35 protein-coding genes are annotated in these 49877 nt (G+C 49.0%); 6 read left to right on the top strand and 29 right to left on the bottom strand.

What is annotated here, in order from left to right; genetic code table 11:
* Nucleotides 1–141: 141 nt before the first annotated feature.
* The 20 genes from AC4PME_RS16425 to AC4PME_RS16330 form a co-directional block, all read right to left on the bottom strand.
* A complete protein-coding gene (locus AC4PME_RS16425) occupies nt 142–1902 on the bottom strand; it encodes a DUF3466 family protein (RefSeq protein WP_119501364.1) in 1761 nt (586 codons plus the stop codon).
* Between the two features lie 12 nt (nt 1903–1914).
* Complete coding sequence (gene uup / locus AC4PME_RS16420; RefSeq protein ID WP_491046312.1) at nt 1915–3840, bottom strand: ATP-binding cassette ATPase Uup; 1926 nt, start codon at nt 3838–3840, stop codon at nt 1915–1917.
* Nucleotides 3837–4070: a glutaredoxin family protein gene (locus tag AC4PME_RS16415; protein ID WP_119503391.1), complete on the bottom strand. Its 234-nt coding sequence runs from the start codon at nt 4068–4070 to the stop codon at nt 3837–3839. The genes uup and AC4PME_RS16415 overlap by 4 nt, the downstream gene beginning before the upstream one ends.
* Nucleotides 4067–6166: a bifunctional 23S rRNA (guanine(2069)-N(7))-methyltransferase RlmK/23S rRNA (guanine(2445)-N(2))-methyltransferase RlmL gene (gene rlmKL / locus AC4PME_RS16410; protein WP_491046313.1), complete on the bottom strand. Its 2100-nt coding sequence runs from the start codon at nt 6164–6166 to the stop codon at nt 4067–4069. Before rlmKL ends, AC4PME_RS16415 begins: the two co-directional genes overlap by 4 nt.
* A gap of 69 nt (nt 6167–6235) precedes the next feature.
* Nucleotides 6236–7243, bottom strand: a complete 1008-nt coding sequence (gene pyrD, locus AC4PME_RS16405) for a quinone-dependent dihydroorotate dehydrogenase (RefSeq protein ID WP_119501362.1) — start codon at nt 7241–7243, stop codon at nt 6236–6238.
* A gap of 62 nt (nt 7244–7305) precedes the next feature.
* Nucleotides 7306–12144 (bottom strand): NAD-glutamate dehydrogenase, encoded by a 4839-nt coding sequence (locus AC4PME_RS16400; RefSeq protein WP_491046314.1) that lies wholly within the window; start codon nt 12142–12144, stop codon nt 7306–7308.
* Between the two features lie 174 nt (nt 12145–12318).
* Nucleotides 12319–14646, bottom strand: coding sequence for an efflux RND transporter permease subunit (locus tag AC4PME_RS16395; RefSeq protein WP_491046315.1), 2328 nt, complete (start codon nt 14644–14646; stop codon nt 12319–12321).
* A 9-nt stretch (nt 14647–14655) separates the two neighbouring features.
* Complete coding sequence (locus tag AC4PME_RS16390; RefSeq protein ID WP_491046316.1) at nt 14656–15687, bottom strand: WD40/YVTN/BNR-like repeat-containing protein; 1032 nt, start codon at nt 15685–15687, stop codon at nt 14656–14658.
* A gap of 72 nt (nt 15688–15759) precedes the next feature.
* A complete protein-coding gene (locus tag AC4PME_RS16385; RefSeq protein ID WP_119501358.1) occupies nt 15760–17121 on the bottom strand; it encodes a DUF1329 domain-containing protein in 1362 nt (453 codons plus the stop codon).
* 10 nt (nt 17122–17131) lie between these two features.
* Nucleotides 17132–19192, bottom strand: coding sequence for a DUF1302 domain-containing protein (locus AC4PME_RS16380; RefSeq protein ID WP_474844185.1), 2061 nt, complete (start codon nt 19190–19192; stop codon nt 17132–17134).
* Nucleotides 19193–19394: 202 nt separating this feature from the next.
* Nucleotides 19395–19622 carry a DUF2835 family protein gene (locus AC4PME_RS16375; protein WP_119501356.1) on the bottom strand — a complete coding sequence of 76 codons (228 nt, stop codon included), beginning with the start codon at nt 19620–19622 and terminating at the stop codon, nt 19395–19397.
* A complete protein-coding gene (pepN, locus tag AC4PME_RS16370) occupies nt 19615–22209 on the bottom strand; it encodes an aminopeptidase N (protein WP_491046318.1) in 2595 nt (864 codons plus the stop codon). The genes AC4PME_RS16375 and pepN overlap by 8 nt, the downstream gene beginning before the upstream one ends.
* 22 nt (nt 22210–22231) lie before the next feature.
* On the bottom strand, nt 22232–23707 hold the full coding sequence (nhaC, locus tag AC4PME_RS16365; RefSeq protein ID WP_491046319.1) for a Na+/H+ antiporter NhaC: 1476 nt from the start codon (nt 23705–23707) through the stop codon (nt 22232–22234).
* A 14-nt stretch (nt 23708–23721) separates the two neighbouring features.
* On the bottom strand, nt 23722–25056 hold the full coding sequence (locus AC4PME_RS16360; protein ID WP_119501353.1) for a sodium-dependent transporter: 1335 nt from the start codon (nt 25054–25056) through the stop codon (nt 23722–23724).
* Nucleotides 25057–25160: 104 nt separating this feature from the next.
* Nucleotides 25161–27200: a carboxy terminal-processing peptidase gene (prc, locus tag AC4PME_RS16355; RefSeq protein ID WP_119501352.1), complete on the bottom strand. Its 2040-nt coding sequence runs from the start codon at nt 27198–27200 to the stop codon at nt 25161–25163.
* A gap of 1 nt (nt 27201) precedes the next feature.
* Nucleotides 27202–27861, bottom strand: a complete 660-nt coding sequence (gene proQ, locus AC4PME_RS16350; RefSeq protein ID WP_119501351.1) for an RNA chaperone ProQ — start codon at nt 27859–27861, stop codon at nt 27202–27204.
* Nucleotides 27862–27878: 17 nt separating this feature from the next.
* Complete coding sequence (locus tag AC4PME_RS16345; RefSeq protein ID WP_119501350.1) at nt 27879–28169, bottom strand: hypothetical protein; 291 nt, start codon at nt 28167–28169, stop codon at nt 27879–27881.
* The gene (locus AC4PME_RS16340) at nt 28166–28642 is read right to left on the bottom strand and encodes a GAF domain-containing protein (protein ID WP_119501349.1); all 477 of its coding nucleotides are present in this window, start codon (nt 28640–28642) and stop codon (nt 28166–28168) included. The genes AC4PME_RS16345 and AC4PME_RS16340 overlap by 4 nt, the downstream gene beginning before the upstream one ends.
* Nucleotides 28635–29324, bottom strand: coding sequence for an SIMPL domain-containing protein (locus AC4PME_RS16335; RefSeq protein ID WP_119501348.1), 690 nt, complete (start codon nt 29322–29324; stop codon nt 28635–28637). Before AC4PME_RS16335 ends, AC4PME_RS16340 begins: the two co-directional genes overlap by 8 nt.
* 69 nt (nt 29325–29393) lie before the next feature.
* A complete protein-coding gene (locus AC4PME_RS16330; RefSeq protein WP_491046320.1) occupies nt 29394–30623 on the bottom strand; it encodes a nucleoside recognition domain-containing protein in 1230 nt (409 codons plus the stop codon).
* A 242-nt stretch (nt 30624–30865) separates the two neighbouring features.
* Between AC4PME_RS16330 and AC4PME_RS16325 the strand changes: the two genes are divergently transcribed.
* Nucleotides 30866–31492, top strand: a complete 627-nt coding sequence (locus tag AC4PME_RS16325) for a hypothetical protein (RefSeq protein WP_119501346.1) — start codon at nt 30866–30868, stop codon at nt 31490–31492.
* The gene (locus AC4PME_RS16320; protein ID WP_119501345.1) at nt 31489–32226 is read left to right on the top strand and encodes a DUF3307 domain-containing protein; all 738 of its coding nucleotides are present in this window, start codon (nt 31489–31491) and stop codon (nt 32224–32226) included. The genes AC4PME_RS16325 and AC4PME_RS16320 overlap by 4 nt, the downstream gene beginning before the upstream one ends.
* A gap of 27 nt (nt 32227–32253) precedes the next feature.
* Here the strand turns inward: AC4PME_RS16320 and AC4PME_RS16315 are convergent, their stop codons facing one another.
* From AC4PME_RS16315 to AC4PME_RS16285, 7 genes are all read right to left on the bottom strand, one after another.
* Nucleotides 32254–33375 (bottom strand): pyridoxal-phosphate-dependent aminotransferase family protein, encoded by a 1122-nt coding sequence (locus AC4PME_RS16315; RefSeq protein WP_490708923.1) that lies wholly within the window; start codon nt 33373–33375, stop codon nt 32254–32256.
* A 475-nt stretch (nt 33376–33850) separates the two neighbouring features.
* Nucleotides 33851–34720, bottom strand: a complete 870-nt coding sequence (locus tag AC4PME_RS16310; RefSeq protein ID WP_303575203.1) for an acyl-CoA thioesterase — start codon at nt 34718–34720, stop codon at nt 33851–33853.
* Entirely contained in the window at nt 34713–36569 is a 1857-nt protein-coding gene (locus AC4PME_RS16305; protein WP_491046321.1) for a protein kinase domain-containing protein, read from the bottom strand. The genes AC4PME_RS16310 and AC4PME_RS16305 overlap by 8 nt, the downstream gene beginning before the upstream one ends.
* Complete coding sequence (locus AC4PME_RS16300) at nt 36566–37423, bottom strand: 23S rRNA (adenine(2030)-N(6))-methyltransferase RlmJ (protein ID WP_119501342.1); 858 nt, start codon at nt 37421–37423, stop codon at nt 36566–36568. The genes AC4PME_RS16305 and AC4PME_RS16300 overlap by 4 nt, the downstream gene beginning before the upstream one ends.
* 95 nt (nt 37424–37518) lie before the next feature.
* Entirely contained in the window at nt 37519–39144 is a 1626-nt protein-coding gene (locus AC4PME_RS16295) for a dihydrolipoyllysine-residue acetyltransferase (protein WP_491046322.1), read from the bottom strand.
* A 12-nt stretch (nt 39145–39156) separates the two neighbouring features.
* Complete coding sequence (locus tag AC4PME_RS16290) at nt 39157–40134, bottom strand: alpha-ketoacid dehydrogenase subunit beta (RefSeq protein WP_119501340.1); 978 nt, start codon at nt 40132–40134, stop codon at nt 39157–39159.
* Complete coding sequence (locus AC4PME_RS16285) at nt 40134–41321, bottom strand: thiamine pyrophosphate-dependent dehydrogenase E1 component subunit alpha (RefSeq protein ID WP_491046339.1); 1188 nt, start codon at nt 41319–41321, stop codon at nt 40134–40136. Before AC4PME_RS16285 ends, AC4PME_RS16290 begins: the two co-directional genes overlap by 1 nt.
* 385 nt (nt 41322–41706) lie before the next feature.
* Between AC4PME_RS16285 and AC4PME_RS16280 the strand changes: the two genes are divergently transcribed.
* The 4 genes from AC4PME_RS16280 to AC4PME_RS16265 all read left to right on the top strand — a co-directional run bounded on the left by AC4PME_RS16280 (nt 41707) and on the right by AC4PME_RS16265 (nt 48832).
* Nucleotides 41707–45783 (top strand): S8 family serine peptidase, encoded by a 4077-nt coding sequence (locus tag AC4PME_RS16280; RefSeq protein ID WP_491046323.1) that lies wholly within the window; start codon nt 41707–41709, stop codon nt 45781–45783.
* Between the two features lie 86 nt (nt 45784–45869).
* Entirely contained in the window at nt 45870–47021 is a 1152-nt protein-coding gene (locus AC4PME_RS16275; protein ID WP_491046324.1) for a PepSY-associated TM helix domain-containing protein, read from the top strand.
* A gap of 1 nt (nt 47022) precedes the next feature.
* Nucleotides 47023–47496, top strand: a complete 474-nt coding sequence (locus AC4PME_RS16270) for a PA2404 family protein (protein ID WP_490708930.1) — start codon at nt 47023–47025, stop codon at nt 47494–47496.
* Nucleotides 47497–47641: 145 nt separating this feature from the next.
* Complete coding sequence (locus AC4PME_RS16265; RefSeq protein ID WP_491046340.1) at nt 47642–48832, top strand: NRAMP family divalent metal transporter; 1191 nt, start codon at nt 47642–47644, stop codon at nt 48830–48832.
* Here AC4PME_RS16265 and AC4PME_RS16260 read toward each other — a convergent pair.
* Nucleotides 48827–49465 carry a Vat family streptogramin A O-acetyltransferase gene (locus tag AC4PME_RS16260; protein WP_491046325.1) on the bottom strand — a complete coding sequence of 213 codons (639 nt, stop codon included), beginning with the start codon at nt 49463–49465 and terminating at the stop codon, nt 48827–48829. The two genes, AC4PME_RS16265 and AC4PME_RS16260, sit on opposite strands and share 6 nt — an antisense overlap.
* Before the next feature lie 31 nt (nt 49466–49496).
* Nucleotides 49497–49877: energy transducer TonB (locus AC4PME_RS16255; RefSeq protein WP_491529657.1), on the bottom strand; the 381-nt coding region annotated here is incomplete at its 5' end.

The following is a 49877-nucleotide window of genomic DNA, read 5'->3' as shown; positions in this document are numbered from 1 at the left end:
ATTGCCTAACTCTAAGACTAGCTTAGAGGTGAGGCGGACCATCTAATTAAACCGCACAAGGGTGCGGTTTTTGATGGGTTCGCTGTACATATTTAGCACAGTTTACGCGCTCTGCAGCGGCTAAACAGTGCTCATTTCACTTTACTGTTTACGTCGTCTGAACGCGAGTAAGCCGCCTGTTAATAACAGCCACCATGGAGAAATTGCCGCACCTTTACGCTCGTAAGCCACATCGTCAATTTCATCTTCAGGAATGTCACAGGTCTCCACTTCACCGTTTTCCAGTGGCGTGAGTTTCACTGCAATAATGGTATCGTCGATGGGCGTTTCACCTTCATCGTCAATGACTTCCACACCCGTTACATAACGCTCACCGGTACGGTAGCGGGCATTTGCAATAATCTCATTGCTGTCATTGATATCAATGGCGTCGACAATGGTGTAAACACTGTCACAAGGTAACAGATCGTTCAGATCCGTCATTTCTTTCGCTTCAATGTCGTACATGAAGCCGTGGGTTTCACGGTTTGTATCAACAGTGGAGTCGTATTCTGACGAGCCAACCACAATGTTGTTATTGTTGATGCCCTTACCTTCTGCGCCGGCATTGGTAAAGAAGCCTTCCGGATACAGTGCTTCACCTGTGTCCAGGTTGTAAACGAACACACGGTTACGGGCAGTATCATTAGGGGCACGTAGTACGTAACCTGTTACCCAGTTGTCATTGTTAATGGCAACTGCTTCAGACATGATATTTTCGTCACGGGGTAACATTTCGGTTGTTTCGCCCTCTGCATAACTCACTGCAACATTCAGGCGCTCATAGCTATAACCGGAAGGACGGCGGATGTAAGCAATTTCGTCAAGAGATGACGCACCTACAGCGATACCCTGATCATTAATATCCTGCGCCAGCGACCAGTATGCAGACTCATCATCCGCATCAGGTTCAAACACAAGCGGATAAGTATCGGTAGTAATCGTGTTGCCGTTGGCATCTAACTGCCAGACAGTGGCACGGATGTGCACACCCGGCGTTGAACGGTCGCCCACAGCCGGTAAACGGAAGCCGTAGGTGGATGTATCTGAAGATGCGTCTACACGGATACTGCGGTAGCAATATTCTACAGGAATGTCACCACGGGTTTCTTCTTCTTCACAGGCTTCAATGGCGTCATCAATGCCTTCAATGTGGTCAACCATGCTGTTACCCACAACCTGAAGATTATTGTTAATGGCAAACGCCTGACTGAGACCGTTTAACGTATCGTCTTCAGAAGCCAGCAGTTTGGTTTCACCATTTACACTGACAAAGGCCGTAGACTTGATGTCGTTAAGTACATAAGTGGTATCGTTGCCGTCTTCATCTTCATAATCCAGCTCGTAGTACGGGCCTTCAGTTGAGCCGGTAACATAATCACCGTTCAGACTGTCACGTGCATAGGTTGTAACCGCATGGGCGTAATCATCAAACAGTTCCGACCACGCATCCAGACCTGGGATGAGATCGGCATCTGTCGTATCTGTGATATACGAGCGGTAAGGCGTCAGGTGCTGGTAAACAAAAGCATTCCGGGCAGTCGTGCTGTGAGACAGTAAACCGGTAACAATCGTGGTGTAATCCACATCTGAGAAAATGCCCTGTCTGACGTCGTCTTCACTTTCGAAAGTCGATGCATTGTTGTCGATAAATCCGGATTCTTCCAGAAAATCGAGGTCGATGGGCGGATTAAATTCTGCCGAAGTCATCGTCACCGTGAAGCCGGACTCATCGATAGACTGGGCAAAATTGTTAATACTGATATCCCTGACTGGTACAGGTGTGACTGTATAGGTGGCGGCCAGGGCAGAAGCTGACGCAGTGGTCATTGCCATGGCAGCGGCAAGCTGTGTTAATTTCATTTATAATCCTAATTACTGCTGAGTGTCTTCCAGCATGCTTTCCAGTTCATCCCAGCGCGCATATTTCCGGGATAGGGTTTCTTCTGTTTCTGATAACGTGGCCAGAGTTGCGGCTGTGCTGTCGGCAGTTTGTTTAAAAAACTCAGGATCATTCACTTGTTCCTGTAATTCTGCTAACGCGGTTTCCAGCGTTTCTATCTCTGCAGGCAGAGAATCCAGTTCACGTTGATCTTTATATGATAACTTTTTCGTCTTGCGTACTGAAGACTTTGGCTTAGGACTGTCAGAAACCGGTTTAGTTTCATCTTTTACCTTTGCCTCTGCAGTTTTCTGTGCTGCATTTTGCTTATACCAGCTCTCCACATCTGTGAAGCCGCCGATAAATTCTTTGAGCTCACCTTCGCCTTCAAACACCAGGCAACTGTTAGCGACGTTATCTACAAACTCACGGTCGTGGCTGACAAGTAATACCGTGCCTTCATATTCATTCAGCAAGGTTTCCAGCATTTCCAGCGTCTCAACGTCCAGGTCGTTGGTCGGTTCGTCGAGCACCAGTAAGTTGCTGGGTTTCAGCATCAGCTTTGCCAGCATCAGACGGTTTTTCTCACCACCTGACAGGGATTTTACCGGGGCATTCACACGCTCCGGGGTAAATAAATAGTCCTGCAGATAGCTGATCACATGTCTGGGGTGCCCATTCACCATCAAATCACGCTTTCCGTCACCAACAGCGTCAATGACTGACTTCTCAAGTTCCAGGCCGTGGCGATGCTGATCAAAATACGCGACTTCCAGATTAACGCCCTGGCGGACGTTACCGGATTGGGGAGCCAGCTCACCCAGTAATAACTTGATAAGGGTAGATTTACCGCTACCGTTCGGGCCGATGAGCGCTAATTTATCACCCCTTAACAGGTTTAGGTTAAGGTGTTTAACAATGGCTTTCTCGCCGTAGCTGTAACTGGCATCAGTTACCTCAAACACCATTTTACCTGAGCGGGAGCCGGCATGTTGTGCCACAACGGCATTGCCCTGGGTTTCGCGACGGGCTTTGCGGGTTTCACGAAGCTTTTTAAGTGCCCTTACCCTGCCCTCATTACGGGTCCTGCGGGCTTTAATGCCCTGACGAATCCACACTTCTTCCTGAGCGAGTTTCTTATCAAACTCTGCATTCTGGGCAGCCTCGATATCCAGATCCTGCTGTTTCTTTTCCAGGTAGGTGGCGTAGTTACCGGGGTAACTGGTCAGCGAACCACGGTCGAGATCCACAATACGGGTTGCCATGTTGCGAATGAATGCACGGTCGTGACTGATAAAAACAATTGCACCGCGGAACGCCGTTAAGCTTTGTTCCAGCCAGCGAATCATTTCAATATCAAGGTGGTTAGTCGGCTCATCAAGTAGTAATAAATCGGGCTGACGCACCAGCGCTCTGGCCAGTGCCGCTTTTCTTCTCCAGCCACCGGACAGCGTGGACAAAGACATGTCCGCATCCAGTTTCAGCATGGTAAGGGTTTGTTCTATTTGCTGCTCGAACTGCCAGGCATCACGGCTTTCGAGCGCTTCCTGCAGGTGTTGCAGTTTATTCAGGTTGGCTTCGGAAGGATCTTCCGACACCTTACGGGTCTGATGAAAATACTGCTTTAGAATATCGCCCACATCGGCAAGCCCTTCGGCCACATAGTCAAACAGTGAGATATCAACAGTTTGCGGAGGATCCTGTTCGAGTCTCGCAACAATGGTTTTACTGTCGATAATACGCTGCCCGTCGTCAGCGATAATGTCTCCGGCCAGCACTTTCATAAGCGTGGATTTTCCACTGCCATTTCGTCCGACCAGGCACACCCGTTCACCGGGTTGAACCACTAATTCAACGCCATCAAGTAATGGCGGATTACCGTAGATAACGGTGATGTTTTTTAACTGAATTACACTCATGATAAAAAGGATTCTGCCTGTTCTACGTCAAAAGGCCAGCCAAGTTCGGCACCGGTATCCATGCGTTTGATCACAGGAATACGGACTGCATACAGATGATACAGGTTTGCGTCGTCGCGGATGTTACATTTTGTAATGTCCAGCAACGGCGCCTGGTGAGTTTGTGCCAGCACATCACTGGCAAGATCACATAAATGACAACCCGGTCCTGTATAAAACGCTAATTTCACTTCTTCAACGTCCAGCATTGGTGAATATTTGCATGACGGGCGAAATCTTCCGGAATAGTCTTTGCGGTAATATCTTCAATGTCTTTATATCCGGCTCCGGCTAACGCATCAGCATCAAGCTTGAAGCCCCGGCGGTTATTCGAAAACATCACTTCGCCGCCATCATTCAAACAACGGAACGCATCTTTCAGCAAAGCAACGTGGTCGCGCTGAACATCAAAGGTGTCCTGCATACGTTTTGAATTTGAAAACGACGGCGGGTCGATAAAAATAAAATCGTATTTGCCGGGGTGCGTTTTTAGCCAGGTCGTACAATCAGCCTGAATAAAGGCATTGGCGCCTTTCACTTTATTCAGTGTCATGTTGTCTTTCGCCCAGTCCAGATAGGTTTTCGACATATCGACAGTAGTCACAGAACGGGCACCACCCAATGCAGCGTGCACAGAGACACTGCCAGTATATGAAAACAGGTTCAGAACATCTTTATTTTTCACCCGTTGTGACACCAGTTTACGGGTGTCACGGTGATCCAGAAATAATCCTGTATCAAGATAATCTGTCAGGTTAACCAGCAGTTTCGCACCGTTTTCGTAAACAGTCAGCCGATCACCTTTCTGATCCATTTTTTCGTACTGGTTTTTACCCTTTTGCTGGCTGCGCACTTTTAACGCAATTTGCTTAGGGTTTGTGCCGGTTACTGCAGGCAAATGCAACAGTACTTCCTGTAAGCGGCGACGTGCTTTGTCTTCAGAAATGGTTTTCGGTGGTGCATATTCCTGCACAACCAGCCAGTCACCATACACATCAATAGCCACATTGTAATCAGGCAAATCGGCGTCATAAATACGGTAACAGTTGGTGTCCTGTTGCTTTACCCAACTTTTTAGCTTTTTAAGATTCTTTTTCAGCCGGTTAGCGAATTCGTGATTCACCCCGTCTGACCCAAATTGCCGGCAGTTGTCTTCATCCATGACATAATTAACCAGCCGGCATTCCAGCTTACCGTTATTCATGCCGTAGTCTTTTGACGAGCGCAGTTTCATCATTCGCAACAAATCGCGGTTGCTGCTGAGCAGGGACACATGCCAGCCTGACCAGGCCGCTTTCAACTGCTTACCCAGTTCTGAAAAGGTCGGGATAAGGTCTGTGAGTTCGCCGAGCCGTTCGCCATAAGGCGGGTTACTCACCAGATAACCGGCTTCTTTAACCTGAGGTTCAGCTTTCAGCGCATCGCAGCTATCAAAATGAATGTCTTTAAATACACCGGCCTGATCGGCATTCGTGCGGGCAATATTGATGAGCTTACGGTCAATATCTGTAGCAGTAATACGAATATCACAGGGCTTTTGTGCTGCCAGAGCATCATCGTTAATCTTGTCCCACAGCGGCTGGTTATGTTGCAACCAGCGACTGAAGCCCCAGTAACTGCGTTTGATGCCGGGAGCAATATTTCTGGCAATGTACGCTGCTTCAATAGCGATGGTGCCCGAACCACAGAACAGATCCGTGAGCGGTTTATCTGTGTTTGCTGTCCAGCCTGAGCGGATCAGCATGGCGCATGCCACGTGTTCTTTTAACGGTGCTTCACCGGTTTTCGAACGGTAAGCTCTCTGGTGAAGACTGTTTCCGGACATATCCAGGCCGATAACCACATTGTCCCGGTGTAAGCGGGCCCAGATAGGAAAGTCTGAAAATTTCTTTTCTACAGACGGCCGTTGATCTAACTCTTCCATAAACTGATCAACAATGGCGTCTTTTATTCGCACAGCACCGAACTGAGAATTTTTAATAGCATGGTTGGTGCCGTTGAACTGTACACTCAGCGTGTCACTGGCCCGCAGGTGTTGCTGCCAGTCAACGGAGGAAGCGGTATCGTACAACGATTCTGCTGAGTCACACTTTCCATCGGCCAGCACCCAGATAACACGGTTCGCCAGCCTGGACCATAAACAAACGGTATAGGCCTGTTCAAGGGTGCCAGTAAACGTTACTGTGCCGGGCGATAAGCGACAAGCAGTATCAGGACAAAGCGCTTCAATTTCAGCTTTTAACAGCTCATCCAGACCACGGCTGGTTGTAACAATAATTTGATTCATAACACTCATAGAAACTGCACACGTTCTGCACCCGCGCAGTGATTAAAAATAATCGAAGTAAAAGGGCTTTTACAGCGCCTTTACGATGTTTTTCACTAGTGACGGCCCCTGATAGATAAACGCCGAATATACCTGTACCAGTGAAGCGCCGGCGGCGAGCCGGTCTTTTGCAGTCTGCGCGTCATGAATACCGCCCACGCCGATGATTGGAATTGCGCGATCAAGTGCAGCAGACAATTTGCGTGTCACATCCAGACTCATTTCCGTCAGAACATCGCCACTTAAACCGCCGGCTTCATCAGCGTGTTTCAGTCCCTGAACACTGTCACGGCTTAGCGTGGTATTTGTAGCAATCACTCCGTCCATTTTACTGTTGATCAGTGAACGGGCGATGCTTTCAATTTCATTATCCGCCAGATCCGGCGCGATTTTGATGAACAGGGGCACATATTTACCATGTGACTGACACAGCTTTTCCTGTGCATCTTTCAGACCGTTAAGCAGTTTATCCAGTGCTTCGCCATACTGAAGGTTACGCAGTCCCGGCGTATTGGGAGATGAAATATTCACTGTCACGTAGCTGGCGTAAGGATACACTTTGTTCAGACAAATGAGGTAATCATCAATGGCGTTAGCTTCTTCCGTATCTTTGTTTTTACCGATGTTGATTCCCACCGGCCCTTCGAAACGGGACGCTTTTACCTGACTGACCAGATGATCCACACCGTGATTATTAAAACCCATGCGGTTAATGATAGCGTGCTTTTCCGGCAGGCGGAAAATACGGGGCTTGGGGTTACCCGGTTGCGGTCGGGGTGTTACTGTACCGACTTCTACGAATCCGAAGCCCATGCTGCCAAACGCATCAATACATTCGCCGTTTTTATCCAGACCGGCAGCCAGACCTACCGCATTTGGGAATGTGATCCCGGCAACTTTTACCGGCTTACTGATAGTTTCATTACTGTACAGTAATTTCAGCGGCGTATGCTGGGTTCTGTGCAGCCACTTGATGGCAAAATCGTGGCTTTTTTCGGGCTCGCACTGGAGCAAAATTTTCTGGGCGATGGATTGCATGGTCTTTCTCTAAGAAAAAGCCCTGTCAAAACAGGGCTTCGTCGTTTCTGAATAGGCGTATTCTAATGGCTAGACTTGGCGCTTAAAAGCATCAATTCACGTAAAGCCACAGAAAATTTCGCAAATTCATGTGTAGAGCTGGTTTTGAACTCTGACATCATGTGGTACCAGCGTTTCAGCAGAGCCTGATTATTGTCCATCCAGCTTTGCAGAATTTCGTCGGCATCTTTGCTGTCAGGACGCGACTGTAACAAGTTCAGCGTAATGGAGCGCTGTTGCCAGTCAAGCTCTTCACGGTAGGACGCTCTTGCCAGGGCCTGCCAGTGGTTACTGACGTTCTGGTTGGTTATTTGCGCCAGGAACCAGTGCAGTTCAAGTTTCGCGCCCAACTGGAAGTACAGCTTGGCAATGACAGACGTATCATGGCTGTCTGTTTCATCAATTTGCGCCAGGTCGAGACTGGAGAACAGATTCGAGAAACTGGACACCTGCGTGGCAATATCTTCCGGTACACCTTTATCTACCAGTTTTGCCGCCTCTTTCTGCAATGAAGCATATTCATCAGCGACCAGATAATTCTGCATGTTACTGGCAAGGTTATCAAAGGTAGCGCGGTAAGCTTCAATCGCGGAATGAATACCCAGAGATTTATTGCCATGACGGATATACCAGCGCGCAGTGCGGCGCATAATACGACGGGCACTCTCCAGAATTCTCAGTTGCAGATCAGCGTCGATGACATTGTCCAGCGCTTCAACTTTGCGCCAGAGCGGATCGATATTGAAAATACCTTTCACCACCGCGTAAGCATCAGCGATTTCATCCACTGTTGCACCGGTCTCTTCCTGCATACGGAATACGAAATTCAGGCCCATATCGTTAACAATGTTATTGGTTAACTTGGTTGCGATAATTTCGCCACGCAGCGGATGCTGTTCCATCTGCTCCGGATACTTGTCACGCAGTACCGGCGGGAAAGCATTGACCAGCAGTTTACCGTGATACGGATTCTCTGTGATCTCCGGAATATTAAACGCGTCTTTGAGTACCATTTTGCCGTAAGCAATCAGCACACTCAGTTCCGGACGGGTAAGTCCCCGGTCTTTCGCCACGCGATCTGAAATTTCATCATCGGTAGGAATAAATTCCAGTTCCCGGTTAAGACGTCCTTCACGCTCAAGACCATGGATGAACCGCAGCTGTTCTTTTAGTTGCGATACACCTGCCCGTTCTGTAATGGAAATCGACTGCGTTTGACGGTAGCAATCTTCCAGCACGATTTTGGCCACATCATCGGTCATGTCGTACAGCAGTTTGTTTCGCTGTTTAACGGTTAAATCACCGTTACTCACCAGGCTGTTAAGCAGAATTTTAATGTTAACTTCATTGTCTGAGCAGTCCACACCGCCCACGTTATCAATAAAGTCGGTATTCACGCGGCCGCCGTTTGCGGCATATTCCACACGGCCAAGCTGCGTAAGACCCAGGTTACCGCCCTCACCCACAATTTTCGCCTTAACGTCTTTACCGTTAACACGTAAATCATCATTGGCGCGGTCTCCCACTTCAGCATGAGACTCTTTGGTACTCTTAATATAAGTACCGATACCACCGTTCCAGATCAAATCGACGGGCATTTTGAGGATATTATGAATAAGCTCGTTCGGTGTCATCGTCACCTGACGGGTACCCAGCCATTTTTTCATTTCCGGTGTAAGCTTAATGGACTTACTCGCACGGCTGAAAATACCACCGCCTTTAGAAATCAGCTTACTGTCATAGTCTTCCCAGCTTAATCCCGGGTTTTCAAACAGTCGCTTACGCTCTTCCCAAGTTGAAGCTGCATCCGGATCAGGATCGAAGAAAATGTGCAGGTGGTTAAACGCAGCAATTAACCGGGTGTGTTTTGACAGCAACATACCGTTACCGAAAACATCACCGGCCATATCACCTACACCCACCGCAGTGAAATCTGTCGTCTGACAGTCGATACCCACTTCACGGAAATGGCGCTTAACCGATTCCCATGCACCACGGGCCGTAATCCCCATTTTCTTATGGTCGTAGCCCACGCTGCCACCGGAAGCAAAAGCGTCGCCCAGCCAGAAGTTATATTCTTCAGAAATGCCGTTTGCGATGTCTGAGAACGTGGCCGTGCCTTTATCTGCAGCAACAACCAGATACGGATCGTCTTCGTCCAGGCGCACCACATCTTTTGGTGGCACAACTTCGCCATTTACAATGTTATCTGTGATATCCAGCAGGCTGCGGATAAACGTACGGTAGCACGCCTGACCTTCTGCCTGGAATGCCGCTCTTCCGCCTGTTGTTGGCAGTTTTTTACATACAAAACCACCTTTTGCACCTACAGGCACAATAACAGTATTTTTAACTTGCTGAGCTTTCACCAGGCCAAGGATCTCAGTGCGGAAATCTTCCTGACGGTCAGACCAACGCAGACCACCCCGCGCCACTTTGCCGCCACGTAAATGCACACCTTCCACACGGGGGCTGTACACAAAGATTTCAAATTTGGGCAATGGCAGCGGCATTTCCGGAATCATTTCCGGCATCATCTTGAACGATACATACGGCTTTTCGTTGCCGGCATCGTCGCTCTGGTAGAAGTTGGTGCGGAGTGTCGCCAGCATCATATCCAGATAACGGCGGATGATCCGGTCGTCGTCCAGGTTGCTGACGTTATCCAGCGCTACTTTGATTGAATCAAGCAGCGCATCTTCTTTTTTCTTACTGCGCTTTTTAAACGGGTCGAAACGTAAGTCGAAAAATTCCACCAGTTTCTTGGCAATGTCAGGATAGGCAGACAGCGTATTGGCAATGTAATCGCGGCTGAAAGAGCTGCCTGTCTGACGCATATATTTTGCGTAGGCACGAAGAATGGTTACTTTACGACCGGTCATGCCGGCACCCAGGATCAGGCGGTTAAAGGCATCATCTTCCAGTGTGTTTGTCCACACTTTGGCAAACGCATCCTGAAACAGCGCCTGTGCCTGCTCCATGTCCAGGTCTTTACCGGACTTATGAAGCATGGTGAAGTCCATTACCCAGTTCAGCGACGAATCGGCGCAATTGACTTTGTACGGACTTTCATCGATAACGCGCAAGCCGAAGTTTTCCAGCATAGGTAACACGTCAGAAAGGTGAATAGGCTCTGCACGGTGGAACAGTTTCAGTTTAACAACCTGACTGTCAGCACTTTCTTCCTGCGGACGGTAAAACAACATATCCAGCGTATGATCATCACTCAGTAATTCGAGTTTTTCCATATCAATCAGGGCAGCGCTGGGCAGGTTCTGCTCCATATAACTGCGGGAAAAAGCGTTGGTGTACTTGCGTTCCAGTGCTTTACCTGATGCTTCACCATGGGCTGCCTTTATGGCAGATGCCAGACGGTCATTCCAGGTTTTGGTGAGCTCAATAATGTTTTGCTCGATTTCCTTCACATCGTATTCCACATTGTTGTTTTTGACGCGGGCGATATAGTGCGTTCTGGCATACACAGATTCAGAGAAGAACGTCGTAAATTCGATTTCTTCATCAGTACCAAATGAGCGCTGCAGCAGGTTCTGGGTATCTTTACGCAACTGGGTGTTGTAGCGCTCTCTGGGCACAAACACCATACAGGAAATAAAGCGGCCAAATACATCCTTGCGAACGAACAACCGGGTAATGCCCCGCTCCTGCATCTGAAAGATACCCATGATGATTTGAGCCATTTCCGCAGCAGGTGTTTGCAACAACTCATCCCGTGGATAAGTTTCAATAATATTCACGAACGCTTTGTACGCGTGGGTACCCGGCTCATAGCCGGATAACGTACAGATTTCTTTAATTTTTGACGCCAGCACCGGCACTTCAGTGGCACTTGAGTTGTAGAAAGAAGCACTGAAAAGACCGAGGAAACGGTGTTCACCAACAACAGCACCATCGCTGTTGAATACCTTCACACCCACATAGTCCATATAGGCAGGACGGTGTACCCGTGAGCGTGAATTGGTTTTAGTCAACATCAGCGGATTCTGACTCAGGGCTTCAGCCCGCGCAGACGACGGTAAATTAGAAATCAGACGCTCACGATCGCTGACAGACTTTTTCATCAGCCCCAGGCTGCTGTCATTATCAGGGATCCAGCGGTAATCACCTTCAATGGCACGGGCGTCGTAATAACGGTAGCCCATCATGGTGAAATTATGATCAGCCAGCCAGCTTAAAAACTGCAGAGTCTGGGCTTTCTTATCGGCATCTACCGGCCAGTTGTGTTTGTCAGCATCTTTAATAACGGTTGCCAGCTTACCCGACATGGACTGCCAGTCTTCAACCGCAAGGGAGACTTCGTCAACTACTGAACGAAGTTCTTTGGTAAGTTTATCAATATCTTTTTTCGCGGTCTGTCTGTCGATTTCAATCAGCAACACGGTTTCTTTGACGGCTGCTTTGGTTTTCTTGCCGCTTTCGTAAAAGGCTTCCACCTGCCCTTTATCACCACGTTTCAGCCAGATGGGGCTGTGCAACATGAGATGAGAAGTAATATTCAGGCGGTTCAGCGACATGCGTACGGAATCAACCAGGAAAGGCATGTCCCGCACGATAATTTCAACGATGGTATGGCTTGAATGCCAGCCATGTTTGGCGATTTCAGGATTGAAAACCCGGATATACGGTGACGACGGATCGAACGAGGAAAACTCGTTCCACAAACTTAATGTAGCCCCGTAGAGGTCGCTGTCGTTGCGATCTTCCAGGTCATCATTAGAAATTGTCTGGAAAAGATGTTGGCCGAATTGTTTAACCAGCGCATTTTGCTGCGCATCGACTTTCTTTTCGATGAGTGAGAAAACATTATCAAGCAGCACCGACTGCCGCTGTGAGGTGACTGTCATGGTTTAACCTTTATTAGTCGTAAGTGCACAGAATCCTTACCTATTTTCGCTAATCTCCGGCCTTATTGAAAGAGGAGTTTTAACGCTTTATTAACAGCATAGATAACTATGCAGAAAACGCATAAAAAAAAGGGCCAAACGGCCCTTTTTTGTAGTTACTTATGCAAAAATATTTTATGCATCAGGGGCGTTTTTACTTAACCAGAGGAATCTGGACAGTGCCGGCAGCACAATAATCGCGCCCAGCATGTTCACAAGGAACATAAATGTCAGCAAAATACCCATATCCATCTGGAATTTCAGTGAGGAAAACACCCAGGTGCTCACACCAACTGCCAGTGTGATCCCCGTGAAGAGTACTGCACTTCCCCGCTCTTTCAGTGCATCCAGGTAAGCCTGTTGCACTGTCTCACCGGATTTGAGTTTATGACTCATGGTAGAAAGTATGTAGATACCATAATCTACGCCAATGCCAACACCCAGTGCGATTACTGGTAGTGTAGACACGGTCAGCCCGATTTGAAGAAAAGTCATCAGCGCCTGTGCCAGCACCGACACCACATAAAGCGGTAATACAACAGATAAAGTCGCTCTTACGGAACGGAAGCTGATAAGACAAAGTACAATGACCGCACCAAACACGTATACCATCATCGGGCCCTGGGCCGCTTCCACGGCTTCATTGGTCGCCGCCATTACGCCCACAGGTCCGGAGGCCAGTTTGAACTTCATGTCGTCGGTTTCATATTCTTTACGGAATGCTTTCACAGCATCAACCACATGAGAAATGGTCTCAGCTTTGTGATCTTCCATAAACAAAATGACCGGCATTACCGAACAGTCTCCGTTTAATAAACCGGATGAAGTGGGTACCAGCGAAATATCCTGCGCCAGAGTCTGCTGATTCCGGGGCAGTACCTGCCATTTAATATTGCCCTCGTTGTAACCGGCATTGACGCCTTTTGCCACTGACGCCAGCGAGACGGCCGATTGCACGCCTTTAACGTTAGTCATCTTCCACTGAAAGTCATCCATTGCACGCATGACACTGTACGATGTGCAGGCTTCCGGCGAGGTTTCTACTACCACCGACAGATAGTCCACGGTCACCGAGTACTTGTCGGTGATCAGGAAAGTATCCTGGTTATAGCGGGAACTCTCCTGCAAAGACGGCGCACCGGCATGTAAGTCACCTATCTTCATTTGCTGGGATTGTATCAAGCCGAAAATAAATAAGGCAGTCGTCACAGCCATGATGATAATGGCCGGCTTTTTGTGAGTGCAAGCTGCAATCGCATTCCAGAAAGCAGTGTTCCGTTGTTCTTTTTTATTGAACTGCTGAACATATTTGTCATCCAGCTTCAGGAAGCTCATAAGTACCGGCAGCAAAATAAGGTTGGTCAGAATAATGACGGCGACCCCCATGCTAGCAGTAATGGCCAGTTCCCGGATAATACCGATATCAATAACCAGTAAAGTCATGAAACCGACTGTATCGGAAAGCAGAGCAATGCCGCCGGGCACAAGTAAAGCACGGAACGCACTCATGGCTGCATGTTGCGCGCCCATGCCCGCTACCACCTTTTTCTCCACAGCGTTAATCATCTGCACGCCGTGACTGACACCAATGGCAAACACCAGGAAAGGCACCAGAATTGACATAGGGTCAAGACCGAATCCCAGCACCGTCAGTAAGCCCAGCTGCCAGACAACAGCTACCACAGAGCAAATTAAGGGCAACAACGTCATCATGATACTGCGGGAGAAGAAGTAAACCATTACAGCAGTGATAGCCAGGGCTATGGCGAAGAAAAGCACCACGTCTTTTGCGCCATTTGCCACATCACCAATCATTTTGGAGAAGCCGATGATATGTATGCTGACCTTATCCGATTCAAACTGGCCTCTGACCTGTTGTTCCAGGTCATCTGCGACTTTGAGCATATCCAGCGGAGCGCCGGTTTTCGGGTCGAGATCAAGTAACTGCGCAGTCACCATGGCACAACTGTAATCGTTGGATACCTGGCGGCCAACAATTTTAGCCTTTTCCACATTGGTAGCGACCTGCTCCAGTGCTGCCGGCCGTGATGAGTCGAAATCCGCAGGGATAACCGGTCCGCCGGAAAAACCTCCTTCAACAATTTCGGTAAAACGGGTAGACGGGGCAAACAGGCTGACAACCAGCGAACGGTCCACACCATTGATAAAAAACAACGCATCATGGACTTGTTGCAATGTGTCCATAAAGTGCTGGTTATAAATATTCCCGCTGGTATCACACACAGAAACCAGTACGCTGTTGGCACCGCCGAAATCACTGCGGTGAGCCATGTAGGTTTTCATGTATTCATGATTAAGCGGCACATTTTTTTCGAAACCGGCGTCCAGATGCATCATCGACGCCTGATAGCCAAGGTACACTGTGGCCAGCAGAAAGAGCCCGACTACAACTTTCCGGTATCCGAAAATTAGTCTTTCTAAAAGCGAGGTAAAACTTGCCATGTCAGTGTTTTAATCCATATCCAGTTGTTTGATACCATTCGCCGTGACAGCGATAAGATGACCGTTAAATCGTGCAACGCTGACGATACTGGCTTTGTCCTTAAGTTGTTCGCGGCTGAGACCGTCAACCGGCTCACAACTGTCTGCAGGACCCCAGGGATCGAACTCGCTTGTTTCCAGCGATGCCGGAACTGAAATCATCATACCGTTATTCCCGAACAGGCGTACACGATCACCGGCCGGTAAAATCTTATTCAGCGAGCCAGACAGACAGGTCGGTACGTTTTCCCACTCACCTGTCCCGCGACGGACAAAGGTGTGTCCCCGCAGGCCGGCGATGACGATAGTGTCATCTGCTGTCTCAGCAACGTCCAGAAAAGACCCTTCATAGGTGGTATCCATACGGGTCCATGTTTCTCCCATATTGTCACTCATGGCGACCAGACCTGCTTCACCGACCAGGTAAAGGGCTTCTCCCACCTGCTCCAGTTTATTCAGGTGAGGCAAAATGGCGCGGAGTTCCTCTTCGTAGTATTCCGGTGTATCCCGCTTTACTTCATCAAGATATTCCTGATCGTAGGGATTGAGTAACGTAGCGTGCAGCTCCCGGTTCCAGGTTTTACCGCCATCACGGGTGCGGAAGAATAAACCATAAGCCCCCGCAGCAACGCCATGCTGATGATCAAAAAAGAGAATGTCGAGAAAGGGCTTTTCCAGTTCGGGGGCAGACATTTGCACTGTCCACGTAGTGCCACGGTCAGATGAATGCAATATGGTTGCATCATGCCCGGCCACCCATACGTCGTCGCCAACAATATCCACCGCTGTCAGGGTGGCAGTGACAGGTACGGCCTGCTGAACAAAGTTCTCGCCGTCTGATGACGTCAGAATATGGCCTCTTTCCCCGGCCACAACAACGTAGTCTGCAGTATCGATATCGAGCAGTACTGATTTCGTTACCAGCGGAGCCTGATAAGCTTCCTGAGCATGGACAGAAAACAGTGCCGACAACGCGATAATCGCCGCCAGAGTGCTTTTCATAAGTCTTATTATCCTAATAGCGCAGAACAATACAAAAACGGTTGGCACTGCCAACCGTTTGATTCTGTAGAATTAACGGCCTTCCCGTCTGAGAGCCTGAGATGTGAATTCGGCTTCACGTGGCTGGATAGTGAAATCATACATTTTTTCTTCGTTATCCAGACCAATTGCCAGGTAACGACGGGAATTCAAATCATGATACACATCCAGTGTAGACCATTGGGTCGGCACATCATAGTAGTTCACACCGTACGTCATCGCGACGCGGTACAACTCACCATTCTTGTCGTACATGTCTGCTTCCTGAATCTGCCAGCTGTCTTCATCAAGGAAGAAAACACGTTTCTGGTAAATGTGACGCAAGCCCTCTTTTAAGGTTGCCTCAACCACCCATACACGGTGCTTTTCCCAGCGGGTCAGATCCGGATTGATGTGATTAGGTTGCAAAATGTCTTCATACTTCACCTGATCGCTGTGCAACTTGTAGTTGTTGTAAGCAACGTACATTTCTTTTTTGCCCTTCAGCTCCCAGTTGTAACGGTCAGGAGAACCATTGTACATATCGAAGTCGTCTGTAGTACGCAGACCATCGGCCTCGGTACCCGGTGTATCATAAGCAATTTGCGGAACACGGTTCAGACGTTTACGACCCGTATTATACTTCCACGCTTCACGGGGCTCTTTCACCTGGTCAACGGTTTCCTTAACCAGAAGAATATCGCCGGCAAGGCGGGCTGGCTCAGTGATTTTCTGTTTGAAGAAGAACAGAATGTTATCTTCTTCAAGTTCTTCCGGCTTCGCATTCTCATTGGAATACTTGATCAGCAGTTTCTCGTCAAAACCAATGAGATTGTAATCACCGGATGACGTTACAGCAGCCTGACCGCCAAAACGCTGAACAGCCTGACCGCGATAACGCAGAATGTGATTCCAGATTGCTTCCAGACCATTTTGCGGTACAGGGAACGGAATGCCCGTTGCCGCACCTTTGATACCGTTTCCGGATTCAATCAGTGATGCACGGGTTGCGTTTGCTTTGGTCGCATCATAAACAAACTGAGGGTTAGACGCTGAGCGGCGGCTTTCATAAACCGGCATACGGTATGTATCCGGATAGGTTTCGAACAGCTTTTTCTGACCGTCGGACAGAAAGTCCGCATACTCTTTATAATTTTGACCTGTGATCTCAAACAATACCTGATCACCCGGATAAGGGTCCGGATGATGGTCACCAGCAGAGTAACCGGCCGGTGCGGATGTTATCCCGCCGGTATAAGCCGGAATGCTGCCATCAGCATTGGCAGCAGCCTCACCACCCAGTGGTGTCAGGCTGTTACCCAATTTATCGGCTTCTGCCTGAGACACTGCCGCCATGGCTGTAGATGACAGCGCTACCGACAACGCAGCAGCAATAAGACCTGCTTTTCTTAACATACGATACCCCTTAAATCGAATACTTGATGTTGAAAGATACAAAATCACGATCTGACAGCTGGTTTGTTGTACCCACACCACCCCAGAATGCACTGTAAGATGCAGTGGCTGACCAGCTGCTCAGATAATTAAAGGTAAATGCCAGACTGGCTGATTTTGAATCTTCGAGGAAAACATACAACGGATCGGGTGTTGTCCCTTTCACATCATGTGAGAACGTTGCACGGGTTTGCATATTTACGCCTGAGAACACGTTGTTGAAATCAGCAACGGCCAGTAAACGGTAGCCCCAGGCATCATCTGTAGCAAACGGATTTGTTTCAGGTCCGTTTGATAAACCTGTGTGTAAACCAACACGTGGATTGCCGTCTGCTGTAGGCTCAAGTGACGGCGTTCTGCCTGTACCGGGTGCGTTCAGACGCAATACTGAAGGGTCCGGAAAATCGACGATATTTACATAGCCAACTTCACCCAGAACAATCAGGTTATCTGTACCCAGTGCCGGACCAAATACCTGAGACAAGGTAAACTGAGCCTGCCAGGTATCTGAGAATACAAAACCTTCAGCTGTTTCACCCGGTCCCACTGCCCGGCCGATGTTGTTTAACTGAGAAATACCGGATAAGTCAGGACGGTAGCCTGTGTTAGCAAGCTGTTCCGGCATACCCATGTAGAGCAATTCTACATCGTCGATTTGTAACGGTTCATCAACACGGTAAGCAAATTCACCGGCCAGTGCCCAGCTCTCAATGTTGGTGTTAAAACTGAAACCGTACAACTGAATGTCTTCAGGATAATAGAACTTCGCTTCAGTGAACGCTTCCAGCTGAGTAATGTTATCTTTAGTGATTTCTGTGGTCGCCAGCATAGCCAGATCTGACGCAATACCTTCCTGCGAGAAATCAGACGTAATACCGGAAATCAGCGGACGCTGACTGTGATAATTAATGTGGTAGAAACTGAGTTCACTGTCGTTCAGCAGTTCTGAGAACCAGGTAAGACGAATACCGTATTGCCCCTGATCGTCTGCATCTTCATGAGCAGCGTCTGAATAACCGCGCACCGCCACTTTTGTGGGATAAGCCAGATATGCCTGCCCGATTGTGGACGCATCAGCACCTGCGCGTAAAGCAGAACCCAGGCCATTTAATGAGCTTAACAGGAAATCCAGGTCTATATCCGGGTTACCGGTAAAGCCGAGCTGAATATTGTTTGCCTGACCACCCTCACCGGCAAAATCGTTTGTCGCGAAATAGCTGCCGGCAACAGGTAACCAGCTGCGCTCCCAGCGATACTGGTAATAAGCCGACAAACTGACCGTATCAGTCAGACCCAGAGAGGCGTACACCATACCCACAGGAATAAACACTTCTTTTAATTCAGCACCCGGAGCACGGGCACGGTTTACATCCACAGGGTTAGTCGTATTGATACCGTGCTGGATAAACGTACTCTCACCCCAGCTGATCACCTGATCACCGACACGGATAGAGAATGGTTTATCATCAATCCAGAAATCACCGTAGAAATACGCATCCAGGATACGGAAATCTTTACAGAGTAAATCATCAGCTTCCGGGGCTGCACATAAATCGGGTGTTCTGCCGGTGATGGGGTTCGCGGCGACGTTGTCGTTATCATTCTGAACAAAGTCATAGAACCAGAACGCACGGGTAAAGAAACCCCAGTCACCCATGTTAATGTCTAAATCGTGGTTACCGGAAATCTGGGTAGAAAAAGCTTTGCCCGGATCCCAGGACAAATCTCCCTGGTCATTATTTGATGAATAATCACCGTTCGCCTGCGCCCAGACATCAGCAGGCTGATAAATCACATTCGTCGCAGCGTTATAACCGGACCAGTCAAACTGGGGATGGTTGCTGTTTCCGATTAATTTATAGTCTCTGTCTTCAGCACGGATACTGGTCGCCAGCGTAAACGTGGAATCCAGTGATACTGAAACATCTCCAAATTGCCAGTTTGCGGCTAAAGCCGGAGAGGCGGCACCAAGTAAGGCAATGATACCAGCGGCAACTGGTGTCTTTTTAAATGTGCTATGCCTAATTGTCATAGTTTTTATTCTCCTGATCCAGCGCATACGATAACAGGTAGCGACGCGCAGACGTGTGACCAACCAAGGTAGTTAACAAAATGATTACATCATTTTCCCTGTTTCGCAAGAACTAATCGTACCAGTTAACACTAGTAATAACATTTTTCCTTTCAACTAGTTATTGAACAAAAGTGGCAAAATCGCCAGTTTTTAGCTGAAATTATCTTAATCGCTCGAAGGATTTTATTTTATTTTCGGGGCTGACAAGGAGCCGGAACCGGCCGGTAAGACCGCGGCTGTCGACGAAGGGACGAAGCCGGCTTACAGGTATTTGTACCCTTTTGCCGGATTCTGAAGTGAGTACAGCAGAGGCGCCGGCGCTTTCATAAAGCGCCTGACACCGGCTGTAAGATAAGGAGAGAGTAAAAAAATAGGTAGTATCAGTCACGTTTTTCGTAGGCCAGACTCTTACTGACTTTTTCAAACACGTCTTTACTCAAACCTTCATGGTTCAGCAACCGTTGCAGCTGGGCTTTCATGAGTTGCTGGTGCACCGGCGCATAATTTTGCCACTGTGTAAGTGGTGTAACGATGCGTGAAGCCACCTGAGGGTTCTGTTTATCAAGTTCAATCAGATAACTGGTTACGTATTCATAACCGCTGCCGTCTTCAGCGTGAAAACCGGTGGAATTGTAAAAAGCAAAACTACCGATAAGTGCACGCACCCGGTTCGGATTACCAATACTGAACTGAGGGTGCGACTTAAGCATGGTGATGTGTGCCAGAATATCTTCCCGCTCTGTGGTAGCGTGCAAAGCGAACCATTTGTCCAGCACCAGAGGCTCTTTTTCCCAGCGCTCACCGAACCGGGTCATTAAGTCACTGAAGAGTTCCCCGTCACAGATTTGCGCAGCCTTTAACGATGCCAGAGCATCAGTCATATTGTCGGCACTGTCGTATTGTGCCCGTATAAGCGAAGCGCTATGAGATGTGCGGGCAAGATGGCCGAGTACCACATTTTTGCAACGGCGGGCATTCACATTACGCTGATCGTAGATGTAGTCCGTGGTTTCGATAGCCTGCCACACAGCAATCAGTCCGTCATGTAACGCGTCAGCAAACTGCTGGCAGAATGCTTCTCTGGCTGCACACAGTGCCTTAACGTTTATCTGGCTGCGGCTCTGACACAAGGTTTCAAAGCTGGGCACCGATAAACACTCGCCAAGCAGCTCATGATTAGCTTTTTCGTCATGTAACACTTCACGCAGATAATCCCAAACCGTATCGGGGATGGCTGCGCCCTGCTCTATTTCACCGATACACCAGTCGTAAAGCGACTGCATGGCATCCCAGCGATTAAACGGATCATCAGCAAAACGGAAAATTTGCAGTAATTCTCTGGCAGATAAAGGGTTATCTACCCGCACAGGCGCTGAGAAATTCCCCAGCACAACGGGTAAACAGGACTCAGGAACATCCGAAAAAGTCAGAGACACTGATGGCTTGTCCACGATCACCAGGCCATTCTGTACCAGGCTTTCATCATCGCTGTAGTGATGACCATTGTCGTCAATACATTCAAACGCCACAGGAATATACAGGGGCTGTTTTTCTGCCTGATCTGCCGTCGGCGGTGTGTGCTGTGACAGCGTAATGTGCAAAGTACGTTTCTGTTTGTCATAAACCCTTTCAACGGCCAGTACCGGTGTACCGGACTGACTGTACCAGCGGGCGAAATGACTGAGATCTTTTTCTGTTGCGGTCTGCATAGCCGCAATAAAATCGTCGCAGGTAACTGCCTGACCATCGTGACGCCGGAAATACTCATCCATGCCTCTGCGGAAGCCCTCAGGGCCGAGAAGCGTATGGAACATGCGGATCACTTCAGCGCCTTTATCGTATACCGTCACTGTGTAGAAGTTATTCATTTCAATCACTTCATCAGGACGGATAGGATGGCTCATCGCACTGGCATCTTCAGCAAACTGATGTTCCCGCATCACACGTACATGCTTTATCCGGTTGCTCAGCGCTGAAGTCATGTCGGCACTGAATTGCTGATCACGGAAAACAGTGAGACCTTCTTTCAGGCTCAGCTGGAACCAGTCGCGGCAGGTAACGCGGTTGCCGGTCCAGTTGTGGAAATACTCGTGCGCGATGACGGATTCGACGTTGAAAAAGTCGTCATCAGTGGCACTGTCCTGATCCGCCAGTACAAATTTGCTGTTGAAGATATTCAGGCCTTTGTTTTCCATGGCGCCCATATTGAAGAAATCCACGGCGACAATCATGTAGATATCGAGATCGTATTCCAGACCAAAAGTGTCTTCATCCCACTTCATCGCCCGTTTCAGAGATTCCAGAGCAAAATGACCCCGTTCACGCTTACCTTTATCCACATACAGCTCAAGCTTAACGTCTCGGCCGCTGGTGGTGCGGTAAGTGTCTTCCAGCAAATCAAAATCACCGGCCACTAACGCAAACAGATAGCTGGGTTTAGGATGAGGATCTTCCCAGGTGACCCAGTGAGTCCCGTCGGCTTCTTCCCCTGAATCCACAGGATTACCATTTGCCAGTAACGTGGGATATTGCTTTTTATCGCCGCTGACAGTGACGGTATATTTCGCCAGTACATCGGGGCGGTCAGTGAAATAAGTGATGCGACGGAAGCCTTCTGCCTCGCACTGTGTACAAAATACGCCATCAGAAAGATACAGGCCTTCCAGTGCCTGATTGTTTTGCGGGTCTGTTTCTGTCTCGATGACCAGTTCAAAACTGTCAGGTACGTCTTTCAGTAGTAATCCGGCATCCTGTAAATCATAGGCGGTATAAGGCTGCCCGTTAACGCTTACAGAATGTAAAGTGAGTTTTTCGCCATCAAGGAACAGGGGTTCATTGTGATTCCCTGCTCTTTCTACTGTGGATTTCGTTGTAATACGTGTGGCGACCGGATGCAGTTTTACATCCATGATTACCCGTGAAATGGTAAAAAGCGGCGGCTGGTAGTCCAGCCGGCGTTTTGCATTGACGCTCATAAGTACTCCTTAAAAAAGAAAGTTATGCGCGCTCCCCGTCGTCCTCTTTGCGCTCGAAGGGAGGGTCCAGGCGAAGAATTTTGATGCCCAGATACGCATAAATAATCGCGAGGACAGGATTAATTACGTTAAAGAAAGTATAGAAGATGTATTCAAACGGATGCACCATTAATACGCCCTGCATGTAAGCACCACAGGTGTTCCAGGGAATTAACGGTGAGGTCAGTGTGCCGCCGTCTTCAAGGCTGCGGGACAGGTTAAGCTGGTTCAGTCCGCGCTTTTCAAATTCCTGTTTGTACATACGGCCGGGCATAACAATCGACATATACTGGTCAGCCGTTACCAGATTTGTACCCAGGCAGGTAAGAATCGTCCGGCTGATCATGTCACCGGCAGACTTCGCACCATGAAGAATTGCACTCACTGCCCGCTTAAGCAGGCCAACCCGCTCAAGTACAGCACCAAATGACATCGCGCAGATAATCAGCCAGATAGTATTCAACATTGATGACATACCACCACGGCTTAGCAGCGCATTTAAGTTTTCATCCGGCGTGGAAAAACTGACGCCGTCGAACAATGCAGTCCACACCACTTTCAGCGTACCGATGGCCGGAGAATCCTGCGCGTCCGCCATGCCGGCGACAACATCCCCCTGAAACACCACGGCCCAGATACCACCAAGCAGCGCACCGATTGAAACCGCCGGAAATGCCGGCATTTTCTTCACCGCCAGCGTCAGTAACACAACCAGCGGAATGAGCAGATACCAGCCCAGAGAGAATGATTCACCCAGTAATGTCTGCATTTGCTCGATGCGTTCAAGAGAAGCTGCATCGGACTCACTGAAGCCAAGAATAACGAACAGGATTAGAGCAATGATAAAGCTGGGGATCGTTGTCCAGAGCATGTAGCGGATATGCTCAAATAGATCCGTTCCCGCCACTGCCGGTGCCAGATTCGTTGTTTCTGAAAGAGGTGATATTTTATCGCCGAAATACGCGCCGGAAACAACAGCGCCTGCTGTAATTGGTGCCGACATATCCATTCCGGATGCCACTCCCATCAGGGCAACACCGACTGTGGCCGCAGTGGTCCACGAACTGCCGATACTCATTGCCACTACAGCACAAATCAGACAGCTTGCTGCATAGAAGAAAGACGGATTAAGTAGCTCAAGCCCGTAATAAATGAGTGTGGGAACGGTACCGGCCAGCATCCAGGTGCCGATCAGTGAGCCTACTGCCAGCAAAATCAGGCAGGCGCCCAGTGACATGGAGATCCCTTTAACGATGCCTGCTTCGATTTCCTTCCAGCTATGGCCATTTTTCATGCCGATGATAGCAGCGAGGCCGGTACCCAGTAACAGAGCAATCTGGTTAGGACCAAAAGATGAATTGTCGGAGAACAGATAAACCGCACTGCCCATCATGATGACCAGTGCAACAATAGGAATAAGCGCATCCGTCAGTGACGGGTCTTTAATCGTTTTATTCATTGTAGTTATTACTCTTATAAGACAGAACGGACGAACATCAGCAGGATGACTACCGGACAAACAAATTTCACATACCAGGGCCAGATTTTCCAGAACAGACTGTGTTCTGCATCAGCAAAACCTTCTTTCAGTTCCGCCAGAATTGCATCTCTGCGCCATACCCATCCGGCAAACAGACACAATGCAAATCCGAGTAGAGGCTGACTGTACTGGGTAGTCGCAGCAATGACCAGGCCAAACAGACTTTCAAAATTAAGAATGATGATACAACTGGCAGCAAAAATCAGTGCAGCCATGATCCATACAGCACGGCTTCGGGGCTGTTTGCGGTTCTCAACCAGATAAGCAACAGGTACTTCCAGCATAGAAATTGAAGACGTCACAGAAGCAATAACCATCAGGGCAAAGAACGCCACGGACACCAGTACACCGACAGGGCCGATAGACTCAAACAGGGCCGGCAATACATTGAATATCAACTGGTCCCCGTCCATTAACGCGCCGGTTTCAGTAAAAATTTCTACGCCATTATTCAGCGCCACATACATAGCGGGAATGATGAGCATACCGGCAATAATTGCTACACCGATATCAACCAGTGCAACCCATGCACCTATTGAGGGCAGATTTTCCTGCTTAGACAGATAAGAGCCGTAAACCAGCATAGTACCGACCCCTAAGGACATAGAGAAAAAGGCCTGCCCCATGGCGCTGATTAATAAGTCCGGATCGAGAATGCGTGAGAAATCAGGTAAGAGATAGGCTGCCCAGCCTTCACCGGCCCCGGGTTGAAAGCTTACATAGACAATCAATGCCAGGATGATCACAACCAATGTCGGCATTAAACGCACTGACCATTTTTCGATACCTGACTTTACCCCGCCCAGTACGATAGAAGCGGTCAGTAACATAAACAGGCCGCAAAAAATCATATTGCGGCTGTCAGAGAACCCCATCAGCCAGGCTGAAGTCTCTTCAAGACCAGCGGTTTGCACAATGCCGTCAGCGAAATAAGCCAGCATCCAGCCACCGACTATGCCGTAGAACGCCAGAATCATGGATACAGTGACACAGCCCCACAGGCCGGTAAGCGTACCGGAAACATTACCCGAGATATTCGTCAGCGCGTCCACCATGTTCGCACGGTTGGAACGGCCAATAATGAGTTCAGCCATCAATACCGGATAAGCCAGTACGAACGCTAAAAGAAGATAAACAAGTACAAATGCTGCGCCGCCATTAGTGGCGACTTGCGTGGGAAAGCCCCAGATATTTCCGAGACCGACGGCGGAACCGGCAGCAGCCAGTATGAATCCGATCCGTGATGAAAATTCACCTCGCATTGCCATGGATGTATTCCCTTTATTATTGTTTTAATCGTTTGTTGTCGTGTGATTTTTATTATAGGTACAAAAAAGGGGCTGGCCCGGCACCAGCCCCTGTAGTATTTATTTTATTGTTGATGTATTGCGTATTTACCGGTGTCTAACATGTCGAAAGTGATGTTAGCCGCTTCATCCAGGAAAGGATCCAGCTCTTCAAGCTCATCCGGTAAATCGTCAAGCGATTCAACCGGCTCCTTGCCCATACGTGCCAGGCGCTCATTGGCCCGTTTCAGATCATTCTCGCGGGATTCTTCTTTCTTTGATTCCCGTTCTGATTTCACCAGTGACACATATTTTTTGTCTTTATTCTTTTTGTACTCGTCAATATCTTCGGCGAGATACATAAACTCAGGATCTTTCAATACCCGGGCATTGTGCTTGGCTGCCAGCACATCCAGTGCACTCTGACTGTCACCAAAAGTGGTGTAGTTTGCACGATCAATGCTGTCCCAGGGTAATGCATTTTCTTCCTGGCTTTCACCCCAGTCTGCCGGATCAATGGGCGACGGATACTTAATGTCCGGTACGACACCTTTGTGCTGGGTGCTGCCACCGTCGATACGGTAGAATTTCGCAATGGTAAACTGCACACTGCCCAGCGGGTTGTCATACAGGTCGTAAATCCGGCCAAGTCCGCGGTGCTGTTGAACGGTACCTTTACCAAAGGTTTGCTCACCCACAATCAAAGCACGGCTGTAATCCTGCATCGCAGCCGCAAAGATTTCAGATGCAGACGCACTGTAACGGTCAACCAGTACTGTTAACGGACCATCGTAAGTCACTACACCGTCAGTATCACGGTTAACACTCACCTTGCCTTCGCCATAGCGAATTTGTACTACCGGACCTTTTTCAATGAACAGTCCGGTGAGCAACGTCGCTTCTGTCAGCGAACCACCGCCGTTACCACGTAAATCCACAATGATGCCTTTGACGTCCTGAGCTTTCAGTGAATCCAGTTCTTTTTTCACGTCAGCATGCAGGTTGTTATAGAAACTGGGAATTGTGATAACGCCTAATTTCTCACCGGCATACGGGCCGGTTTCCGGCTCATAAACCTCAGATTTCGCGGCGCGGTCTTCCAGCTTGATTTTGTCACGGGTCAGACTGACCACAGACATGGCTTTGGTATCTGACGTGCCTTTTTGTACCTGTAAGCGTACGGTACTGCCTTTGGGTCCTTTAATGAGATCAACAACCTCATCCAGACGCCAGCCTACAACATCCACGAACTCTTCATCGTCCTGCGCCACACCAATAATTTTATCTTCCGGTTTCAGCGCATTGGATTTATCAGCAGGACCGCCCGGTACAATACTTTTGATTACGGTGAAGTCATCTTCAGCTTGCAGTACAGCACCAATGCCTTCAAATGACAGGTTCATTTCCATCTGGAAACGGTCGGCATTTCGGGGAGACAGGTAACTGGTATGCGCTTCAACGCTGCGGGCAAAAGAGTTCATAACCGTCTGGAAAACGTCTTCACTCTCAGCTTGCTTCAGTCGCTTAATGGCACGGGTATAACGCTTGGTCAGTAAGTCTTTTGCTTCTTCCCAGGTTTTATCCGCCATAATCAGATTAAGCGCATCGTATTTAACCCGCTGACGCCACAATTCATCCAGCTCTGCTTCTGTGGTTGGCCATGCTGCGTCTTCACGATCGTAGTAGAATTTGTCGTCAGCTTTTTCAAAATTGAAAGGCTTGTCTAACAGGCTTAACGCAAACTCAAAGCGCTCAACACGACGTTTTGCACTTTGATTATACATATCATAAGCGATAGACAAGTTGCCGCGACTTAACGCTTCATCAAAAGAATCACGGTACTTTTCGAAACCATCCACATCTGACTTCAACAAAACCTGTTTGTTGTTATCGAGAGAGCGGAGAAAACGGTCGTAGATTTTTTCCGACAACGCGTCATCCAACGCAATTTCCTTGTAGTGCGCTCTGGTGAACAAAGCACTTACCCTTTTTGCAGCCACACTGTGTTGTGTTTCCTGCTGCAGAACGGGTAAATCTTCTACCTGTTCAGTGGTAGTAGTTGCACCGGCGCCAATGCCAACGGTTAAAAATGCACTGGCAATGGAAATGCGAAGGATTTCTTTCATATTACGACCTCTTGGAATTCGCCAAACGTAAAGCGTCTGCGTTGACTTTTACCACCATGCCCGAATCAAGTTGCACGTGAATACCGTCTTTAGCGACTTCAGTAATAACCGCATGCATCGGGGCTTTACCCAACTTCACTGTGACGGATGTGCCTGGCTGGCAATCGGCATCGGTAAGTTTGGCCGGTGGTGTTTTATTTGGTCTTTCAGAATTAAATTTAGTTCCCTTTTTCCCGCGCTGCTGAGGTTTTTCACCATTTTCGCTGCGTGGTTTGCGTTGGGGGGGACGCTTTTCGCCAGTGGTCTTTTGCTTCGCTTTGCGCTTTTCAGCCGCTTTCGCTTTGCTTTCATCCAACTGCTGCTTTGCGTGGTCAGCATGCTCTTTTTCAATTTGAGCATCCTGATTACCATCTAAGTCAACGCGGTGAGCGCCTTCTTTGATGCTGTGCAGGTAACGCCAGCTGTTGGTGTAATGTCTTAATGTTGAACGCAGTAAGGTTTTGCTAACCCGTTCTTCATTTTCTAAACGCTGAGCCAGATCCTGAAAAATGCCAATTTTCAGAGGCTGTGCTTCGCCCTCGGTGGAAAAACAGTTTGGAAAGGTTTCTGCCAAAAAGGCGATGACTTCTTTACTGTTTGAAAACTTCTCTGGTGATTCCATCTATACTTTACGTGTGGTTAATAATAATCTTCATTGTCAGCATCATCCCAAGTTGCCAGCGTGTGGTCAACCCAATCAAGCAATTCATCGTCGTCTATGTCCAATAAATTGCGTGTTTGATGCCATGTTTCCCAGGTATAGTGCAATAAACGCTCAAGCCAGTGCGTATCTGCATCTTCATCGGCTCTGTCGTAAATGCAATGCAGAATGAAATTTATCCGCTCTGCTGCCTCTTCGGGTTCGTCAAAATTGTCTTCCATGTCGGCCGGTGTTGCCAGCACAACATGGATATCAACATATTCTTTCATCGCTGAGAATCCAGTAAAGCCTCTGCCAGCGCTTCCAGACCGGCCTTATCTTCTTCGTCAAACCGGCTGTATTCGGGACTGTCGATGTCCAGTACGCCCAGTAATTTGCCGTTCAGTACCAGCGGAATAACGATCTCAGAATTGGATGCGGCGTCACAGGCAATGTGGCCTTCAAACGCGTGGACATCTTCTACCAGTTGAGTTTGCAGGCTTTGTGCCGCAGTGCCGCATACACCGCGGCCCACCGGAATGCGAATGCAGGCGGGCTGGCCCTGAAAAGGCCCGAGCACAAGTTGATCCTCTTTATATAAATAGAATCCGGCCCAGTTTACCTTTTCCATGCGGTTAAACATTAACGCGCTCAGGTTCGCCATGTTGGCGATGAGATCGCTCTCACCGCTCATTAAACCCTTCGCCTGCGTCAGTAAATCTTTGTAAAACTCGTTTTTCAACTTACCCTCAATCTCATTCATCTATCGCGAAGCTGACGTTCACCCGTGCTTCCACGACTTGTTCACCGGGCATGGCTGATGAAAAGCTGTCAGCCTTCGCGGACATTTCCATTCTCATCACCGGCATGGGGTAACTGTTGCCGCTCTCTGACACTGCAATTACCTTACCTGTTTTTACGCCCAGTTCTTCTGCTAACAGTCCGGCGCGTAATTTGGCGTCTTTAACTGCATTTATCAAGGCCTTTTCGTAAGCATTATTCTGCTCACTGGCAATAAACTGAAACCCTTGTATACGATCTATACCGCGGGATAAAGCGCCGTCAATGATACGGTCATAGTTATTTATATCCGTATCCGTTACCTGAATTTCTCTGCTGAGTACAAATCCCCGTTGTTCACGGCCCTGAGGAGTAGATTCGTAATACGGGTTTAAATTCACCTGCATGGACTGCACGTGCTTTTCTTCAATACCGTTGTCGAGCAGAAATTTAAGCACAGACTTCATGTCTGACTGCATCTGTGTATTCAGTTTTGACACAGTTTCGCCTTTTTCTTCCATCACAAATGTCAGCGTATAGGCATCGGGTACAACGGAGAAAGAGCCTTTGCCACTCACCTGAATAACCGGTTCCATGGCCTGGGCACTGGCCAGAACGGGCATCGCTGCGAAGATTACTGCGGCACTGATTTGTTTTAAATTCATTTCTGTCACCTTATTTAAATGTCAGACCTGATTATGCTTACGTCAACTGAACGGCAGGTGAACAAAGACTTAACCAAAAAACCAGTAACTGACTAAAATTGCAGCAAAAATTCCTGCAAAGTCTGCCGCCAGACAACATGCTACGGCATAACGGGAGTGCTTGATCCCCACGGCCCCGAGATAAACGGCAATAACGTAGAACGTGGTTTCTGTCGATCCCTGAAGGACCGAGGCCAGTCTGCCGGCGAAAGAGTCTGCGCCGTGATGTTGCATCGTTTCTATCATAAGTGCTCTGGCGCCGCTGCCACTGAGAGGTTTCATAATAGCGGTAGGTAAGCCGTCCACAAACCGGGGATCGCCGCCTGCAGCGGTCACCAGGTAGCCGATGCCGTTAACCACCATATCCATAATGCCACTGGCTCTCAGCATCCCAATAGCAACCAGCATGGCTAATAAAAACGGGATCAGCGAAACCGCCACATTAAAGCCTTTCTTAGCGCCGTCTATAAATAATTCATAGGTGTCGAGTTTTCGCCGCCAGCCGGTGACGAGTACCGCAACAATAAACGAGAACAACAAAAAGTTCGCCACAATGGCAGACTGCTCTGCCAGCTCTTTTGCTGCCAGATGGGAAAAATACACAATCACTGCACCCAGCAGACCAAAAATACCGGCCAGATACAAAACCACCACACGGTTAAACAGGTTCACCCTCTGCACCAGACAGGTAATGATGAGCCCCGCCATGGTAGAAGCGCTGGTTGCCAGTAAGATAGGAATAAATACGTCAGTAGGCTGTGCCGCGCCCTGCTCTGCCCGGTAGAGAAAAACCGCAATGGGAAACAATGTCACTGAAGACGTGTTCAGTACCAGAAACAGGATCTGACTGTTGGTGAGGGTTTCTTTATCTGTTGCCAGAGTTTGCATATCCTGCATCGCTTTTATGCCGAAAGGCGTAGCAGCGTTATCCAGCCCGAGTACGTTCGCCGACATATTCATGGTAATGCTGCCAAGTGCAGGATGATTGCGGGGAATATCGGGCATGATCCGGCACAGAAATGGTGCCAGTACCCTTGAAAACTTTTCTATCATGCCTGATTTTTTGGCAACTTCGAATATACCCAGCCAGAATGCCAGTACCCCTATCAGACCAATAGCGATATCCACGCTGAGTTGTGCCATGCTGGTGACAGATTGCATCACATCCTGAAAGCCACCCGGTGAGGCGCCAAAGAAGGCCTGCCAGACGGTGGCCAGAAAGGCGAGAACAATGAATGATAACCAAATACGATGCAGCATAATCCGTTATTTTCTCTGTTATTGTTATGCGTCGTAGTCTACCGGATTTATTTCTGCCCGCATGTTATTTATGACAAACGGAGAACTCTGTACGATAAAGCCGGTGATAGCATTTGGTATTCAGCGTCATTTCCAATGCAATATCCTGTCCTTGCAAAAGGAAAAGCAAGACTCAGGGCTTGCATATCAAAAAGCAAGGATTTAGTCTTGCTTAGTAACTCAATAACCAGGGATAACCCACTATGGCTGCGGTCCTTACCGGCGATCTGGTCAAATCCACCGCCTTAACGTCCTCTGATTACCAGCACACCATGTCGGCGCTCACCCGCCAGTGTGAGGCAATAAAAGCGCGTACAGGCTGTTTATTCGAAATATTCCGCGGCGACGGCTTTCAGTTTGTTTTCGAAAAACCGGTGGACGCCGTTACCGCCATGCTTGAACTCAAGCTCTATCTCAACAGTCAGATAGACGGGTTGCAGGTAAATTGCACCCAGGCGCTGGCAACGGGCAGTGATGCCGTGATAAAAGCCACGCCCGGTACATCTTCCGGCAAGGTATTTGTTGAATCAGGCCGCGCACTGGACGAAGCCCGCAGCGGAGAAATCGTTGTACGCACTCCGCTGGCAGAACAGCAAATAGCTACCGGTATCATCTGCACACAGTTAAGCTACATACTGAACCGGCTCAGTAAAAAACAGGCTGATTTGCTGTACCATTACATTCATCTGGGGTTTCCGTTACACCAGGTTCTGGCAGAACAACAGCAAACCTCACGGCAAAATATCAGCGAACGCTTAAAAGCGGCCGGCGGGGATTTACTGGAGCCATTTATCGATTATGTCACCAACTTAAAGGACGATGCCGGATGACACTCTTTCTGCTTTTGCTGAGCGCCCATTTTATCGGCGATTTTTACCTGCAACCGGCTAAATGGATCCAGTGCCGTCACGATAAAGGGTTGCAATCACCGTCACTGTTTCTTCATGCCGGTGTACATGCGGTCCTTGCCCTTGTGGCGCTGTGGCTGGCTGATGCGGGATTATGGCAGGGACTGGCAGCAGCCGGCGTCATTACTGTCAGTCATTTTCTCATCGACTGGGCGAAAGCAGGACACAAAAGTCATCTTGCCTTTGCACTGGACCAGCTTGCTCACTTTCTCGTTACTGCGCTGGTCGCCCTGTCATTCACCAAAATCGATATTGCTTCGCTGCTGACCAGTAAAAACATCTGGCTGACCCGTGAAAACCTGCTCTACCTCACCGGTTACATCATTATTTTTAAACCGGCCAGTATTCTTATCGGGCAACTGTTGTCACAACATGCTGAACAACTGAAGAAAACGCAGGGTGAAGAAGAAGGAAAAAGCCTGGGCAATGCCGGGCGCTGGATTGGTTATGTTGAAAGATTACTGGCGCTGTCTTTTATTCTTGTCGATGAATACACAGGGCTGGGTTTTCTGGTGGCAACTAAAACCGTGTTCCGCGTAGGTGATCTTTCCCGGGAGCGGGATATGAGACTGACAGAATACATGATGCTGGGCACGCTGATGAGTTTTGCCATAGCGCTGATAACGGGCTGGCTGGTACTGGCATTAAAACCCTGAGCCGGATATCCGGCTCAGTAATTCTTACTAGCGGATCGCCTTTTCAAGGCTGGCCAGACAATGGTCGATATTGCGATCTTTACACGCATATCCCATAAGACCGATACGCCAGACTTTTCCGGCCAGCGCACCAAGACCGGCACCGATTTCCAGATTAAAATCATTCAGTAACTGACTGCGCACCTGTGCATCATCCACACCGTCAGGAATGACAACAGCATTCAGCTGAGGCAACCGGTATGCCTTATCCACAGCCATAGACAGACCCAGTTTATCAAGACCAGCCACCAGCTTTGCATGACCCTGCTCATGGCGTTGCCATGCCTGCTCCAGACCTTCTTCTTTCAGCATTACCAGTGATTCGTGCAGGGCATAAATACTGTTAACCGGCGCGGTATGATGATAAGCCCGTTTGCCGCCCTGCCCCCAGTATCCGACGATAAGATTCATATCGAGGAACCAGCTCTGAACCGGCGTGGTACGGCCTTTGATAACGTCAACAGCACGGTCGCTGAAAGACACAGGAGATAAACCCGGCACACAACTTAAACATTTTTGCGAACCGGAATAAATGGCATCAATGCCCCAGCCGTCCACATCAACTTCAATACCGCCCAGCGAGGTAACGGCATCCACAATGGTCAGACAATCGTATTGCTGTGCCAGTTTACACAGGGCCTGAGCGTCGTTACGCACGCCGGTAGAGGTCTCTGCATGCACGAAAGCCAGAATTTTGGCGTCAGGATGGGCTTTCAGCGCTGATTCTACTTTGTTGAGATCAGACTGATGTCCCCATTCATCTTCAACCTTAATGGCCTCACCACCACAGCGGACTACGTTCTCCACCATGCGGTTACCGAATACTCCATTGATGCACACGATGACTTTATCGCCCGGTTCTACCAGATTAACAAAGCAGGCTTCCATACCCGCCGACCCCGGTGCAGAAACCGGCATGGTCAGCGCATTGGTCGTTTTAAATGCATATTGAAGTAACGCCTTTGTTTCATCCATAAGTTGAACAAACAGCGGATCAAGGTGCCCCAGGGTAGACCGGCACATCGCATTAAGTACACGGGGAGAAACATCAGAAGGACCAGGCCCCATTAAGGTACGCTCTGGCGGAATAAAAGTTGATGGTGTTGTCATAATCGTGCCTCAGACTGCAATTTAAATGTAAAACTATTGTGGCACTATCAACGTTTACGGACAATTGCACATTCCCGGTATAAATAAGATGAATGGCTATGGCGGCTAATCATTCACCGGGATTTAGATTTGTTCTGCTGAATAAAATGTGACCAACATGTGGGTAATTTTTGTTCATCTTAATGGCTGGTCAGAGCAGAAATAAGCTGTTGTTTTTTAAACAGGGATGGAACTGAGAATAAGTCTCTGATAATGTATCGATAAATTTTTTCAAAAATTTGTTTATAAAGTGAGCGGTTTTGTTCTATAGTTACGATCTGTTGTGAATAAGTTCACAAAACTTCTCCCTTGTAAAAGTTAGCGCACGGCTCAGCAATGAGCCATTCCCCTAGGCCCGGATGAAAATTCCGGGCATTTTTTATTCTGCGAAAAAAGTATTCACCTGCCAGTTACCGTCAAAGAATAGCCGGCACAGTTATTCACCCTGCCGGTCAATTTTACGCATCAATCCTTCCTGCATTGTGGAAGCCACCAGCTCACCCTGCCGGTTGAATATCTGGCCTTTCACAATGCCACGGGCATTACCGCTGAACGGGCTTTCTGCCACATATAACAGCCATTCATTAAAATTCACCGGTTTGTGGAACCACATAGCATGGTCAATAGTGGCAATACGCAGTGCACGGTCGGCCATAGAGACACCGTGGGGTTGCAATGCTGTACTTAAAAAATGATAGTCAGACGCATAGGCCAGTGACGCCTGATTAATTTGAGCATCAGTGCCCATTTCTTCCTGCGCACGCAACCAGATATAACGTAGCGGATCACGTTTCTTTGCAGAAAATGAATTCACTGCGTCAACCGTACGGATATCAACCGGCTTGTGATAGCTCAGTGCTTCCTGCATCGGACGGGCAAGCTTTTCGTAATTGGCTTCATAGAAAGCGATATCGGGCGTGATGTCCTGCGGCGGTGGTACGTCGGGCATGACGGCAAACTGATGCTCCATCCCGTCTTCGGGTAACTGAAAAGACGCCGTCATATAAAAAATATTTCGTCCTTCCTGAATGGCTTTCACCCGACGGGTACAGAAACTGCGACCGTCGCGGACAATTTCCACATCATACATGACCGGCTTTTTAGCATCGCCGGGTAACAGAAAATAGCTGTGGAATGAATGGGCAGTAAATCCGCCGCCTACGGTCTTGTAGGCCGCCGAGAGGGCCTGACCTAACACCTGACCACCAAACAGTGCACGAAATCCGAGATCCCAGCTTTGTGCGCGGTAGATCCCCTGTTCGATAGTCTCCAGCTCCATCAGTGAAGCGAGTTTAACTTCAGCCATGTGCGTTTATTGTCTCCATATTCGCTTGTTTCGGGTTACGGGGGTAATACTTTTCAGGCAACTGAGCACAATGCTCAAAGTAACGGGTATCTTTATACGGCAATTTCATAAAGCCGGAAATGCCTATCCCTCTGATATCAGGTACTGCCTGAACCAGCGCCGCCAGTAACGCAGTGAAGCGTTCCTGCTGGCTGTGATCAAGCAGCGTATAATAACTGTGGATTTTCAGATGCGCCGGCAATGCTTCAAATATCACGCATCCGGTATGGTGAATTGTATTCAGTTCTTCCAGTACCGACATAATACTGGCTGGCAGACGTAATAGTTCATCCGGGTCATCACCGTCTTCAAAATAAGAGTGCGTCCTGCTGTTATCCTGCACAACAGGCGCTCTGGACAGCTCAAAAGGGAGCACGCATTCACTGCCGGGAATAAAAGGCTCTGACTCATCCTGCCTTTCAATGTGCAGGGTGTCTTTAGCATTAAACAAACAACACTTGAATATCCCTTTACGGTGGATAGCTCTTGCCAGCGTGATCACGTTGTTCACTGACTGTTCAAAGGAGACTTTCAGACTTTCATCGTACAGATTCAGGCTTGAATCCACATAAATGCCGTCGGGCATCCAGCGGATAGCTATACCACCTACTACCGGAAAACGGCCCAGCCGGCTGACAGCAGAAATGAAACCCTTTTCAGTTTCCCCCATCCCCTGAAGATAGTTTTTGTAGTAGCGGTCAAACTGAGCATCGTTGATGTATTTCAGTTCAGCATCATTCACCAGCGCCGCTTCCCTGAGAAATGATTTACGGGAGCTGTACACCACCGTTTCAATGTCTTTCTCATGCGGGGCGCACCAGCACGGGATCATGGCTTTGTATTCCGCCGGTTTATCTTCTGTGAATACCATGCTTCGAAGTACATGCAGGTGATTAAATAAGTAATCACCGCCCTGACCTTGTTTAGTTAAATCATCACTCAGCATGTAGTCTAAAATGTTTGCCAGCATTTTGGGTAAACCCAGCGACAGCGGCGTAATCACCTTGCGGCCATAACGGCTTGACTGACCTGAAGCCAGCGCATACAACGTGCTGGCAAGGCCCTGTTCGTCAAAACGCGGAGATGATAATGCCCCGTTCAGCTGTTCATCACCGATAAAGTACACATCACCCAGACGTGCATTCGTTTGCTGCATATCACCGGACATCAAATCCATCACATTGTTGCCGGTATGCTGACCATTTTCATCCAGCTGGGCAAACACTGATGAACCCCAGTCAATTAAACGGGCGGTTTCAGTGTCGTCTTCCCACACCAGATTCGATGGCTTAATATCGCCGTGCACCACGGGACGGGGAGCGTGATTTACCTGATGACGGCGAAGCGCCAGCAGCACTTCCCCCATCTGTACCGCCAGACGCACTATCAACCGTGGCGGTAACATACCTTTTCGTAAACTCACCTGTTCCATATCGGCACCGGCAGCACGCTGCATGACCAGAATGGCCTGTTTACCTATTTGCTGGAATTCACATAATGCGGGAACCAGAGGATGCTTGATCTGCGCCAGCATGAAGGCTTCTTCCTCCAGCCGGTCCTGAACATGCTGTGGCAGGTTGATCCGTGAGAATTTGAAAACACGATGCTCACCGCCGGGTGACACGCCGGCGAATACAAAGCCGAATGCACCTTTACCGATCAGGCCCGTTTGCGTGTAACCCAGTTGCCGTAGCTGCTGATTACATAACTCAACCCAGTTCCTGAGCTTGACGGCATCTTTATGTGCCAGAAGATAGACAGACTGATCTTCCGGAATATAAAAATGTTTAAGCCCGCGGGGTTGTGTCAATCGTCAGCTTCCTGTTTAAGCCAGGTCACACTGGCATGACTGTCAGCGCCGAGGTGAGAACACACTTCATCCAGCGCTTCACGGAGTTGTTCATCCAGTTGCCAGGGAGGATTCATCACGAGGACGCCGGAACCGTACATACCGGTATCGTCATCGGGCGACGCTACATGCAGTTCTGCCACAAAAGCGGTTTTTGCAATGTCTTTTAAGTCATCGACCATGTTCTCGCTGGCACCGGACTTTTTACCCGCCCGTGCCGATAACAACGGATACCACAGAACAACCTGCGCATTCTGCCAGCGACGGAACAGTTTGGTTACCGTGCGTGTAACATCCGCATATTCTTCAAAGCGTTCATAAGGCGGATCAATAAGCACGGCACCACGGTTGGGGTTCGGCGGCGTCATCGCTATCAGTCCTTCCAGCCCGTCACGGTGATGCACATGGGCATTACCGGCACCCACGCCTCTGATCACTTCAGACAAAATCCCCGCCTCTGCCGGATGCAGTTCCATAAGGTGCGCGGTATCCTGCAAACGTAAGCCTCTGGCAGCAATGAGCGGCGACCCCGGATACTGTTGTTGTTGCCAGTAAACGTTCATGGCACTTAAATAAGATGCAAGCAACGGCGACGTTGCACTGACCCCGGACAACGGGTCGAAACCAGACTCAAACTCACGGTTCTTCTGAGTTTGTTCACTGTTCAAAGGGTAGCAACCGGCCCCGGCATGGGTATCGAAAAGCGTGAAAGGCTTCTCTTTTTTCTTCAGGTATTGAATGACACCGGTCCAGCACAAATGTTTGATCACATCCGCATGGTTACCGGCATGAAAGGCATGTTTATAACTTAACACAAACAATCCGTTCCGCATGAATTAAGAACGTTATTGTAACACGTTATTTTGCAGAGAAAGAGCCATAAGCCGGCTCTTTACTCCACATCCGTTTATCAGGCCAGATGCATCAGCATGGCTGACGGGTTTTGCAAATAATGGCACCACAGGTTATTAAACTTCACCATGGTTGCACCATCTATAATGCGGTGATCGCCGGACCAGTTTACATGCATGATATGCTGGGCCGTCACATTCCCGTTATCATCGAACCGGGGCAGTTTTTGCGTTTTACCCAGCGCAACGATGGCCGCTTCCGGTTTATTGATTACCGGCGTGGCAGTAATACCACCCAGTGCACCAATATTGGAAACCGACACGGTACCACCCTTCAATGCACTTGCCGGCACTTTACCTTCTCTGGCCTGCTCAATGATGGTTTGCATCTGTGAAGCTATATCAAACAGGCTTAAATCCTGAACCCGTTTAATATTAGGCACCAGCAGGCCAATTTTACTGTCTACGGCAAAGCCGACGTTATGATCGTCAAAATAATGCAAATATTCACCGTCATCAGACATCTGGCTGTTGATCACCGGAAATTCTTTTAATGCCAGAGACAGTGCTTTAATGAAAAACGGCATAAAACTGAGTTTAACGCCTTTCGCTTCGAAGGCCGGTTTAAGCTCAGCGCGCAGTGCAATGAGCTTATCCATCACCAGTTCATCACTTACCGTGAAATGCGGAATAGTTTGCACTGACAATTGCATTTGTTTTGCCATCGCCGCCTGTAATCCCCGTACCTTCTCCGTACGTTTGCCACCGGACTCAACAGGTCGCCTGGTATCTTCTGATGCCGTTTTTGTTTGCTTTGAGCCATCGTTAAGTTCATTGTTTGCATTTAACGACTCTGCTGCACGATAGACATCCTGTTTCAGCACTCTGCCTTTTTTACCCGAAGCCTGCACCGATTTGAGATCGATATTATGCTCTCTGGCGATACGACGAACGGCCGGACTGGCAAGTACTTTTCCGGGAATAGCCACCGGCGGCTCAAAACTGCCTTCCCGTGCGGCGCTCTCAGAGGTTGCCGCTTCAGGAGTTGCTGTTTGAGAAGCCGAGGCTTCAGCCTGTGTATGAGCGGGCCCGCTTTGCGAAGAAGTTCCTGCACTGTCGCTATGATCCAGAGCAAACAAAGGTGCATGCACTTTTGCAATATCACCTTCACCGTAATAAAGCTTTGTGATCACGCCGGCGTGTTTGGCGGGGATTTCCACCACGGCTTTATCAGTCATGACTTCCACGACCACCTGGTCTTCTTCAACAGACTGACCCTCAGTGACCTGCCATTTGACAATCTCACATTCAACAATGCCTTCACCGATATCCGGCAGTAAAAAGTCTTCACCTGCGCCGGCGCTGGCAATACCAGTGTTACTTGTACTGGCTGGATGATTTTGTGTAACAGCGCTTTCAGCTTCAGGTTCCTGCTTTGTAACCTGTTCTGACGTAGCCATGGCGAACAGGGGCGCATGCACTTTAGCGATGTCACCCGGTTGATAGTGCAGTTTCATTACCGTACCTGCATGCATGGCAGGAATTTGAACAGTGGCTTTGTCTGTCATCACCTCAGCAACGGGCTGATCTTCTTCTATCACGTCCCCTTCGGCTACCAGCCACTCAAGGAGCTCACATTCCACGATACCTTCGCCGATATCAGGCAATATAAATTCTGTCGTCATTGTCGTTTGCCCTTAGTAATGCATAGTACGGAGAATGGCTTCGTAAGTTTTAAGTTCATCCGGCATGTACTCTTTTTCATGAGAAAGCGGATACGGCGTATCCAGACCGCAAACTCTGGCAACCGGCGCTTCCAGATACAGGAAACACTGCTCCTGAATGGTTGCTGCAATCTCACTGGCAAAGCCGCCGGTCAGCGGCGCTTCATGATTGATAAGTAAGCGGCCTGTTTTCATCACGGACTCAGCGACGGTTTGCGCGTCCCAGGGGGCAATACTGCGCAAATCAATAATTTCGCAGTTGATGCCATCATCCAGCGCTTTTTCGGCAGCCTTTTGCAGAATTTCGATCTGGGCACCCCAGCCGACCAGGGTGATATCTTTTCCTTCCTGCACGACATCCGCTTTTCCCAGCGGCAATTCATAGTCCTCTTCAGGCACATCGCTAACTGATGCCCGGTACAGGCGTTTCGGCTCCATGAATAACACCGGGTTGTCGTCACGGATAGAGGCCAGCAGCAAACCTTTTGCCTGATATGGGTTACGCGGCACCACAATCCGTAAGCCCGGACAATGAGCAAAGAAGGCTTCCGGAGACTGGCTGTGATAGTGTCCGCCGGCAATGCCGCCGCCGTACGGCGTGCGGATGGTCAGTGTGCCGCAACTGAATTGTCCGCCGGAGCGGTAGCGGAATTTCGCCGTCTCGTTAACAATCTGGTCAAAGGCCGGAAAAATGTAATCACCAAACTGGATTTCAGCTACCGGCACTGAACCCTGCGCAGCGAGACCGTTGGCAAAGCCGATTATGCCCTGCTCCGTAAGCGGCGTATTAAAACAGCGGCCTTTACCAAATTTCTCCTGCAAATGACTGGTGGCACGGAATACACCACCAAAGTGACCCACATCTTCACCGAATACCATCACACGCTCGTCTTCTGTCATGACAGTGATAAGCGCATTGTTAATTGCCTGCAGCAGATTCATTTTTGCCATTATTTTATTCTCCCTGCTGTTTTCGGATACGCCTGCGGATAACGGGCGATGTGTTGCTTAAGTGCCTGAAGCTGATCGTTGAGATGCCGGGGAACGTGGTCGTATACATCTGTCACAATATCGTCGATGGGGTTAACCGGTACTTTCTCGGCTTCTTTAAGGGCCGCTAATACCGACTCGCGGGTCGCTGTTTTACGCTTTTCTACAGCGTCCGCGTCAAACCAGCCTTTTGATTTGAGCCACTCACTTAAACGCAATACCGGATCCTTCTGACGCCATTTTTCCTCTTCATCTTTAGACCGGTAACCACTGGGATCATCAGACGTAGAATGGGCAGCCAGACGGTATGTCATCGCTTCAATAAGCACAGGACACGCTTCTTTAAGCGCAATTTCCTTTGCCTGTCTGGTGGCGGCATAGACAGCCAGTGGATCATTACCGTCCACCCGGATTGTTTTCACCCCGTAGCCGATACCCCGGCTGGCAATACCGTCACCGGCGAACTGCTCTTCAGCGGGAGTTGAAATGGCATAGCCGTTATTACGGCAAAAGAAGATAACCGGACAGTGCAACACCGCGGCCATATTCAGACCGGCATGAAAATCACCTTCTGACGCCGCCCCTTCACCAAAATAGCAAATCGTCAGCGCCTTTTTGCCGGCCATTTTCTGGCCATAGGCATAGCCTGATGCCTGGGGGATCTGTGTACCTAACGGAGAAGAGATGGTCATAAAATTGAGCGCTTTATCACCATAATGGATGGGCATCTGACGCCCTTTATTCGGATCCTTTTCATTACTGAACATTTGATTCATAAACTGCTCAGTTTTATATCCCCTCCATGCCAGAGCGCCCTGTTCGCGGTACTGCGACATGATCATGTCATCATTAGTTAATGCTGCTGCGCTGGCAACTGCGGCCGCTTCTTCACCGGTGGAAGCCAGATAAAAACTTATTCTGCCCTGACGCTGAGCCGCCACCATCCGTTCATCAAGGATGCGGATGAACTGCATCACTTCCAGCATTTTTTCTGCGGTATCACGGGCGATGTCCGGTTCTTCAGCGTCCGGGTGTACCGTACCGTCCGGCTGCAGAATTTGCAGCATGGGGATGTCTATCAGGCCATTTTCTATTATTTTTACCTGACGGGTGGTTTTCACGCTGGCGAGATGATTTCTGTCCTGCACAACTAAGCCCTCATTGAGTGGTGCCACAACGGCAATATCGATAGTGATAATGCTAGTGTGAAATCTCAAAATACGTGTTGCTAAATACAGGTGGCCACATCAATAAGGGAAAATGGTTATCCGCCTCAACAGGTTTCACGTGGTCATTTCATCCTACGGTTTTAACATTGATTTAAAATAAGGTCACACTTAACTTTACATAAGCCATCCCGTATAAAAAGTTTAATGAAAGACAATGGTTCATAAGCCGTTCATATTTAAGAAGGTATACTTTTAAGTACTGATGTTCAGGCAGCCTGAGTGTAAAACTGGCCTGTGATTTATAAAATCTGGTATAAGCTTTTAGCTGAAAAAGTAAAAACGCGCGCGGCAACGGGAGAAGTGTATGAATTGTCGAATCGCCTTAGCGGTTTCATTTGCGCTGGGTAGCAGCATTATTTCATTACCGCTGATGGCGGATACGGCAAAACATAAATCCGGTAAATCCGTTTATATTGTTGAACTGGATGAAAGTCCTGTGGCCACCTATGAAGGAGGTCTGCAAGGTTTTACCGCGACGTCCTCAGAAAAAAAACGCAATAAGTTAAATACACGCTCTGATGCAGTCGTTCAGTACCGTCGTCACCTGAAGAACCGCCAGTCAACTGTATTGTCAGCCATCGCTGATGGCACAGACATACCAAAAGCCCTTGCACAGTATCAACTGGCCTTTAACGGTTTTGCTGCAAAGCTCACCCCGGCGCAGGCGAAAACCTTGTCACAAACAGAAGGGGTTAAAAAAGTACGTCGTGACACGTTACATAAACTGAATGCCTATGTGGGACCGGCCACTATCGGCGCCCCGCAGATGTGGGACGGTACAGAAACCTCGTCCGGTTCTGATGTGCTGGGTGAAGGCATGGTGGTTGCGGTTCTGGATACGGGCATCAACACAGATCACCCGTCTTTTGCGGCCACAGGTGACGATGGTTATGCTCACACCAATCCACTGGGTAGCGGAAATTACCTCGGAGACTGTGCAGGAAGCTATCCTGCTTTGTGTAATGACAAGCTCATCGGCGTATATAGTTATCCGGCGATAGTTAATGCCTATTCCGACACTGATATTTTTCCGTCAGGCCTCCCCGAAAACGGTGAGGATTACAATGGTCACGGCTCTCATGTAGCAGCAACCGCTGCAGGGAACATTCTTTATAATGTTGCTGAAGTGATCCCCGACTACGATCAAACTGCCAGTGACGGTGTGGAAACCGGTTATATTTTTGAAGAAGTTTCCGGCGTAGCGCCTCACGCGAATATTATTTCTTATCAGGTATGCTATCCCGGTGAAGATGACGACACTTATACCGGATGTCTTGAATCTGTCATGCTGGATGCCGTTGAAGACATTATTGACAGCGGTATCGTGGATGCCGTGAACATGTCGATTTCAGGCGGCGATTTTCCCTGGGACGGACCTTTAAACCGGGCGTGGCTGAACGCCCATAATGCCGGGATTTTTGTTGCCCAGTCTGCGGGCAATGACGGTCCCGATGATGCAACGACCGACAAGCATGCACCCTGGATGACCGCTGTTGCTGCTACTTCCCACGGCATCTCAGTGTCGTATGAAAAATCCATCACAAACTTTTCCGGTGGCAGTTACACCCCTGCCGCAATGCAGGGTTTCAGTAACACTGGTTCAATAACCGCTGACATCGTATACGCCGGCGACTTCCCCAACGGCAACGATCCATCCGGCGATCCCGGTCAGTGTCTTGAGCCTTATCCTGCCGGTACATTCAGCGGACAAATTGTCGTTTGTGACCGTGGTGATATTGCGCGGATCCAGAAAGCAAAGAACGTTGCTGAAGGCGGTGCCGCAGGTTACGTGCTGGCCAATGTGCAGGGCGGTGACAGCTTTTTGGCTAACGATGCCTACGTAGTGCCGGGTATTCATATAGATGCTGATGCCGGCGATGCACTGAAACAATGGCTGGCATCCGGTTCCGGCCATCGTGTCACCATCACTGAGGCAACCGCTGAGGTTGTCACTGATGAAACAACCGCAGATAAACTGGCAGACTTTTCTTCCCGGGGTCCGAACAGTTCAATCAGTACATTGTCGCCTGTAATTTCTGCTCCCGGCGTAGAAATTTATGCTGCGTGGGCAGATGAACACTATGGCCATGAAGAGTCCGGACCGGCCCCAGCAGACTATGCGTACTCATCAGGTACATCGATGGCAAGTCCCCATGTGGCGGGCGCGGCTTTACTGCTCAAGCAGGATCATCCGTCCTGGACACCTGATAACATCCGCTCAGCAATGATGATGACTGCCAATACCGGTGTGGCGCTTTCAGGCACAGATGTTGCGGCCAACTGGTTTGAAATGGGCGCAGGTCGTCTGCAGGTAGACGCGGCCACGCAAACCGGGCTTATCATGCAGGAAACCGCGGCGAACTATTCCGCTGCTAATCCGCAGGAAGGCGGCGAACCGCGTTCTCTTAACGTGCCCGCCGTAGTGGATGAAAATTGCGTCACCTCATGCAGCTGGACCCGTACAGTTACGGCAACACGGTCAGGAAGCTGGCAAGTGACTGCAACAGCAGTGACGTCCGGATTAAGCACAACGGTATCGCCCTCCTCATTCTCGCTGGCAAGCGGACAGTCGCAGACCCTCACGTTTACCATGGATACCCTCGGAACGACTAACTACGCCTGGGCATATGGCAGTGTAAATCTCACCAGCAGTACCTCACCTGATTTACACATCCCCGTTGCAGTGTATGCTTCAAATGGCAGTATTCCTCAATTTGTTGATCTGACAGCCCACCGGAATGAAGACAGCCGATTACTTAAAGATGTTACGACAGCAGAAATTGAGTCTTTTAACTTTGAGTCTTACGGATTAACACAGGTAACCACCGTGGTTGAGACAGTCAGTGAAGATCCGACACCTGACGAACTGTTTGATTCTGCCAGCGGTACAGTGATCACAGAAATCAACGTAGAAGAAGGTGCGCTGCGTTTATATGCAGAAATTTATGATGCCACCGCCAGTGACCTGGATTTGTTCCTTGTTTATGACGCTGATGGCGATGGCAACCCTTCAGACGATGAGATCCGCGAAGAAAGCAGTTCTCTTGAAGCCGATGAAGTCGTCGACCGGCTGAATCCTGAAGCCGGCACCTGGTTTATCGTGGTACAGAACTGGGAAGGCTCTTCAGCCTCCTCCGACAGTTATATGATGGATTATGTGCTGGTGGATGCTGATGACGAAGGCAACCTCACCGTTTCCGGTCCGCAAACTAATGCGGCCCTCTCGCCCTTCGATTTACGTATTTTATGGGATCTTGGAGACAGCAGTGAAGGAGATAAATTCTTTGGTGCTTTCGCGCTGGGTACCAGCAGCAGCGAAAACAGTAATGTTGGCGTGACCCATGTTGTCATTGAGCGGGAAGAAAATGATGTCTACATGTCGGCGCCTGATGATGGCCGTGTGAATAGAGGTGGCCAGCAGACCTTCAACGTAAATATCATCAGCAATACAACCGGAGAAGATCGCGATTACACCGTAGGCGTTACCCTGCCTGATAAGGTTTCACTGGTTGCTGGTTCTGTATCTGATAATGGCAGTGTCACCGGTAACCGGGTGTACTGGGAAGTCACCCAACCAGACAGTGAAAGCACCGGCGCTGATGCACAAACATCAGCCGCTGCAACCTTATCGTTTGCGGTCACAGTGGAAGACAGTGCATCTACAGGTCCGCTATCTCTGGAGGCATCCTCAGTGGTAACAAATATACCGGGCGCAGGCTCTGAGAATGCAGCCGTATTCAGTGACGTACAGGTCGAAGGCGCACCGGTAGTCACGATTGCCGGCGGTTCAACAGCCACAGCAGTCGTGTCATCAGGCAACAGCCTGTCTGTAACAGCAGAAGCTGACGAGCCTAATGGCGATGCGGTAACCTGGTCGTGGGAGCAGTTATCCGGTCCGGCATTAACTTTAAACGGTACGAATACTGCGACAGTAACGATTTCTGCGCCTTCCGTACAAAGTGACACAACCGCTGTACTGCAGGTAACCGCAACTGATCCTTCAGGCAATCAGTCTGTGGCATCTGTCACCGTCACCATTTCGCCGAATCAGCCCCCGGTTTTATCTGTTACATCTCCTGCCAGTGTCAGTGCTGGCAGCACAATCACCATCAGGGCAACCGCTACCGATCCGGAAAACGACACACTCTCATTTACCATAGATGGTGTAGCAGGTTCCGTTTACAGTACTCAGGCCCCGGATTCTGCAGCAGGATCGTCAGTCTCTTACACCGTAACCGTGAGTGATGGCATCAATACCGTGAGTGTTGCCGTGAGTGTTGCCGTGACTGAACGTCAAAGCTCAGGTGGCGGCGGCAGTACCGGAATTCTGGCTCTGCTGCTGGTGCCGGTTATCGTATTCCGCAGGTGGCGGCGTATGTAAAAAAGAATTAATATCATTTCTATTGAAAGCGATATTCGCTAGAATCTGCAACCGGTAATGAAATTATACTTTCGGACAGGTTTTGCATGGCGCGTGTGTCTAATCGCTTTCTCTTTCAACTCCACGGCTGGTTTTCACTCCCCGTGTGGGTGTTATTCAGTTTTGTATGTCTGACAGGTACCGTGGCGGTCATGAGCCATGAATTTGCCTGGCTGACCAACGAAAATATCCGTGCAGTAAACCCCGATAACCGTCAGGCTCAATCTGTTGCAGAGTCTGTCGCCACCGTTAAAAAGACCTTTCCGGATGCAGATGTTACCGGCGTCAGTGTACGGGAAAGCTACATGGCTCACGAAGTCATGTTTACCGCTACAGACAAACCTTTTGCCATCGCATATGTTAATCCTTACAGCGGTGCTATCCAGGAAGTAAACGATGGTGTCACCTTTATCGGTTTCATGCGTACGTTACACGGATGGTTGTATTTCCCGTGGCATGGCAGTTACAGTCTTGGCTACTATCTGGTCTCTTTGATGTCTGTGGTTATGCTCGGGGCGTTGATAACCGGATTACTCGTCTTCAAGAAATTCTGGCAGGCATACCGTAACCCCAAAATTCGCAGCCATCAGGGGCCGCGTACACTGACCGCAGACTTACACAAACTTGCCGGAGTATGGTCCATCTGGTTCATGGTGATCATGAGCGCAACTGGACTTTGGTATCTTATTCAGTCTGTCATGTGGCATGCAGATATTGAAGTGGATCCCTGGCCGGCGCAGCTTGACGCACAATCGCTTCCGGTATCCTCTCAGAATACGCCAACAATGCCGGTATCTCTGGCTCAGGCCATTACAAAGGCAGAGAATACCTTCGACAATTTTCAGACCAGTTATATCATGATGCCGGAACATAACCGGGACACCTACAAATTGTACGGGGGCGGCAATAACCCCTTTTACGATGGTGCCAGTTTCCAACTGGCAGTTAACCCGTGGAACGGCGAGATCACACAAACCATTACCCCGCAAAATATGGATGCCCTGCAAACCATTATGCACATCGCTGACCCGTTGCATTTCGGGACTATCGGCGGAATATGGACAAAACTGCTGTGGTTTGTTTTCGGTTTAATCCTCTCCGGTATGTCTGTTTCGGGTTTCATTATGTGGTATTTACGGCTGGCAAAAGCGCGAACAGTCAGCCGGAAAGCAACAGCTGCACGTTTACAGGAGGCTTAACATGGCCCGCTTAAAGAATAAAAAAACGGCGTCAAAACGCTACTGGTTAAATGCACTGTTGCTGATATTGCCGGTCGTGTTTATCTATCAGTCATTTAATCCCGAATTTCCCGCCAGTCTGCCGGAAACCCAAGCCGGTGATTTCACGCTGACGGCAATGCCTTATGATGAGGACAAACCCTACCAGCATGACGGTCTCTACGTTAAAGATTTTCTGGTGATGTTTCAGGACGGTGGTGTTGATGAAATCAGACAGGGCTTTTTAAATATCGGTGACAAACCACTGCCAATTGAAGAAGCACAGCAGCACGAACTCGGTATTTTACATGGCACACGACACGGACAGCATGTGCACGGTCTGGCTCAGGAACGCATCACTGCCGGCCAGAAAATTTGGGTAACACTGCAGACTTGGGATGGTGAAATTCATCAGGGCTCATGGGAGATCCCTGCACATCTTATCAGTGACGTTTAATCTCTGATCTCAAAGCAGTTTGTTGTACACTGTGCCAACTCATCTGAATTAATTCTTCTGTAGCAGGAACACAGAGTTGGCACATTCCACCTTTTCCCTTGCCGGTTTGCGGCATCTTACACAGCTTCTCGGCCCCGGCGTACTGATGGCAACCGCTGCCATAGGTGGCAGCCACCTCGTTGCATCCACACAGGCCGGTGCAAATTACGGCTGGCAACTGGCACTGCTGGTGCTGGCAGTCAACATACTCAAATATCCTTTTTTCCGGGCCGGGGTCAGCTATACCATCAGTACCGGTGAAACCCTGCAACATGGCTACCTGCAAATGGGCAAAGGCTATCTGATCACCGCCCTGTTACTGAATGTCATTTCATCGGTTGTGAATGCCGCTGCTCTGCTGATGTTTGCAGCCAGCCTGCTCGGCTACTTTGTACCCTTTACAACCAGTATTCCTGTGTTAAGTGGTATTGTTCTGGCTGCCATATTGTTCATATTGATTGCCGGACATTATTCAGCCTTAGACAAAGTTTCCAAAGTCATTATGGTGACACTGGTGATAGCCACGCTGGGTGCCACCTTTATGGCCTGGCAAAATGGTGCTGTGGCGCCTGATGATTTTGTTTCCCCTTCGCCCTGGACAATGGCAGCAGTCGGATTTCTGGTAGTGACCATGGGATGGATGCCTGCCCCTATAGAGATCTCCGGTATCACATCGCTGTGGCTTAAAAAACAAAAGCAGGCGCAATCAGTCACCCCGCAGTCTGCGCTGTTCGACTTTAATCTGGGCTATTTTACTACTATGTTACTGGCGCTGGTGTTTCTGGCACTGGGTGCCCTTGTGTTACACGGTGCTGACAACACGCTGGCCTCGGGAGGTATTGGCTTTTCAAAGCAACTGGTGGATTTATATGCCGGCACTATCGGTGAGTGGGCCCGCTGGTTAATAGCCGTAGTGGCATTTTTGTGTATTTTCGGCTCCGCCCTTACGGTATACGACGGCTATTCGCGGGCTGTAGCAGAGGCAGCGATGCTGCTTAAAGGGCAAAAAGATACGCCGGAAAGTATCTTTATTGTCGTGCTCAGTGCTGTTGCTGTAATCAGTTTTGCTATTGTGTTGTTCTTTAAATCTGCCCTGCTCGCCATGCTTGGATTTGCTATGACACTGGCCTTCATGACCACGCCGATGTTTGCTCTGTTAAACCATAAATTGGTAAAACAGGCTGCACTTAATGATGACGTAAAAGCCAGCCCGCTGGTAACGCTGTTAAGTTATGGTGGTCTGATTTATCTGTTCGGCTTCCTGGCGTTGTTTATCGCATGGAAATGGTTTTTATAAACCGCCGGCATGGCGGAGTGCGTGAATGTCCGCCCCCACTATCGCTTCCAGATTAGCGGTGATTTTCTCTGCACTCCAGTTCCACCAGGCAACAGACTGTAATGCCTCGATAATACTTTCCTCAAAACGGTATTTAATGACTTTCGCAGGATTGCCCCCCACCACGCTGTAAGCAGGGACATCTGCAGTGACAACGGATTTGCTGGCAATGACTGCCCCGTTACCTATTTTTACCCCGGGCATTACCAAAGCCTCGTAACCAATCCATACGTCATTGCCAATTTCAGTGTCCCCCTTATAGGGTAGCTCTCCATCGCCTGGCATCACTCTCTCCCACCCGTTGCCAAAAATTTGAAACGGATACGTAGAGAAGCCTGAAATTTTATGATTGGCTCCGTTCATAATGAATTTCACGTCTTTGGCGATGGCACAAAATTTTCCGATAATCAGCTTATCGCCAATAAAGGGAAAATGGTAAAGCACATTACTCTCAAAGCGCTCTGGACCGTCCGGGTCATCATAGTAAGTATAATCGCCCACAATGATATTGTCAGAAGTAATAAAGTTCTTCAAATAACCCACTTGCGGGAAACCCGCCATGGGCGCTTTGTTGTCAGGATTGGGGCCGTTCATTACTTGTCCTTCATTCGATGAAAACCGGAGGTTATTCACACAACATGGAAGCCTGCTGCTGACACTTTGAAACAGATTCGTCCTGAGAGCTTCCTCCCATGCAGAAATCCAGCCTTATCAACTTTTCTTCACCAGCCGGCGACTTACCGTTTGCCAGGGTCCAGTTCCACTCTTTTATAACTCCGGTTGCCGGCCCGGCAATACTTTTCTCGGGTACTGAACTGACAAGCGTGATACTGCTAGTTGTACCGTCTTTATCGACACTTACTTTGAATATTCCGCAGCCGGCAAGCCCTTCCATCGCCATTTCAATGGGATAACGAGGCATAAATTGCTTATCTCTCAGCCAGGTAGCCTCCGTTTTTATTGGCTCAATGTGCGTTAATTCCACTGACGCATAATTGGCTGCGGC

This window comes from Alteromonas sp., assembly GCF_984505615.1.
Note: the sequence above shows the minus strand (reverse complement) of the source record. Positions and strands in the feature narration are given on the sequence as shown.

What these genes read in the sequence shown, in the direction of transcription:
- AC4PME_RS16395 (WP_491046315.1), bottom strand. Translation starts at nt 14,646, where the DNA reads ATGGCAAGTTTTACCTCGCTTTTAGAAAGACTAATTTTCGGATACCGG.
- AC4PME_RS16280 (WP_491046323.1), top strand. Translation starts at nt 41,707, where the DNA reads ATGAATTGTCGAATCGCCTTAGCGGTTTCATTTGCGCTGGGTAGCAGC.
- AC4PME_RS16315 (WP_490708923.1), bottom strand. Translation starts at nt 33,375, where the DNA reads ATGACAACACCATCAACTTTTATTCCGCCAGAGCGTACCTTAATGGGG.
- AC4PME_RS16425 (WP_119501364.1), bottom strand. Translation starts at nt 1,902, where the DNA reads ATGAAATTAACACAGCTTGCCGCTGCCATGGCAATGACCACTGCGTCA.
- AC4PME_RS16385 (WP_119501358.1), bottom strand. Translation starts at nt 17,121, where the DNA reads ATGTTAAGAAAAGCAGGTCTTATTGCTGCTGCGTTGTCGGTAGCGCTG.
- AC4PME_RS16295 (WP_491046322.1), bottom strand. Translation starts at nt 39,144, where the DNA reads ATGACGACAGAATTTATATTGCCTGATATCGGCGAAGGTATCGTGGAA.
- AC4PME_RS16330 (WP_491046320.1), bottom strand. Translation starts at nt 30,623, where the DNA reads ATGCTGCATCGTATTTGGTTATCATTCATTGTTCTCGCCTTTCTGGCC.
- pyrD (WP_119501362.1), bottom strand. Translation starts at nt 7,243, where the DNA reads ATGCAATCCATCGCCCAGAAAATTTTGCTCCAGTGCGAGCCCGAAAAA.
- AC4PME_RS16340 (WP_119501349.1), bottom strand. Translation starts at nt 28,642, where the DNA reads ATGAATGAGATTGAGGGTAAGTTGAAAAACGAGTTTTACAAAGATTTA.
- uup (WP_491046312.1), bottom strand. Translation starts at nt 3,840, where the DNA reads ATGAGTGTAATTCAGTTAAAAAACATCACCGTTATCTACGGTAATCCG.
- AC4PME_RS16290 (WP_119501340.1), bottom strand. Translation starts at nt 40,134, where the DNA reads ATGGCAAAAATGAATCTGCTGCAGGCAATTAACAATGCGCTTATCACT.
- prc (WP_119501352.1), bottom strand. Translation starts at nt 27,200, where the DNA reads ATGAAAGAAATCCTTCGCATTTCCATTGCCAGTGCATTTTTAACCGTT.
- pepN (WP_491046318.1), bottom strand. Translation starts at nt 22,209, where the DNA reads ATGAGCGTCAATGCAAAACGCCGGCTGGACTACCAGCCGCCGCTTTTT.
- AC4PME_RS16360 (WP_119501353.1), bottom strand. Translation starts at nt 25,056, where the DNA reads ATGGCAATGCGAGGTGAATTTTCATCACGGATCGGATTCATACTGGCT.
- nhaC (WP_491046319.1), bottom strand. Translation starts at nt 23,707, where the DNA reads ATGAATAAAACGATTAAAGACCCGTCACTGACGGATGCGCTTATTCCT.
- AC4PME_RS16320 (WP_119501345.1), top strand. Translation starts at nt 31,489, where the DNA reads ATGACACTCTTTCTGCTTTTGCTGAGCGCCCATTTTATCGGCGATTTT.
- AC4PME_RS16275 (WP_491046324.1), top strand. Translation starts at nt 45,870, where the DNA reads ATGGCGCGTGTGTCTAATCGCTTTCTCTTTCAACTCCACGGCTGGTTT.
- AC4PME_RS16335 (WP_119501348.1), bottom strand. Translation starts at nt 29,324, where the DNA reads ATGAATTTAAAACAAATCAGTGCCGCAGTAATCTTCGCAGCGATGCCC.
- AC4PME_RS16325 (WP_119501346.1), top strand. Translation starts at nt 30,866, where the DNA reads ATGGCTGCGGTCCTTACCGGCGATCTGGTCAAATCCACCGCCTTAACG.
- AC4PME_RS16260 (WP_491046325.1), bottom strand. Translation starts at nt 49,465, where the DNA reads ATGAACGGCCCCAATCCTGACAACAAAGCGCCCATGGCGGGTTTCCCG.
- AC4PME_RS16310 (WP_303575203.1), bottom strand. Translation starts at nt 34,720, where the DNA reads ATGGCTGAAGTTAAACTCGCTTCACTGATGGAGCTGGAGACTATCGAA.
- rlmKL (WP_491046313.1), bottom strand. Translation starts at nt 6,166, where the DNA reads ATGAATCAAATTATTGTTACAACCAGCCGTGGTCTGGATGAGCTGTTA.
- AC4PME_RS16390 (WP_491046316.1), bottom strand. Translation starts at nt 15,687, where the DNA reads ATGAAAAGCACTCTGGCGGCGATTATCGCGTTGTCGGCACTGTTTTCT.
- AC4PME_RS16400 (WP_491046314.1), bottom strand. Translation starts at nt 12,144, where the DNA reads ATGACAGTCACCTCACAGCGGCAGTCGGTGCTGCTTGATAATGTTTTC.
- AC4PME_RS16265 (WP_491046340.1), top strand. Translation starts at nt 47,642, where the DNA reads ATGGCAACCGCTGCCATAGGTGGCAGCCACCTCGTTGCATCCACACAG.
- AC4PME_RS16380 (WP_474844185.1), bottom strand. Translation starts at nt 19,192, where the DNA reads ATGACAATTAGGCATAGCACATTTAAAAAGACACCAGTTGCCGCTGGT.
- AC4PME_RS16270 (WP_490708930.1), top strand. Translation starts at nt 47,023, where the DNA reads ATGGCCCGCTTAAAGAATAAAAAAACGGCGTCAAAACGCTACTGGTTA.
- AC4PME_RS16345 (WP_119501350.1), bottom strand. Translation starts at nt 28,169, where the DNA reads ATGAAAGAATATGTTGATATCCATGTTGTGCTGGCAACACCGGCCGAC.
- proQ (WP_119501351.1), bottom strand. Translation starts at nt 27,861, where the DNA reads ATGGAATCACCAGAGAAGTTTTCAAACAGTAAAGAAGTCATCGCCTTT.